This window comes from Streptomyces incanus (genome assembly GCF_042656345.1).
Taxonomy (GTDB): Bacteria; Actinomycetota; Actinomycetes; order Streptomycetales; family Streptomycetaceae; genus Streptomyces; species Streptomyces incanus.
Genome location: NZ_JBHSPC010000073.1, coordinates 51258 through 102352 on the forward strand (window position 1 = coordinate 51258; position 51095 = coordinate 102352).

At 71.6% G+C, this 51095-nt stretch carries 39 protein-coding genes and 1 tRNA gene; 13 read left to right on the top strand and 27 right to left on the bottom strand.

Annotated features, from left to right (window positions below; translation table 11 throughout):
- Positions 1 to 28 precede the first annotated feature (28 nt).
- Together ACFP2V_RS22385 and ACFP2V_RS22390 are read right to left on the bottom strand one after the other, a co-directional pair.
- Positions 29 to 102: transfer RNA gene (locus ACFP2V_RS22385), tRNA-Met, on the bottom strand.
- 69 nt (positions 103 to 171) lie between these two features.
- Positions 172 to 3102: a UPF0182 family membrane protein gene (locus tag ACFP2V_RS22390; RefSeq protein ID WP_381215542.1), complete on the bottom strand. Its 2931-nt coding sequence runs from the start codon at positions 3100 to 3102 to the stop codon at positions 172 to 174.
- Between the two features lie 164 nt (positions 3103 to 3266).
- On the opposite strand from ACFP2V_RS22390, the gene ACFP2V_RS22395 reads away from it, so the two are divergent.
- Positions 3267 to 3809: a PPA1309 family protein gene (locus tag ACFP2V_RS22395; protein ID WP_381215273.1), complete on the top strand. Its 543-nt coding sequence runs from the start codon at positions 3267 to 3269 to the stop codon at positions 3807 to 3809.
- A 32-nt stretch (positions 3810 to 3841) separates the two neighbouring features.
- Here ACFP2V_RS22395 and ACFP2V_RS22400 read toward each other — a convergent pair whose 3' ends face one another.
- The 4 genes from ACFP2V_RS22400 to ACFP2V_RS22415 all read right to left on the bottom strand — a co-directional run bounded on the left by ACFP2V_RS22400 (position 3842) and on the right by ACFP2V_RS22415 (position 7093).
- The gene (locus tag ACFP2V_RS22400) at positions 3842 to 4936 is read right to left on the bottom strand and encodes a YlbL family protein (RefSeq protein ID WP_381215276.1); all 1095 of its coding nucleotides are present in this window, start codon (positions 4934 to 4936) and stop codon (positions 3842 to 3844) included.
- Between the two features lie 99 nt (positions 4937 to 5035).
- Positions 5036 to 5215: a hypothetical protein gene (locus ACFP2V_RS22405; protein ID WP_381215279.1), complete on the bottom strand. Its 180-nt coding sequence runs from the start codon at positions 5213 to 5215 to the stop codon at positions 5036 to 5038.
- Positions 5216 to 5428: 213 nt separating this feature from the next.
- Complete coding sequence (locus tag ACFP2V_RS22410; protein WP_381215281.1) at positions 5429 to 5887, bottom strand: molybdenum cofactor biosynthesis protein MoaE; 459 nt, start codon at positions 5885 to 5887, stop codon at positions 5429 to 5431.
- A gap of 90 nt (positions 5888 to 5977) precedes the next feature.
- Positions 5978 to 7093: an SDR family oxidoreductase gene (locus ACFP2V_RS22415; protein ID WP_381215284.1), complete on the bottom strand. Its 1116-nt coding sequence runs from the start codon at positions 7091 to 7093 to the stop codon at positions 5978 to 5980.
- A 192-nt stretch (positions 7094 to 7285) separates the two neighbouring features.
- On the opposite strand from ACFP2V_RS22415, the gene ACFP2V_RS22420 reads away from it, so the two are divergent.
- On the top strand, positions 7286 to 8770 hold the full coding sequence (locus ACFP2V_RS22420) for a zinc-dependent metalloprotease (RefSeq protein WP_381215287.1): 1485 nt from the start codon (positions 7286 to 7288) through the stop codon (positions 8768 to 8770).
- Positions 8767 to 9294 (top strand): NUDIX hydrolase, encoded by a 528-nt coding sequence (locus ACFP2V_RS22425; RefSeq protein ID WP_381215291.1) that lies wholly within the window; start codon positions 8767 to 8769, stop codon positions 9292 to 9294. The genes ACFP2V_RS22420 and ACFP2V_RS22425 overlap by 4 nt, the downstream gene beginning before the upstream one ends.
- A gap of 96 nt (positions 9295 to 9390) precedes the next feature.
- On the opposite strand, the gene ACFP2V_RS22430 is transcribed toward ACFP2V_RS22425, so the two are convergent.
- From ACFP2V_RS22430 to ACFP2V_RS22445, 4 genes are all read right to left on the bottom strand, one after another.
- Positions 9391 to 10146, bottom strand: a complete 756-nt coding sequence (locus tag ACFP2V_RS22430) for an AIM24 family protein (RefSeq protein ID WP_381215293.1) — start codon at positions 10144 to 10146, stop codon at positions 9391 to 9393.
- A gap of 17 nt (positions 10147 to 10163) precedes the next feature.
- Positions 10164 to 10844, bottom strand: coding sequence for an AIM24 family protein (locus tag ACFP2V_RS22435; protein ID WP_381215296.1), 681 nt, complete (start codon positions 10842 to 10844; stop codon positions 10164 to 10166).
- An 11-nt stretch (positions 10845 to 10855) separates the two neighbouring features.
- A complete protein-coding gene (locus ACFP2V_RS22440) occupies positions 10856 to 12574 on the bottom strand; it encodes a TerD family protein (RefSeq protein WP_381215299.1) in 1719 nt (572 codons plus the stop codon).
- Positions 12575 to 12711: 137 nt separating this feature from the next.
- Positions 12712 to 13308: a M48 metallopeptidase family protein gene (locus tag ACFP2V_RS22445; protein ID WP_381215302.1), complete on the bottom strand. Its 597-nt coding sequence runs from the start codon at positions 13306 to 13308 to the stop codon at positions 12712 to 12714.
- A gap of 229 nt (positions 13309 to 13537) precedes the next feature.
- Between ACFP2V_RS22445 and ACFP2V_RS22450 the strand changes: the two genes are divergently transcribed.
- Positions 13538 to 14764 (top strand): ThiF family adenylyltransferase, encoded by a 1227-nt coding sequence (locus ACFP2V_RS22450; protein WP_381215305.1) that lies wholly within the window; start codon positions 13538 to 13540, stop codon positions 14762 to 14764.
- Positions 14757 to 16349, top strand: coding sequence for an ABC1 kinase family protein (locus ACFP2V_RS22455; RefSeq protein WP_381215308.1), 1593 nt, complete (start codon positions 14757 to 14759; stop codon positions 16347 to 16349). The genes ACFP2V_RS22450 and ACFP2V_RS22455 overlap by 8 nt, the downstream gene beginning before the upstream one ends.
- Before the next feature lie 387 nt (positions 16350 to 16736).
- On the opposite strand, the gene ACFP2V_RS22460 is transcribed toward ACFP2V_RS22455, so the two are convergent.
- The 4 genes from ACFP2V_RS22460 to ACFP2V_RS22475 all read right to left on the bottom strand — a co-directional run bounded on the left by ACFP2V_RS22460 (position 16737) and on the right by ACFP2V_RS22475 (position 20291).
- A complete protein-coding gene (locus tag ACFP2V_RS22460; protein ID WP_381215311.1) occupies positions 16737 to 17060 on the bottom strand; it encodes a hypothetical protein in 324 nt (107 codons plus the stop codon).
- Positions 17057 to 17425, bottom strand: coding sequence for a WhiB family transcriptional regulator (locus tag ACFP2V_RS22465; protein ID WP_055573144.1), 369 nt, complete (start codon positions 17423 to 17425; stop codon positions 17057 to 17059). The genes ACFP2V_RS22460 and ACFP2V_RS22465 overlap by 4 nt, the downstream gene beginning before the upstream one ends.
- A gap of 172 nt (positions 17426 to 17597) precedes the next feature.
- Positions 17598 to 17912, bottom strand: a complete 315-nt coding sequence (locus ACFP2V_RS22470) for a hypothetical protein (RefSeq protein ID WP_381215313.1) — start codon at positions 17910 to 17912, stop codon at positions 17598 to 17600.
- Between the two features lie 165 nt (positions 17913 to 18077).
- Positions 18078 to 20291, bottom strand: coding sequence for an ATP-dependent DNA helicase UvrD2 (locus ACFP2V_RS22475; protein WP_381215315.1), 2214 nt, complete (start codon positions 20289 to 20291; stop codon positions 18078 to 18080).
- A 239-nt stretch (positions 20292 to 20530) separates the two neighbouring features.
- On the opposite strand from ACFP2V_RS22475, the gene ACFP2V_RS22480 reads away from it, so the two are divergent.
- Positions 20531 to 20788: a mycoredoxin gene (locus tag ACFP2V_RS22480; RefSeq protein WP_381215318.1), complete on the top strand. Its 258-nt coding sequence runs from the start codon at positions 20531 to 20533 to the stop codon at positions 20786 to 20788.
- 271 nt (positions 20789 to 21059) lie between these two features.
- Here the strand turns inward: ACFP2V_RS22480 and nudC are convergent, their stop codons facing one another.
- From nudC to ACFP2V_RS22505, 5 genes are all read right to left on the bottom strand, one after another.
- Entirely contained in the window at positions 21060 to 22016 is a 957-nt protein-coding gene (gene nudC, locus ACFP2V_RS22485) for an NAD(+) diphosphatase (protein WP_381215321.1), read from the bottom strand.
- Between the two features lie 151 nt (positions 22017 to 22167).
- Positions 22168 to 23580: a dipeptidase gene (locus ACFP2V_RS22490; RefSeq protein ID WP_381215324.1), complete on the bottom strand. Its 1413-nt coding sequence runs from the start codon at positions 23578 to 23580 to the stop codon at positions 22168 to 22170.
- A gap of 10 nt (positions 23581 to 23590) precedes the next feature.
- Entirely contained in the window at positions 23591 to 27193 is a 3603-nt protein-coding gene (locus ACFP2V_RS22495; protein ID WP_381215327.1) for an ATP-dependent DNA helicase, read from the bottom strand.
- 229 nt (positions 27194 to 27422) lie between these two features.
- Positions 27423 to 30785 (bottom strand): ATP-dependent helicase, encoded by a 3363-nt coding sequence (locus tag ACFP2V_RS22500; protein ID WP_381215330.1) that lies wholly within the window; start codon positions 30783 to 30785, stop codon positions 27423 to 27425.
- 219 nt (positions 30786 to 31004) lie between these two features.
- A complete protein-coding gene (locus ACFP2V_RS22505) occupies positions 31005 to 31448 on the bottom strand; it encodes an MGMT family protein (RefSeq protein ID WP_381215333.1) in 444 nt (147 codons plus the stop codon).
- Between the two features lie 198 nt (positions 31449 to 31646).
- Here ACFP2V_RS22505 and ACFP2V_RS22510 point away from each other — a divergent pair, with 198 nt between their 5' ends.
- Positions 31647 to 34436: a lysylphosphatidylglycerol synthase transmembrane domain-containing protein gene (locus ACFP2V_RS22510; RefSeq protein ID WP_381215336.1), complete on the top strand. Its 2790-nt coding sequence runs from the start codon at positions 31647 to 31649 to the stop codon at positions 34434 to 34436.
- A 147-nt stretch (positions 34437 to 34583) separates the two neighbouring features.
- On the top strand, positions 34584 to 36074 hold the full coding sequence (locus ACFP2V_RS22515) for an alpha/beta hydrolase (RefSeq protein ID WP_381215339.1): 1491 nt from the start codon (positions 34584 to 34586) through the stop codon (positions 36072 to 36074).
- Positions 36075 to 36166: 92 nt separating this feature from the next.
- Here the strand turns inward: ACFP2V_RS22515 and moeZ are convergent, their stop codons facing one another.
- From moeZ to ACFP2V_RS22550, 7 genes are all read right to left on the bottom strand, one after another.
- A complete protein-coding gene (gene moeZ / locus ACFP2V_RS22520) occupies positions 36167 to 37345 on the bottom strand; it encodes an adenylyltransferase/sulfurtransferase MoeZ (protein ID WP_381215342.1) in 1179 nt (392 codons plus the stop codon).
- 64 nt (positions 37346 to 37409) lie between these two features.
- A complete protein-coding gene (locus tag ACFP2V_RS22525; RefSeq protein ID WP_381215545.1) occupies positions 37410 to 38150 on the bottom strand; it encodes a spherulation-specific family 4 protein in 741 nt (246 codons plus the stop codon).
- A 131-nt stretch (positions 38151 to 38281) separates the two neighbouring features.
- Entirely contained in the window at positions 38282 to 39298 is a 1017-nt protein-coding gene (locus tag ACFP2V_RS22530; RefSeq protein WP_381215345.1) for an NAD-dependent epimerase/dehydratase family protein, read from the bottom strand.
- 40 nt (positions 39299 to 39338) lie between these two features.
- Complete coding sequence (locus ACFP2V_RS22535) at positions 39339 to 40502, bottom strand: hypothetical protein (protein ID WP_381215348.1); 1164 nt, start codon at positions 40500 to 40502, stop codon at positions 39339 to 39341.
- Entirely contained in the window at positions 40499 to 42319 is a 1821-nt protein-coding gene (locus ACFP2V_RS22540) for a DUF3492 domain-containing protein (RefSeq protein ID WP_381215351.1), read from the bottom strand. The genes ACFP2V_RS22535 and ACFP2V_RS22540 overlap by 4 nt, the downstream gene beginning before the upstream one ends.
- 246 nt (positions 42320 to 42565) lie before the next feature.
- Entirely contained in the window at positions 42566 to 44062 is a 1497-nt protein-coding gene (locus ACFP2V_RS22545; protein ID WP_381215354.1) for a DUF3152 domain-containing protein, read from the bottom strand.
- Between the two features lie 8 nt (positions 44063 to 44070).
- On the bottom strand, positions 44071 to 45144 hold the full coding sequence (locus ACFP2V_RS22550) for an alpha/beta fold hydrolase (RefSeq protein WP_381215357.1): 1074 nt from the start codon (positions 45142 to 45144) through the stop codon (positions 44071 to 44073).
- Positions 45145 to 45340: 196 nt separating this feature from the next.
- On the opposite strand from ACFP2V_RS22550, the gene ACFP2V_RS22555 reads away from it, so the two are divergent.
- The 4 genes from ACFP2V_RS22555 (at position 45341) to ACFP2V_RS22570 (ending at position 47442) form a co-directional block, all read left to right on the top strand.
- Positions 45341 to 45568 (top strand): hypothetical protein, encoded by a 228-nt coding sequence (locus ACFP2V_RS22555; protein ID WP_381215360.1) that lies wholly within the window; start codon positions 45341 to 45343, stop codon positions 45566 to 45568.
- A 240-nt stretch (positions 45569 to 45808) separates the two neighbouring features.
- Positions 45809 to 46453 (top strand): TetR/AcrR family transcriptional regulator, encoded by a 645-nt coding sequence (locus ACFP2V_RS22560; protein ID WP_381215363.1) that lies wholly within the window; start codon positions 45809 to 45811, stop codon positions 46451 to 46453.
- Positions 46454 to 46611: 158 nt separating this feature from the next.
- Complete coding sequence (locus ACFP2V_RS22565) at positions 46612 to 46839, top strand: DUF3107 domain-containing protein (protein ID WP_030220063.1); 228 nt, start codon at positions 46612 to 46614, stop codon at positions 46837 to 46839.
- A gap of 333 nt (positions 46840 to 47172) precedes the next feature.
- A complete protein-coding gene (locus ACFP2V_RS22570; protein WP_381215367.1) occupies positions 47173 to 47442 on the top strand; it encodes a hypothetical protein in 270 nt (89 codons plus the stop codon).
- Between the two features lie 43 nt (positions 47443 to 47485).
- Here the strand turns inward: ACFP2V_RS22570 and ACFP2V_RS22575 are convergent, their stop codons facing one another.
- Positions 47486 to 48241 (bottom strand): ferritin-like fold-containing protein, encoded by a 756-nt coding sequence (locus tag ACFP2V_RS22575; protein ID WP_381215370.1) that lies wholly within the window; start codon positions 48239 to 48241, stop codon positions 47486 to 47488.
- Between the two features lie 475 nt (positions 48242 to 48716).
- Between ACFP2V_RS22575 and ACFP2V_RS22580 the strand changes: the two genes are divergently transcribed.
- Positions 48717 to 51080 carry a DEAD/DEAH box helicase gene (locus ACFP2V_RS22580; RefSeq protein ID WP_381215373.1) on the top strand — a complete coding sequence of 788 codons (2364 nt, stop codon included), beginning with the start codon at positions 48717 to 48719 and terminating at the stop codon, positions 51078 to 51080.
- Positions 51081 to 51095: the final 15 nt, after the last annotated feature.

Genomic DNA, 51095 nt, shown 5'->3' on the forward strand with positions numbered 1-51095 from the left:
TTTGCTGTCGCCGACTTCGCGACTTCAGTAGCGGGGACAGGATTTGAACCTGCGACCTCTGGGTTATGAGCCCAGCGAGCTACCGAGCTGCTCCACCCCGCGCCGTTGTGTGTAGAACCGTACCACGGCGCGAGGTGGGCCTTTGACCAGCCGACTTGCTAACTGCTCGGGTTAACCGCTCGGGCTCGGGCTCGGGGCGGGGCTGGGACTGCTGTCCGACGCGCCCGAGCCGCCTCCGCCCTTCCCGGACTGGGCCTTCTCTGCCCTGCGCAGGGCCTCCTCGAGGTCCTTCTGCGCCTGACCGTATGCCCCCCAGTCGTTCTTCTGCAGGGCCTTCTGGCCGGCCTCGAATGCCTTCTGGGCGTCGTTCAGGGCCTCCTGGACCGTCGGGTTGCCGGATGTCGGCGGCGGCTGCGTGCCCTCGTCCTCGCCCGGTGGCGGCTCGGTGGCCGGGCCCTCCGCTCCGAAGACCTTGTCGAGAGCCTGCTCCAGGGTGTCCTCGAAGGCGGTCTGTCCTCCGTAGGTCACCAGCACCTTCCGCAGCAGCGGGTACTTCAGTCCGCCACCGCGCACGTAGACCGGCTCCACGTACAGCAGTCCGCCGTCGAGCGGGACGGCCAGCAGGTTGCCGTACTCCACTTCGGAGTCGCCGCCTCTCAACAGCCTGATCGACTCCGCGATGTCCTGTTCGGAGTTGAACTGGCTCTGGACCTGCTTGGGTCCGGCGGCCGTGGTGCTCGTCGGCAGCTTCAGGACTCTGATCTTGCCGTACCCCTCGCTGCTCGCCTCGGCGTCGACCGCCATGAACGCGCTGAGGTTGTCACGGCCGTTCGGAGTGAACGTCGTGGTGAGCGAGAAGGCCTGTTCCTTCTGGTCGGGCATCTTCATGCTCTGGTAGTACGGCGGTACCGCGTCGCCCGTCTTGTTCGTCGGGTCGGCCGGCACCTGCCACACCTCGCTGCCGCTGAGGAACGTGGTGGCGTCCTTCACGTGGTAGCGGGTCAGCAGTTCGCGCTGCACCTTGAACAGGTCCTGCGGATACCGCAGATGGTCCATCAGGCCGCTGGAGATCTCGCTCCTCGGCTCCACCGTGCCCGGGAACGCCTTCATCCACGTCTTCAGGACGGGATCCTGGGTGTCCCACTGGTAGAGCTTGACCTCGCCGCTGTACGCGTCGACGGTCGCCTTCACCGAGTTGCGGATGTAGTTGACCCGGTTCTCCTGGGCCACCACCGCGCGGTTGTCGTTGGTGGCGGTCAGCGAGTCGGCCGTGGTGTCACCGAGGGTCGTCCGCGACGCGTACGGATAGCCGTTGGTGGTCGTGTAGGCGTCGACGATCCACTGGATCTGGCCGTCCACCACCGCGGGGTAGGCGTCGCCGTCGATGGTCAGCCACGGGGCGACCGCCTCGACGCGCTCCTTGGGTGTGCGGTTGTACAGAATCCGCGAGCCCTCGCCGATGGCACCGGAGTACAGGATCTGCGGCTCGCTGAACGCCGCGGCGTAGGCGGCCCGGTTGATCGGGTTGGCGAGGTTGACCCCGCTGTCGCCCTTGTAGCTGGTCGTCTTCTCGCCGCTGTCGTCGGAGTAGTCGATCTCCTTCTGGGGACCGCCGACGATCGAATACGTCGTCGTCCGCTCGCCGTAGTAGATGCGCTGCTCGTACGTGCCGAGGTCGCCCTTGGACGGCAGGTCGGACTCGGTGAACACCGGACGGCCGTCGTCGGCACTGGTGCCCTTGGCGGCGACGGCACCGTATCCGTGGGTGTAGCGGAAGTGGTCGTTGATCCAGTTCCGCTTCGGGATGCCGTTCAGGTTCAGCTCGCGCAGGCCGATGACGGTGTCCTGCGCCTTGCCGCTCTTGGGATCGGGATAGCGGTCGACGTCCAGATTGGTCGGGAACGCGTAGTAGTTCCTGATCTGCTGGAGTTGCTGGAACGTCGGCGAGACGACGTTCGGGTCCATGATCCGGATGCTCGCCGTCTCGGAGACCTGGTCCCGGAGCTTGGCCTTGTCCTTGGTCTGACTGGTCCCCGGGTAGTCGTCGACCTGGGCGTCGGCGATGCCGTAGGCCTCACGCGTCGCCTTGAGGTTCTTCTCGACGTACGGCGCTTCCTTGGCCTGCTCGTTCGGCTGGACCTGGAACTTCTGCACGATCGCCGGGTACAGGCCACCGATGAGGATCGCCGACAGCACCATCAGGCCGAAGCCGATCACGGGCAGCTGCCAGGTGCGCCGCCACAGGGTGGCGAAGAACAGCAGCGCGCAGATGACGGCGATGCAGAACAGGATCGTCTTTGCCGGCAGATAGGCGTTGGCGTCGACGTACCGCAGACCGGTCCAGTTGTCGGTCGCCTTGAAGTCGCTGGACTTGACCGCCAGGCCGTACCGGTCGAGCCAGTACGCGACCGCCTTCAGGGCGACGAAGACGCCGAGGAGCACCGACAGATGCCCGGTGGCCGCGGCCGTGGCGCGCGCACCGGGGCTGGTGATCCGCAGACCACCGTACAGGTAGTGGGTGAGCGCGGCGGCGATCAGCGACAGGATGGTGGCCGCGAAGCCGAACCCGAGCAGGAACCGGTACCAGGGCAGGTCGAAGGCGTAGAACGCGACGTCGAGCTTGAACTGCGGGTCCTTCTGGCCGAACGGCACACCGTTGACCCACATCAGCCAGGTGCGCCACTGCCCCGAGGCCGAGGCACCGGCGATCAGCCCCAGCAGCGCGGTGATACCGAGAAGCAGCCACTTCTTGTACGGGGCGATGCCCATCCGGTACCGGTCGAGGTTCTGCTGCTCCATCGACATGGCGCTCAGTGGCGGCCTCATCCGGTGCGCCAGCCAGACGTTGAAGCCGACCGCGAGGGCCATCAGCAGACCGAAGACGAAGAAGAGCCCGATCTTGGTCCACAGGGTCGTCGTGAACACCGACGAGTAGTCGACCGAGCGATACCACAGCCAGTCGGTCCAGAACCCCGCGAACATGGTGAACACCATGCCGAGGACGGCCAGGACGCCCAGTGTCATGAGCAGGGTCCGGACCCGCCGGGACGGACGGCCCACTCTGATCCGTGGCCCTGTCGGGCCTCCGCCACGGTCCGGCATCTGGAAAGCCAAGGTAGGCACCTCGAAGTTTGCTGTCGATTCGTCAGGTCCGCGAGTTCGTGGACCGTGCGTGGGCCCCTTTACTCAGGGGCCCACACCTATGCAACTTACTCACCCTTTACTCGGTTCCCGATTCCGGCCCTGAACGAGAGAGGATTGTGACCATGTCCAACACACCCATGGCGGCGAGCCCGCTCACCCGGGCCGTGCTCGAGATCGACGAGTACGTCTCCGGCCTCGGCTGGGACCAGCCCGCCCGTCTCTTCGCCCTCGTAGACACCGCACGGCTGCGTGCCGAGCAGCCCTCTCTCGCAAACCGGCTCGGTCCGGGCGACGAGCAGGCGACGTCCGCCCTCACCCCGATCGAGCAGGACGCCATTCCAACGGGCAAGCCGCTCGACGAGTTCCTGGGCACCATCGCCTGGCCCGACTCGGTGGCCGGCTGTGCCCTGACCGTGGAGCGTCTGATGCTGCCGCCGTCCGCGGAGGCGCAGGTTCCGCAGGAGCTGGACGAGGCCGCGCTGGCGGCGTGGGTGGCGAAGCACCCGGAGCGCCAGGAGGTCCGCATGACGGTGGCGGTGCTGCGCGACGGTGCCCGCGATTCCGCCCTGCGGCTGCGGGCGAAGGACTCGCCGACGGAGGTTCTCACCGGTTCCACCCTGGTGCCGGGCCTGGCGGAGGCCCTGACGGCGACGTTCGAGGCGTAGCCGTCAGGAGCTACGGCGGGCGGACCGCCCGGTCAGGGGGCCGTGCACGTCGGCAGGTCGGCGGTGTCGCCGGAGCCGAGGTCCTTCAGGGCGCCGAGGGCGTCGTCGATGGTGTTCACCTTGATGAGGGTGAGGCCCTCGGGGGCGTCCGCGGCGGCGGCCGCGCAGTTGTCGGCGGGCGTGAGGAAGTACTCGGCGCCCTTGGCACGCGCGCCGACGGTCTTCATCTCGATCCCGCCGATCGGTCCGACCTTGCCGGCGTCGTCGATGGTGCCGGTACCGGCGACGAACTTGCCACCGGTCAGGCTGCCCGGGGTGAGCTTGTCGTAGATGCCGAGCGCGAACATCAGACCGGCGCTCGGCCCGCCGACGTCGGCGAGCTCGATGTCGATGGTGAACGGGAAGGTGTGATCGGTTCCGGCGGCGATCCCGACGATGGCACGCTCGCCCCCGGCGTCGTCGGAGGCCGTGGTGGTGATCCTGATCTCCTCGGTCCGCGTCGGTGTCCGGTTCTCCTTCTCCGCGGCGGCCTGCTCCTTGGCGGGCACGATCGTGAAGTCGACGTCCTCGCCGGGCTTGTGCTTGGTCACCAGCTCGGCGACGTCGGCCGGCTCGCGTACCACACGGCCGTCGACGCTCTTGATCACGTCACCGGCGTGCAGCTTGCCCTCGGAGGGCGAGCCCTTGACGACCGTGGAGACGATCACCCAGGACTTCACCGGGATGTCGAGCTCCTTCAGGGCCGCGACCTTGGCACTCTCCTGGGACTGGCTGAACTCCTCGGCGTTCTCCTGGGTGGACTGCTCCTCCGTCTTGCCGTTGGGGTAGAGCGTGTCGTGCGGCACGACCTTGTTGTCGGGCGCGAGCCACCCGTAGACGGCCTCGACCAGGTTCATCCGGTAGTCGGCGCTCGTGACCCGCACCGTGGTCATGTTGAGGTGGCCTTGGGTCGGATAGGTCTTGCGCCCGTCGATCCGCAGCACCGGCTCGCCGTCGTGATCGCCCAGAGTGTTCACCGTCGGCCCCGGGGACATCTCCGCGTACGGCACGGGGAGGAACACACCCGCGCACAGAAGCACGATCAGCATGAGGGTGGAGGCGAGCATCGTCGCGGTGCGGCGTGGCATGCACCGACAGTACGGGACGGCCCTGTCAGCGCACTGTCAGGGCCGCCCGTCCGGGCAGCCCTGACCTTGTCCTACGCCGGTGACCTGCCGTTTTCGACCCTAGCGCCGAACCTCTTCCTCCGTCGGCCGAGGCCTCTCCATGGCCTCGCAGAACCGGGCGTAACCGATGAGCTCGGGACCGTCGCCTCGTACCCGGCGGGTCCGATTGGCCCAACTGCCCCACAGTCCCGCGCCGACCGCGGCCATAAACGGAATCAGCAACCAGGCAAGTACCGCCATGCCGACCTCCCATCCCCATGAGCGCCCGCGACTGACTGATCAGCAGATTAACCATCTGCAGTGACAACGCTCATACCCGGGATGCGGTTACGCAAGCGGAGCGGAGCGGGGAACAGAGGTCCGAGAACGGGAACGGTATGACGGGTTCCGAGGGCATCCGGTCAGCAGGCGCCCGCCCTCCCGCCGCCCGACCACCACCCCCCAACGACGCCGCTACGCGCCGACCCACTCTTCTGTACCGTCGGAGAACTTCTGGTGCTTCCAGATGGGCACCTCGTGCTTGAGGTCGTCGATCAGCTTCCGGCAGGCCTCGAAGGCCTCGCCCCGGTGCGCACACGACACGCCGACGACGACGGCGAGATCCCCGACCCCGAGGCTCCCCACCCGGTGCACGGCCGCCAGCGCCCGCACGGGGTACTCGGCGACGACCTTCTCGGCGATCCGCCGCATCTCGTCCTCGGCACTCGGGTGGCACGAATACCCCAGCTCGTCGACGTCGGTCCCGCCGTCGTGATTGCGTACGGTCCCCACGAACAGTGCCGTCCCGCCGGCCGCGTCGTCGCCGACGGCCCGGAAGACCTCGTCCAGGGACAGCGGCGCGTCCCGGATCGCGATCAGCTTGATCGGGTCCTGCGCGGCCTGCTCACCGAGGTGACCGTTCGTGGATGCCATGCCCTTCATCGTGCCCCACGGCCACGGCAACGCGGAAGCGGTCCCGAGGGTTCCACAGCGGCCCCGTCGCCGACAGGTCCCGCCCCGTGCTCAGATCCGCCGCCGGGCCTTCCGCGCCCGCCGTACCACCGCGGCCGCGCCCAGCAGGGCCACTGTCGCTCCCGCGGCGCCCGCCGCCGTCGCGTCCTTGCGTCCGAGCCGCCGCCCGACGACCGTGTGCCTGCCGGAGACCTCCTCCAGGAGCTCGGCCAGCACCTGCTCGTTGGTGTAGGTGGGCCGCCACCCGGCGTCGTGCAGCCGACTCCCGCTGACCACCCAGGGATGCATCGTGTACGCCAGGTCCCCGGCCGGGGACGGGGTGAGCCCGATCCGGTGCAGCCGGGCCGCCGCGCCCAGCGCGACCGCCGACGGCAGCTCCATCCGCCGGATCCCGCTGAGCTCCTCGACCTCCTCCTGCTCCAGCCACCCGTCGCACCCGACGGCCAGCTCTCCGTCGACTTCTTCCCGAACGGCACACTCCAGGGCGCTGCACAGATCGTCGACGTGGCAGAACTGCCACGCGGGCCGCGATCCGGCCACCACCAGCAGCCGGGGCGACTCGAAATACCTGGTCAGCGCGGTGTCGGTGCCGCCGACGAGCACAGCGGGCCGTACGACCGTGACATTGAGTCCGGGGTGCGCGCGGGGCGCCCTGCGCGCGAGCCGCTCGATCTCCAGGAGGTCGCCCACACCCGTGGCCTCGGCGGTGGCCCGCAGCTCCGCGTCCTCGGACAGCGGCAGCTCGTTGTCCGGGAGCGCCCCGTAGACCATCGTCGAGGTGCACAGCACGACCCGGTGCACTCCGGCCGCCGCCGCGGCGGTCAGCACGGTCTGCGTCCCGCGGACGTTGTAGGCCGTCCGGGCGACGGCGTCGCTCTCCAGGTCGAGGTCGAGCGCCAGATGCACCACGACGTCGGCCCCGCGCAGCCGTTCCGCGATGGCTGGATCCCGCACGTCCAGGATGTGCCACTGCGCCCCGGCGCAGTCGCCGCGGCGCTCGTCGATGGCGATGACCTGCTTGATCTCCTCCGAGGCGGCGAGCCGCTCGGTGAGCAGCGCGCCGACGCCGGAGGCGGCTCCGGTGACCGCGACGACGGGCCCTCGCGCGGGCGACGAGCGGGTTGGCCGGTTTCGCGCTGCGCGAACCTGTGGATCTGGGGAACTCACCGGGCGTCTCCAGCGGTTGTCTTCAGTACGAGCGCATGCGAAGCATGTGTACCAGGTGGCATCCATCCTGCCGCAGGCCTTCTGTCGGCGAAGCATCGAGGCTCCAACCGCCTCAGGTGTCTACGCTGGGTGGTGTTGTCGGGCAGCCGTGCCGCCGGAAAGAACCGGTGGCCCTATCAGCCGAGGAATCCCGTGAGTGACACCCCATTCGGATTCGGCCTTCCGCCGGAGGAGCCGGACGACGGCGACGAGGGCAAGAAGAAGGATCAGCAGAGCGGTGGTGGTCAGGACCCGGCCAACCCGTTCGGTTTCGGCATGTCCGGAGCCGGCGGCTTCGGCGCTCCCGGCGCGGACAATCCGTTCGCCGCGATGTTCGGTTCCCTGAACCCCAACGACCTGGGCGCCGCGTTCCAGCAGCTCGGCCAGATGCTCTCCTACGAGGGCGGCCCGGTGAACTGGGACATGGCCAAGCAGATCGCCCGCCAGACGGTGTCCCAGGGCACCGCCGACGGCACGAAGGACGCGAGCGTCGGCCCCGCCGAGCGCAGGGCCGTCGACGAGGCCGTCCGGCTGGCCGACCTGTGGCTGGACGACGCCACCTCGCTGCCGTCCGGTGCCGCCTCCTCGGTGGCCTGGAGCCGCGCGGAGTGGGTCGAGGCGACGCTGCCGGCGTGGCAGGAGCTCGTGGACCCGGTCGCCGAGCGCGTCGGCGCCGCGATGGGCGACGTGCTGCCGGAGGAGATGCAGGCCATGGCGGGCCCGCTGATCGGCATGATGCGCTCGATGGGCGGCGCCATGTTCGGTACGCAGATCGGCCAGGCGGTCGGCGTGCTGGCCGGTGAGGTCGTCGGCTCCACCGACATCGGCCTGCCGCTCGGCCCGGCGGGCAAGGCCGCGCTGCTGCCGGTGAACATCGCGGCGTTCGGCAAGGACCTGGGCGTTTCGCAGGAGGAGGTGCGGCTGTACCTCGCCCTGCGTGAGGCCGCCCATCAGCGCCTGTTCGCGCATGTGCCGTGGCTGCGCTCGCACCTCTTCGGCGCCGTCGACGGCTATGCGCACGGGATCAAGGTCGACACCGCCAAGCTGGAGGACGTCGTCGGCCAGTTCGACCCGCAGAACCCGGAGCAGCTCCAGGAAGCTCTTCAGCAGGGCATGTTCCAGCCGGAGGACACCCCGCAGCAGAAGACGGCGCTGGCCCGTCTCGAGACGGCGCTGGCCCTCGTCGAGGGCTGGGTGGACGCCGTGGTGCACGCGGCGGCGAAGCCCCGCCTGTCGTCGGCGGACGCGCTGCGCGAGACGCTGCGCCGCCGCCGCGCCTCGGGCGGCCCCGCGGAGCAGACGTTCGCCACGCTGATCGGCCTGGAGCTGCGCCCGCGCCGGCTGCGCGATGCCTCGCGGCTGTGGGCCTCGCTCACGGACGCGCGCGGTGTCGACGGGCGGGACGCCCTGTGGGCCCACCCGGACATGCTGCCGACGGCCACCGACCTGGACGACCCGGACGGCTTCGTGCACCGCGAGCAGATCGACTTCTCCGAGCTGGACAAGATGCTCGGCGAGGCGGCCGGCAAGCCCGACCTCGGCAAGCGGAGCAAGGACGAGGACGCCACCGGGGACGGCGGCGAGGGAAAGAACGACGACGGCGAGGACGACGACCGCAAGGGTGACGGCGCCGAGTGAGTCTGTACGACGACGCGGTTCTCGTGCTCAAGGGGTACGAGGACCAGCCGGAGCTGCGCCAGGCCTACCTGGACCACCTCGCCGCGCATCCGGACGGCATGTGGAAGGCATGTCACGCGGGCCATCTCACCGCCAGCGCCCTGGTGGTCGACCCCGGGCGCGGCCGGGTGCTGCTGACCCTGCACCGGAAGCTGCGGATGTGGCTGCAGATGGGCGGTCACTGCGAGCCGGGCGATCCGTCGCTGACGGCGGCGGCTCTGCGGGAGGCCACCGAGGAGTCGGGCATCGCGGGGCTGACCCTCCTGGCGGGCGGGCCGGTGCGCCTGGACCGGCATGCGATCCCCTCACCCTGTCACTGGCACTTCGACGTCCAGTACGCGGCCGTGGCCGCTCCCGATGCCGCGCACACCATCAGCGACGAGTCGCTCGACCTGCGCTGGTTCCCGTACGACGAGGTGGCACAGGTGGCGGATGCCTCGGTCGTCCGTCTGCTGGAGGCGACCCTGACGCGGCTGGGCGCCTGATCTGCGGGGGGACGACCGGCACCCGGCTGTTCTACGGACCCGGGTGAGGGCGACCGCTCGGCGGCCGCCCTCACCCGTTGTGTCTCCGGACGGCGCTCAGCTCCAGACGTTGCCCTGGTTCTGTCCGCGGGCGCCCTGCTGTCCCATGCCGTACTGCGCGGCGATGCCGGAACCGATCTGGGCGTTCTGCGGTGGCAGCAGCTCGCTGGGCTGAACGAGCGCGAAGCCGCTGCCCATGAAGCTGAGCTCCCAGCCCTCGCCGGTGCTGCCGCGGCGCCGCCACACCCCGGAGGAGTGCGTCTGGGCCTGCAGCTGCACGCGCAGCCCTGTGGACCAGGCGACGATCGCGTCGGCGTCGCAGTTGACGTACCTGTCCGGCGTCACCTGCATCAGCAACGGCATGCCGGAGGTCATCAGGGCGACCTTGCCCTGACCGGTGATGTTGAGCTGGTACTTTCCGGAGCCGGAGATGCCGTACAGGCTGTCGACGGCGATGACCTCATGATGCAGCGAGGAGTCCATGGCGAGCACATAGCTGCTGTCGACGGTCAGCCCCTCATGGTCCACGTCCATGACATGGATGTGCTGGGCGAGGTTGGCGAGGTAGACCGTGCCCTGCCCGTGGCAGCGCATCAGGTCCAGTCCCTCGCCGGTGCGCGAACGGCTGTGTGCCTGGCCGCTGCTCTGGTACTCGGCGTCGAACTCGACGAGTCCCTGGTAGGCGATCATGCTGCCCTTGCGGGCGAGGATGTCGTCGTGCCCTCCCAGAGCGACCCGGAGCATCTGCTTGTTCTGCAGGCTCCAGCGTTCCTGGGTCTGCTGGTCGTTGAAGGCGAAAAGCGGGCTCTGCATGGTGTGGTTGCTCCCCCTCAGCCCCGGACCCGGAGACGGTCGGTGCTGTCCTCACTGGGCTGGACGACGACGATGCCCTGACCGGAGAACGCCATCTGGTAGGCCTCGCCGCTGCCGCGGCCGATCAGCGACTGCGCCCGGAAGCTGCGCTTGCCCTTCACCTTGAGGTTCGGGGACCAGGCGACCAGGGCGTCCGGGTCGACGTACGTCTCGTCGTCACCGCCACCGCAGTCGACGACGATCGGCTTGCCCCGGGAGGTCAGCGCGACCCAGCCCTGCCCGGAGATCTTGGTGTTCCACAGGCCCTGGCCTGCGAACTTCGCCAGGCCCTTCACCCGCTCCACGCCCCATGTCAGGCCGGCGTCGAAGGCGAGCAGGTTGGTGGCGTTGACGGAGATGCCTTCGCCGTTGAGGTTGAGCACGACGACGTTCGCACCGTAGTCGGCGAGGTAGAGCAGGCCGTCGCCGGAGCACTTCATCAGCGGGGCGCCCTCCCCGGTGGCCCAGTCCCGGGCCATCTGGCGCACGGCCGGCGGGTTGGGCTCGTACTGGATGAACCCTTCGTAGGCGACCATCGACCCGACGCGTGCGAGGAGGTCGTTCCCGGTCTGCATGGCGACCTTGAGCATGTGATCACCGTGGTTCTCCATGCGCGCGGTGACCGGTGCGGGGGCGTAGCCCGCGAGTGGCTGGTTCATGACGGGCTCCCTCAGATCTCGTACGGCTGAACGACGATGAAGTTGCCGGGCGCGCCCCGGAACTGGAGGTTGACGCTCTCCCCGGTGTCGCCGGGGTAGGAGTTGCGGCGCATCCGCACCTGGCTGGAGACGATCACCTGGGAGGCGGCCGACCAGGCGACCACGGCGTTGGCGTCGGCGAACGTGGTGGGTGTCACCGGCAGGACCACGGGCACACCGTGCGTCTTGACGACGATGGTGCCGGTCCCCTGGAACTGCATCGTGAACAGCGCGCCGCCCGGAATGCCGTGTCCCTCGATGCGGCGGACCTCGTACTGGAGGCTCTCGTCGAAGGCGAGGACGCTCTCGGCGGAGACGCACACGGCGTCGCCCTGGAGCTCGATCGGGTGCAGCATCGTGGCGTCCTCGGCGAAGAACACCTGGCCCTGGCCCGTGCAGCGCATCAGCTGCATCTCCTGGCCGGTCGCGTTGCCGACGATCCGGCCGCTGAACCCGGCGCCCTTGTAACTGAAGTCGACCTTGCCCTGGTAGAGCACCATGCTGCCCTGACGGGCCAGCACGGGCTGTCCGCCCATGCCGAGGTCGGCGCGGACCAGCTTCGGGTTCTGCTGGGTCCAGCGCTGCCCGGTGGGCGTCTCCTTGAACATCTGGAGCGCGCCGAGCACACCCGGGCTCTGCGGCGCTCCCTGGTGCGCGCCCTGCGGCGCTCCGTAGGGGGCCTGCTGACCCGGCATCTGTCCGGGCGGCGACGGCTGGCCGTAGCCCGGTGGGGGTGTCGGCCGGCCGTAACCGGGCGGGGGCGTCGGCCGGCCGTAACCCGGCGGCGGGGCGGGAGCGTGCGGCTGCGCGCCGTAGCCCGGGGGCGGCGGGGCGCTCGGGGCGGGTGGCTGCTGACCGGGCCGGCCGAAGGCGGGTGCCGGGGACGGCGGCGGCACCGGGGCACCGCCGGGCGGAGCACTCAAGGGCGCGATGATCGTCGGTGCGGCGTGCAACGACGGCGCGGGGGCCGGCGGGGTGGCGCCGGGGGGAGGGACGAACCCCTGCGCGGCGGGCTGAGGCGCCGGTGCGGGAGCAGGGAACGGGGAGGGGGCGGGGGCGGGAGCCGGCGCGGGGGTGCCGGGAACACCGAACGCGGGCGGGGCGAAGCCCGGGGCAGCGCCTCCCGGCTGTGGCTGCGGCTGCTGCGGGGCGGCGGGCTCCTCCTCGGCCACCTCGCCGCCGAAGTTCTTCAGCAGCGCTTCGAGCCCGCCGTCGAAGCCCTGTCCGACAGCGGCGAACCGCCACACTTCCTTGACGTAGAAGTCGCCCAGCATCACCGCCCGCTCGGTGGAGAACTCCGAGCCGCTGAAGGGGTAGCGGGCCACTTCCTCGCCGCCCGCGACGATGCGGATGTATCCGGGACCGATCTGGGACATCTGCCCGGCGCCGTCGAGCGTCGCCGTGAAGGACAGCTTCTTGATCTGCTGCGGAATCCTGTCCAGCGTCACGCGGAAGGACTCCGTGTCGCCCGCCTGGGGGCCCAGCAGCTGAAGGGACTCCTCGGGAGACTTCGGCTGGTTGAAGAAGATGAAGTACCGGTCGTCCGAGAGCCGTTCATCGGCATCGAGACCGAAGCAGCTGATGTCGAAGGTGAGCCCGGGGCCGGAGATCTGCACGCCTACGTACAGATCCGTGCCCGCGGTGAGGTCGCTGATCCTGGCCTTGTGGCCACGTTGGAATTCCCTGGCCATGCGTACGACCGTCCCCCGTCCCGAATGTGAGTGCGTCGCGTCAGGCTAACCGCAAACTCGGACATCCGATGAAGTCGGTACAGGTCCGGTACACAACACGTGAGTGCCCCGTACGGGGCACTCACGTCGGGCGGCGTTCACTCGTTACGGGCCCCCGACAGATGGGGCAGCCGCTCGGCCGCGACCACTCCTTCGAGGTAACCCCGGGCCCGTTCCGTCTTCGGATACGCCTCCAGCAGACGCCAGAAGCCGGGCCCGTGTCCGGGCACGAGCAGGTGAGCCAGTTCGTGGCAGAGGACATAGTCGACGACGTACTCGGGCATGCCCTGCAGCCGGTGCGACAGCCGGATGCTGCCCTCGGACGGCGTGCACGAACCCCAGCGCGTGTTCTGGTTGGTCACCCAGCGTACGGAGCGGGGCTGGGCCCGTCCGTTGAAGTACTGGGCCGACAGCCGCTCGGCGCGCTCTGCCAGCTCGGTGTCCCCGAGTGCCCGCCTGCTCTCCTGGGCCGCCAGCTTGTCGAGCATGACGTTCACCCAGCGCTGTTCCTCCGCCTCGGACATCCGGGCGGGGATGAGCACCACGGTGCGATCGCCCTCGCGGTACGCGGAGACCGTTCTGCGCCGGCGAACGCTCCTGCGGACCTCGATCGCGCTCGCCCGTGAGCCACTCGTCGGCTGACTCGTCGTGCTGCGCTGGGAATGTGTGGCGCTGTGCAGTGGGTCGGCGGGCACGCCCCGACGTTACCCGCTGCACACGGGGAAGTCCCGGCTCCGGGACGCTTCGATACCGATCCCCCACCATGCGCCGGATTTATACGACCAATCACCTCGCCTGTGGACAACTTACGGCAGGCCGCTTCGAATCCGGGCATGCTGGCACTCGTCGACCGGCCACGAGTGGGCGGCGGTACTACGGCAGCCGTTCAAGCGGCAGCCGTTCAAGGAGACACGGGGACCTGACATGCATCCGATGGTGAAGCCGGCGCTCCGGCGCGGCTGGCGCGACCTCAACACCGTGCAGTTCGGGATGACACCCGCGCACGCGTTGACCCTGGGGCCGATGGACACGGCGACGGGCAGCTTCCTCGATCTGCTCAACGGCACCCGTGGGCTCGATCGTCTGCGCGAGGAGGGCCGGCGGATGGATCTGCCCGACGGCCATGTCGACCGGCTGGTGGCCCGGCTGTCCCGGGCCGGGCTCCTCGACGACTCCCGGGGCGGCGGCCCGGCTGCCGACGCCCTGCGAGAGAAACGGGAGGTCCTCGACCGGCTGCGCCCCGATCTAGCCTCGCTGACCCTGACCACCTCCGCGCCGGGCGACGCACTCGGACGGCTCGCGGCGCGCCGCGGAGCCCGGGTGCAGGTGAGGGGCGCGGGCCGGGTGGGCTCGATGCTGGCGGCGCTGCTGTCCGGGGCCGGTGTGGGTGAGGTCGACGTGCGCGACATCGGTCGGGTCGAGCCCTGGGACGTCGCGCCGGGCGGGCTGCTCCCGGAAGCCGTAGGCGATCGCAGGCACGAGGCGGCCCGCCGTGCCGTGCGCCGGGCCGCGCCGGACCGGCCGCCGCGCCGGACCGCCCAGTCCTCGCCGGAGGAGGGGACCCCCGGGTTCTCCCTGGTGATCGTCGCTCCGCGGGACGACGTGGCCGTACACACCCCGGACCCGGTGGGGGCCGAGCCCTTGATGGCCTCGGGAACACCCCACCTCTACGCCGGCGTGGTGGAGGGAACCGGCGTCGTCGGTCCGCTCGTCCTGCCCGGTGAGACAGGCTGCGCGGGCTGTCTCCAGGAAGACAGGACCGACCGGGATCCGACCTGGCCGCGTATGGTCGCCCAGTGGCGTTCCGGGCGGCAGCGCCGGGTGGGAGCCTGCGATCTGCCACTGGCCGCGACCGTGGCCGGACTGGCCGGTGCCCACGCGCTCGCCTTCCTGGACGGCCATGTTCCGTCCAGTGCCGGTGCCCGCTGGGAGGCTTCCCTCCCGGGTCTGCACTGGCATGCGCGGCCGGTCGGGGCGCATCCCGGGTGTCCGTGCGGAGCGGCGGATCGGAGCACGGCGAAAACGGAGTCGGAGCACACCTCCGAACACGGCCGGACGCACGAGACAATGGCCTCGCACGGGCCGTCGAGGAAGTTGTGCCGTCAGGCGGACGCGGAGCGGCCGGCAGGAACTTGGAGGGCTCATGTCTGATCTTCCTCGGAAGGCGGTCACCAGAACCGCCAAGCTGGCCGCGCTCCCGCTCGGCTTCGCAGGGCGGGCGACCTGGGGGCTCGGCAAGCGGATCGTGGGCGAGTCCGCGGAGCTCGTCGGCCGCGAGTTGCAGCAGCGCACCGCGGAGCAGCTGTTCAAGGTGCTCGGCGAGCTCAAGGGCGGCGCGATGAAGTTCGGCCAGGCCCTGTCGGTCTTCGAGTCGGCCCTGCCGGAGGAGGTCGCCGGGCCCTACCGCGCGGCGCTGACGAAACTCCAGGAGGCGGCCCCGCCGATGCCGACCCGGACCGTGCACGCGGTGCTGGAGAAGCGGCTCGGCGAGGACTGGCCCGACCTGTTCCTGGAGTTCGAGGACAAGCCGTCCGCCGCAGCCTCGATCGGCCAGGTGCACCGCGGGGTGTGGCACGACGGCCGTGAGGTGGCGGTCAAGGTGCAGTACCCGGGCGCCGGCGAAGCCTTGCTGTCCGACCTGAACCAGTTGAGCCGGTTCGCCCGGCTGCTGGGTCCGCTGGTCCCCGGAATGGATGTCAAGCCGCTGATCTCGGAGCTCAAGGACCGGGTCGCGGAGGAGCTGGACTACGGTCTGGAGGCCCAGGCCCAGCAGGCCCACGCCGAGGAGTTCTCGGACGACCCCGATGTCGTCGTACCGGCGGTGGTCCACCAGTGCGAGCAAGTGCTGGTCACCGAGTGGATGGACGGCGTACCGCTGTCGGAGATCATCTCGGACGGTACGGAGGAACAGCGGGACCGGGCAGGTCAGCTTCTCGCCCGTTTCCTGTTCTCCGGGCCGGCCCGCACCGGGCTGCTGCACGCCGACCCGCATCCGGGCAACTTCCGTCTGCTGCCCGGCGGCCCGGACGGCGAGGACGACTGGCGTCTGGGTGTGCTGGACTTCGGCACGGTCGACCGGCTGCCGGGCGGGCTGCCCACTCCCATCGGCGAGGCACTGCGGATGACGCTGGACGGCGAGGCGGAGGCCGTCTACGAGATGCTGTGCGCGGAGGGGTTCATCAGGGAGACCGTCGAGCTGGATCCCGACGCGGTCCTCGAGTACCTCCTGCCGATCATCGAACCGGCGCAGGTCGAGGCGTTCACGTTCACCCGTGGCTGGATGCGCGGCCAGGCCGCCCGCATCGGCGACCCCCGCTCCCCCGCCTACCAGCTGGCCAAGCAGCTCAACCTTCCCCCGGCGTATCTGCTGATCCACCGGGTGACCCTGAGCACGATCGGTGTGCTGTGCCAGCTGGGCGGGACGGTACGGCTGCGCGACGAACTGCGGGAGTGGCTACCGGGGTTCGTCCCGGCAGAGGCGCAAGAAGCGGAAGCAGAGGCAACTGGGGGAGCAGGGGAACTGGTGCCGAGGCAAGCGGTGGACGAGACCCTGGTGAAGGAGCCCTCGGAGGCGAAACCCGCCGGACGGAAGTCCGCCAAGCAGAGGTCCGCGAAGCGGAAACCCACGAAGGGGGAGCCTGTGGCGAGGAAGGCTGCGGAGGGGAAACCCTCGGAGGTGGCCGCCAGAGGCGAGGCGGCCGAACCGGCCGAGGAGGCGTCGACGGCGCAGGCGTGAGAGGCACCCGCCCGGCCCGCGCCCGCTGTCACCACCACTGTGCGCCCGGGCGGCCCTCGATCGCTCGCAGGTGCTCACGGGAACAGGCCTCGCAGTGGTTCCGACGGGTGCCGTTCTCCACTGAAAGGGCCCAGGTCGGCTGCGGTCCCTCGGCCGACACACCACAGCGGGCGCACATCTGGGGCGTCTGTTCCGCGGCCGGGCGGTCGTCACCGTCTCCGTCTTTGGAATGGCTCGTCGCCCGGTGACGACAACGCCGTACCGGACGGCCCACTCGGCGCAACGTACCGTGGGGGCCGGTCCGTTCGGCACGGACCGGCCCCCACGGGAGAGCCACGATGGGCTGGGTCGACTCGAAGGTCGAATCGACTCCATCGGTTGAATCGGCTACTGCATGACGGCCATGGCGAGTGCGCGGCGGGCGAGCTGGGAGGCGCGCTCGGCGCGGCGCTGCATCCGGCGAGCGGTCACCAGGCGTGCCGCCCGGCGCTCCCGCTCGGCCTGGTGCAGGCGCTCGTGCATATGCGCACGGGCCAGGGCTTCTGGAATGAGTTGCATCTCACGGGTCCTGTTCTGGCGCGAGTCGTTCGCACCGCGGGTGGTGAAGTCTTCGGTCGCGGAGCCTGCGGGCTCATCGGCGGTCGGCATCATCGGGGCCTGCTTCTGGGGGTCGTGCGTGAAGGGGCGGTCGATCGTTCCTGGGGTGTTCATGCCGTGACCGGGTTCTTCCGCGGACGGCCACGCGGCCGCTTCCGGGCGACAACGACGCCCTGGACGAACAGCTCGCCGCCCCAGACGCCCCACGGCTCACGCCGCTCCTTGGCGCCGGCGAGGCATGCCTCCATCAACGGGCAGGTGCGGCAGAGGGACTTGGCGTACTCGACGTCCGCCGGCGACTCGGCGAAGAAGACCTCCGGGTCGTAGGAACGGCAGGGGACGGGTACACCGAGGTTCTCGATGGCGTCGTCGAGCGCGGTGAGCGCGGTGAGCGGAGTCAAGGTCGGGTCCTCCGTGGAGCCAGGCTTGGGAATCGTGTCGGAAGGCGGTACGGACGGGGCGTGCGCTTCGAGTTGCACGGTTCGTCTTCCTCGTCTGGTCGTTTCCGGCCGGTGGGCCGGGTGGCGGCTGGTACCGGGTTCTTGTCTTGTCCCGAGGCGCTTCGGTCCGTCGTCCCCGTTCGGGGACAAACAGAAGGGCCGCGGATCCCGGGTGGGGTTCCGCGGCCCTGAAGGCGCCGGCCTGATCGAATCAGGCTGGATCACTCCAGGGTTCTGGCCCACGGAAGGCCCACATCAGGTGGTGCTGCGTCGTCTGCTTCCGGAATTCGGCACCGACCGCCGCAAAGGCATAGGCCTTCGCCTGTGCCTCTACCGCTCCCAGTGCCTTGATCGGTCGCTCATCGCGCTCACGGACGACAGGGCTCGCGGGAGCAACGGAGGACGCCGGACGTGCGGCGGGGACGCCGGACAGACCGGTGCCCTGATTCGAGGCGCCGAGAATGCACAGGGAGACGGCCGAGCGATCGGTCATTTTGACGACGGAGCTGGTGTTGATGTTGATCACAGGACTCGCCTCCTCTCGGCGCATCGGGGGACCGGGGTCAGCCGGTCCGACGGATATGCAAGTACAACACGGAATCAGGGCCTCCGAGAAGGCCGCTGTTCTCGTGTCTAAGAACCTATGGGGATTCCCGGGGCATGCGCAAACTATTTTCTCGACGAGTTGGAATCAGTCCTGATCTTTGCCCTGCGCCCCGTCCCTGCCTGCGCAGATCGCCAGTACGTCGGCCCCGTAGCGGTCCAGCTTGCGCTTCCCCACGCCGGGGATGCGGGCGAGCCCCGGCGGGTCCTCGGGGACGGCCTCGGCGATGGCCATCAGCGTTTTGTCGGTGAAGACGCAGAAGGCGGGCTGACCACTGCGCCGCGCCTGCTCACCACGCCAGTCGTGCAGCCGCTCGTAGACGCCCTCGTCCATGTCTGAGGGGCAGTCCTCGCAGCGCATCAGCTTCATCTCGCCCGCGTCCGTCAGCGTGCGGCCGCAGACCCGGCAGCGGGCGGGGCTGCGCTGCCTGCGTCTCGGTTCCGGGGCCACGGAGACGGCGGTCACCCTCCCGGCCGCACCACGCTCCACACCCCCCGTGGCCCCGGTGCCGGCCGCGCCGCCGCGGCCTGCCGGCGAGCCGGAACGAAGCCCGTCGAGGAAACGGCTGGGCCGGCGGTTCGCCCGCCCGCCGGGCGAACGGGCCAGCGACCAGGAGACGTGGAGACGCTCCCGCGCCCGGGTGACACCTACATAGAGGAGGCGGCGCTCCTCCTCGATCTGTTCGTCGGTCTTCGCGTAGGTGATCGGCATCATGCCCTCGGCGACACCGACCAGGAAGACCACGTCCCACTCCAGGCCCTTGGCCGAGTGCAGCGACGCGAGCGTGACGCCCTGCACGGTCGGGGCGTGCTGGGCACCTGCCCGCTCGTCGAGTTCGGCGACGAGATCGGCGAGGGTGGCGGCCGGCTTCGCGGCGGCGAAGTCCTGGGCGAGGTTCACCAGAGCGGCCAGGGACTCCCAGCGCTCCCGCACCGCCCCCGAGCCCGCCGGCGGCTGCGCCGTCCAGCCTTCGCCCGACAACACGGCACGTACCTGGGAGGGCAGGTCCACCACGTCGTCGAGGAGACTGTCGTTGCCGCCGAAGCGGGCTGCCGCGCGCAGGGCGCTGCCCGCCTTGCGCACCTCCGGGCGGTCGAAGAAGCGCTCGGCGCCACGCAGCTGGTACGGCACTCCGGCGTCCGCGAGCGCCTGCTCGTAGGTCTCGGACTGGGAGTTCGTGCGGAACAGCACGGCGATCTCACTGGCCCGGACACCGGCGCCGATCAGTTCGCCGATCCGGCGCGCGGCGCCCTCGGCCTCCGCGGGTTCATCGGTGTACTCGGTGAAGACGGGCTCGGGTCCCGGGCCACGCTGGGAGACGAGTTCCAGCCGGTGATCGGCGGCACGGCCGTGCGCCTGGGCGAGCAGTCCGTTGGCGAGACGGACCACCTGGGGGGTCGAACGGTAGTCGCGGACCAGTTTCACGACGGTGGCACCGGGGTGCTTGGTACGGAAGTCGAGCAGGTGGTCTGGTGTTGCGCCCGTGAACGAATAGATCGTCTGGCTGGCGTCGCCGACCACGCACAGGTTCTCCCGGTCGCCGAGCCAAAGCTCCAGCAGCCGCTGCTGGAGCGGGCTGACGTCCTGGTACTCGTCGACGACGAAGTGCTGGTACTGGGCGCGGACCTGTTCCGCGATGTCCTGTCGGTCCTGGAGCACGGCCACGGTGAGCAGCAGCACGTCCTCGAAGTCGATGACCCCCCGCTCCCGCTTGAGGTCCTCGTAGGCGGCGTAGAGCTGGGCGATCTCGGCGGGGTCGCGGGTCGCCTCACGCGCGGCCTTGGCGGCGGCGGGCGGGTAGTCGGCCGGGACGGTCTGGGTGACCTTGGACCACTCGATCTCGGCGGTGACGTCCCGCAGCTCGCCCCGGTCGAGCCGGATGCGGCAGGCGGCGGCCGCGTCGGCGACGAGCTGGATCTTGCGGTCGACCAGCCGGGGCAGGGAGCCACCGACCGCTTTCGGCCAGAAGTACTGGAGCTGGCGGAGCGCCGCCGAGTGGAAGGTACGGGCCTGGACCCCTACGGCGCCGAGCTGGCGCAGTCGCCCGCGCATCTCCCCGGCGGCGCGGTTGGTGAAGGTGACGGCGAGCACGCTGGAGGGCTGGAGGACCCCGGCGCGTACCCCGTAGGCGATCCGGTGGGTGATCGCTCTGGTCTTGCCGGTACCGGCGCCCGCCAGCACACACACCGGGCCGTGCAGGGCGGTGGCGACTTCACGCTGCTCGGGGTCGAGCCCTTCGAGCACCGCGTCGGCCGAGTCCGGTACCTGTGGGAAGAGAGGGGAGTGCGTTGCTGCTGTCACACAGCCATGCTGCCAGGTCGCCGGAGACGGCTGAGCCGGTTGTCCACAGGCACGGCCCCGCAGTCGTACTTATACGGCAGCCATCACGTCCTCGTGCGGCAGGCACCACGTCAGGCTGGTGGGGCGGACATCACGTCATGCAGGTGAAGCGGGCCGCGGCCTCTGGGAATGGTGGAGCTTTCAAGTACGTTCCTCCCTCAGCGAGGACTTCCCCGAGTCGCCGAAGGAGCGCGAGAAACATGCCGGGCACTGTGACGATGTACAGCACCACGTGGTGCGGATACTGCCGCCGCCTGAAGGGCCAGATGGACCGCGAGGGCATCGCGTACACCGAGATCAACATCGAGCAGGACCCGGACTCCGCCGCCTTCGTGGAGAAGGCGAACGGCGGGAACCAGACGGTCCCGACGGTTCGGGTGGTTCCCGGCACCGGTGACGGCGAGGTGGTCATGACGAACCCGAGCCTTGCCCAGGTGAAGCAGGCTCTCGGCGCCTGAACCTCCCAGGCTCGGCGCCCCCTCCGGTCGATTTGACCGGAGGGGGCGCACCTGTTTGTACGACAACACGCACAGGACGATGGCAGGGCCGGTGAATCAGCACCTCCCGCGCAGCGGGGGAACCTCAGAGCGAGCGGTTCACCCGGAGCGGGGTGGGCGTCCCTGATCGAGGGCCTGATCAAGGCCTGGTCCGGGAAGGCCCACCCCGCTCTGTCGCGATACATCGGGCGCCGCGAGGCAAAAAGCGGTGCAGGTCGGAAAGCGCCGCGGGTCAGAAGGCGGTGCGGGTCGGGAGGGGCTTGCCGTACCAGCGCTCGATCAGGCGGGCCGCGATCGAGATGCCGTAGGGCGGGAGCATCTCGCCGGACTCGAAAGCGGCGCCCAGTTGGTCCCGGGAGAACCAACGGGCCTCGTGGATCTCGTCGCCGTCGACGTCGATCTCGGTCGAGGTGGCGCGGGCGACGAAGCCCAGCATGAGGCTGGAGGGGAACGGCCAGGGCTGGCTGGCGACGTACTCGACCTCGCCGACGCTGATGCCGACCTCCTCGTGGACCTCGCGGCGCACCGACTGCTCAATGGACTCCCCCGGCTCGACGAAGCCGGCGAGCGTCGAGAAGCGGCCCTCGGGCCAGTGGACCTGGCGGCCGAGCAGGATGCGGTCCTGGTCGTCGATGACGGACATGATCACCGCGGGGTCGGTGCGCGGGTAGTGCTCGGCACCGCAGGCCGGGCAGCGGCGAATGTGGCCGGCCGCGGCGATGACGGTGCGCTCGCCGCAGCGGGAGCAGAAGCGGTGCAGCCGTTGCCAGTTCTCCAGGGCGACCGCGTGCACCATCAGACCCGCGTCGCGGGGTGACAGGAGCAGGCCCGCCTCGCGCAGCCCGGCCGGCCGGGCGGAGTCGTCCATGCGGCCGGGCAGGGCGTCCTTCTGCAGGGCGAAGTAGCTGACGCCGTCCTCGTCGGTACCCAGGAAATAACGGTGTGCTTCGGTGAGCGGGGCCTCGAAGGAGGGCGTCATGACGAGTTCGGTGCGGCCGTCGGCCGTCTCGTCTATGAGGACCTGGCCGCCGGAGACCACGAAGCAGCGCGTCGAGGGGTGGCTCCAGGCCGCCGCGAGCCATGCTTCGTCGAGCCGGTGGTGGGCGGCGCGGTTGATGCCGCTCGTGGCGGTGAGCGAGACGGGGCGGTCGGCGGTGTGGTCGGTCCAGGTGGTCACGGGTGCTTCCAACTCCCCCGGTGAAACGGATGGGATCGGCGTTCGGGTCGGCGGTCGGTTCAGCGGGTCGTACGGGCGGGAGGCGACCGGACCCGGCGGCACGCGGCGGGGTGCTTCCAGTGTGCCCCGCGCGGGCAGCCCGGGTCGGACGGCCTGAGAGCGTTCAGGGCACGCGCTGCCAGTGCTCGGCGAGGTCGTCCCAGAGGTGTGCGGCGGCCTCGGCACCCTTGAGGAGCAGGTCCAGTTCGACCTTCTCGTCGGGGGCGTGCCATCCGTCGGACGGAACGGAGATGCCGAGGAAGAGCACGGGGACGCCGAGCACGTCCTGGAGGTCGGCGGCCGGTCCGGAACCGCCCTCGCGCGTGAAGCGGACGGGTGTGCCGAAGGCCCGGCCCATGGCGCGGGCCACGGATTCGAGGGCCGGGTGGTCCAGCGGGGTCAGGCACGGGCGGGTGGCGGGGCTGAAGGCGATCTCGCACCGGACGCCGTCGGGAATCTGCCCGGCCACCCAGTCGCGGACGGCCTTCTCGATGTGGTCGGGGTCCTGTCCCGCGACCAGCCGGAAGGACAGTTTGACCATGGCGGAGGACGGGATGATCGTTTTACTGCCGGGGCCCTGGTAGCCGCCGCCGATGCCGTTGACCTCCGCGGTGGGGCGGGCCCAGACGCGCTCCAGGGTGCTGTATCCGGCCTCGCCGCCGGTGGCGTGGGAGGAGGCGGCGCGCAGCCACTCCTGCTCGTCGAAGGGCAGTTCGGCGAAGAGTTCGCGTTCGCGGTCGGTGAGCTCGACGACGCCGTCGTAGAAGCCGGGGATCGCCACGCGCGCGTGCTCGTCGTGCAGCGCGGCGACCAGACGGGCGACGGCGGTGGCCGGGTTGGGCACCGCGCCGCCGAAGGAACCGGAGTGGATGTCCTGGTCCGGGCCGTGCAGCCGGATCTCGCACTCGGCGAGGCCGCGCATGCCGGTGCACACGGTGGGGGTGTCCTCGGACCACATCCCGGTGTCGGAGACGGTCACCACGTCGGCGGCGAGCCGGTCCGCGTGCCGCTCGACGAGGGTCCGGAAGTGGGGTGAGCCGGATTCCTCCTCGCCCTCGATCAGCAACTTCAGGTGCACTGCGGGGGCGGTACGGCCGGTCGTGGCGAGGTGGGCCCGGACGCCGAGGGTGTGGAAGAACACCTGGCCCTTGTCGTCGGCCGCCCCCCGCGCGTACATCCGGTTGTCCCGGACGAGGGGTTCGAAGGGCTCGCTGTGCCAGCCGTCCTCCCGGGCGGCGGGCTGCACGTCGTGGTGGCCGTAGACCAGGACGGTGGGCGCCCCGGGGTCCGAGGAGGGCCATTCGGCGTAGACGGCGGGGGCGCCCGGGGTCGGCCAGACCTCGGCGGTCGGAAAGCCGGTCGCGGTGAGTGCGGCGGCGAGCCAGTCGGCGCTGCGGCGCACGTCGGGTGCGTGATCGGGCTGGGCCGACACCGAGGGGATGCGCAGCCACTCGGTGAGGTCGTCGAGGAAGGCGGCACGGTGCTGCTCGATGTATGTACGGACGGCGCTGACGGCACTGTCAACGGGCTGGCTCATGGTCTCGAGCCTATCGGCCCGCGGGGGTGTCCTCGGAGTGCGGTATCTCACCGGACGGTTCTTCCAGCAGCAGCCGTTCGATGGCCGCGCGGTCCGGCAGCGCCTCGGGGCGTACGACCTCGCCGGTGCGTACGTACAGGAAGGCGGCGCTGACCGACTCCGGGGGAACGCCCTGCTGCTCGGCCCAGGCGAGCCGGTAGACGGCGAGCTGGAGCGGGTCGGCGGTGTGACCGCGGCCGGTCTTCCAGTCGACGATCTCGTACGTCGCCCCGGCGCCGGCGCTGCTCCCGTCGCCGTCGCTGTCGCCACCCCCGGTCCCGGTCCCGCCCGCATCGCTGCCGTCCTGCCGGTAGACGGCGTCGATGCGGCCGCGGACGACCCGGCCGGCGATCGCCAGCTGGAAGGGGGCCTCCACACGGTAGGGCGTGCGGTGGGCGTACGCGGTGCGTTCGAATGCCTCCTTGAGGGCGGCGAGGTCGTGTTCGTCAGCGATCTCGGCCTCGCTGCCGGGGAGGTCGTCCGGTTCGAGCAGGGGCAGTGTCAGTTCCTCGAAGCGGGCCTCGACCCAGGCGTGGAAGCGGGTGCCTCGGCGGGCGGCCGGCTGCGGCGGCCGGGGCATGGGGCGGGCCAGCTCCCGCGCGAAGCCGTCCGGGTCCGCGGCCAGCCGCAGCAGCTGGGACGCGGTGAGCGAAGCGGGCAGCAGGATCTCGGTGACGCTGTCCCGGGCGCGCAGCAGTTCGCCGGTGAGGGCGTCGAGGTCGCGGTCCCAGGAGGCGACGGTACGGGCCTCCTCCGGCGTGAGGCGGGGCGCGGCGGGTTCCGCCCAGAGGGCCGGGGCCGCCGAGTCCGGGGCGTCGGGGGGCCCGGTGGGCTCAGGGGCGGTCGCTTGGTGCGGGATGGTGGGGCGTCGGTCGACGGGACGGTCGGCCGGGAGACTGCCGATGGGGCGCTCTGCGGTCCAGGAGTCCCAGTCGCCCTCGCCGGACGCGTCGTCGGCGAAGGGGTCGACGTCGTCGGGCGGGAGGTCCTCGTCGTCCGGGGGCCGGGGCCAGTCCGGGTCGTCGTACGTGTCCGCGGTGTGTACGGCCGGGGGAGGGTCGTCGGGGTGGCCGGCGAGGCTCTCGAGGTGGGCCAGGACGGTGTCGGCGGCGGCGCGGCGGCGGGCGAGGGCGTCGTCGTCCAGCGGGAGGGGCCACACCTGGTCCTGGGTGGCCCGGTGCAGGGCGGGGTTCTCGTCGTCCTCGGCGGGCTCGTCCGCCCATGCCTCGATCTCGCCGTACCCGGCGGCACAGTGGTCGTGGAGGGCCTGGAGGAACGCGGACGGCCCGCGCGGCTTCTTCTGGGAGGGCCCCCACCAGTGGCCGGAGCCGAGCAGCAGCGAGCGGGGGCGGGTGAAGGTGACGTAGCCGAGGCGGAGCTCCTCGGTGTGCTGGTGCTCCTTCATCGCCTCGTGGAAGGCCTTCAGGCCCCGGGAGTCCCAGGATTCGATGTCGGGCAGGGTGTCGGCGTCGCCGCGCAGCCCGTGCGGCAGGACCTTGCCCTGCGCGGTCCACTTCTCGCGGCCCTGGCCGCTGGGGAAGGTGCCGGTGACCAGTCCGGGGACGGCCACGACGTCCCACTCCAGGCCCTTGGACTTGTGCGCGGTGAGCACCTTGACGGTGTTCTCGCCGCCGGGCAGCGCGTTGTCGAGGCCCTTCTCGTACTGGGCGGCGGTGCGCAGGAAGCCGAGGAAGGCGAGCAGGCCGGCCTCGGCGTCCCCGGCGGCGAAGGAGGCGGCGATGTCGAGGAAGTTGGAGAGGGTCTCGCGGCGGCGGGCGGCCAGGGCGTGCGGGGACGCCGACAGTTCGATCTCCAGGCCGGTGACGGCGAGGACGCGGTGCAGGACGTCCATCAGCGGGTCGGCCAGGGAGCGGCGCAGGTCGCGCAATTCGGCGGCCAACCGGGCGAACCGCACACGCGCGTCCGGTGAGAAGGGCAGCCCGTCGGCGTCCCCGTGACCGTCCAGCGGGGTCTCCAGGAACGTGTCGAGGGCGTCGGCGAGCGAGATCATTTCGGACGGGTCGATGCCCTCGACGGCCTCGGCGAGGCGGCGGTCGGGGTCGTCCTCGCCGTCCACGCGCGCGTGGGACACGAGCAGCCGCGCACGGCGCCCGAGGAGGGCGAGGTCGCGCGGTCCGATGCACCAGCGAGGGCCGGTCAGCAGGCGGACGAGCGAGGCGTTCGCACCGGGGTCCTGGAGGACCTCGCAGACGGCGATCAGGTCGGCGATCTCGGGCAGGTGCAGCAGCCCGGACAGGCCGACGACCTCGACGGGTACGTCCCGGGCGACGAGGGTGCTCTGGATCTCGGCGAAGTCGGTCGCCGTGCGGCACAGGACGGCGATCTCGCCGGGCTCCTTCCCCGTGCGTACGAGGTGGGCGATGGAGTCGGCGATCCAGTCGAGTTCCTCGGCGTGGGTGGGCAGCAGGGCACAGCGGACGGTGCCGTCCCGCTCGGCTCCCGGCGCCGGGCGGAGGGCTTCCACACCCGCGTGCATGGCTCGCAGGGGCTCGGCGAGGCCGTTGGCGAGGTCCAGCAGGCGACCGCCGCTGCGGCGGTTCTCGCTGAGCGACTGGCGGGTGGCGGGACCGCCGTCGGCCCGCGCGAAGTGTTCGGGGAAGTCGTCGAGGTTGGCGACGGAGGCACCGCGCCAGCCGTAGATCGCCTGGCAGGGGTCGCCGACGGCGGTGACCGGATGGCCGGTGCCGCCGCCGAACAGGCCGGCGAGGAGCACGCGCTGGGCGACCGAGGTGTCCTGGTACTCGTCGAGGAGGACCACGCGGAACTCGTCGCGCAGGACGCGGCCCGCCTCGGGGATCCGGGCGAGCTGGGCCGAGAGGGCGATCTGGTCGCCGAAGTCGAACAGGTCGCGTTCGCGTTTGGCGGCCCGGTAGCGCAGGACGAGGTCGGCGAGTTCGCGCCGCGCGGCGGCCGCTTCGGGCACTTTGCGCAGGTCGGCGTTGGTGAGCTTGATGTTCTCCAGGGTGCGCAGCAGTTCGGTGTCGTGGCCGTGCAGGTCCTCGGGCCGTACGAGGTGCTCGGAGAGTTCGCCGTCGAGGGTGAGGAGGTCGCCGACCAGGTCGGGGAAGGAACGGGCGAGGGCGGGGTAGGGGCCGGGGGCCTCGCGCAGCACCCGCGCGGCGAGCTGGTAGCGGGTGGCGTCGGCGAGGAGGCGGGAGGTCGGCTCGAGGCCGATGCGCAGCCCGTGGTCGGTCAGGAGGCGGCCCGCGAAGGCGTGGTAGGTGGAGATCACCGGTTCGCCCGGTGGGTTGTCCGGGTCGATGGTGTCGGGATCGGTGACGCCTGCCCTGATCAATGCCTTGCGGACGCGTTCGGCGAGTTCGCCGGCGGCCTTGTTGGTGAAGGTGAGGCCGAGCACCTGCTCCGGGGCGACCTGGCCGGTGCCGACCAGCCACACCACGCGTGCCGCCATCACCGTCGTCTTGCCGGAGCCGGCTCCGGCCACGATCACCTGAGGAGCGGGCGGCGCGACGATGCAGGCCGTCTGCTCGGGAGTGAAAGGGATCCCGAGGAGCTCCTTGAGCTGCTCGGGATCGCTGATGCGTGCATGCACATGCAGAGGCTAACGGCGGCCACTGACAAAAAGCCGTATCGCTCCCCCAGCGGCCGGAGAACCGCAGGTCGGCGCGGTTGGTGCGATGCGTCACGCCGGTCACCGGCGCACCGCACCAGGGCGCGTGCGCCATCAGGATCGTGTGCGCCCGGGTCGTGCACCACACCCTCATGCGCCTCACTCATACGCCTCACGAGGTCGTGGGCACCACCGCAATGGTCCGCCCCGATCACTCGATCACGTGTCGGCCCTCCGGGCGGGCGCTGCACGAGGCCCGGAAGGCGCAGTGGGCGCAGTGCTGCCCCTCGTTCGGGGTGAAGCGTTCGTCGAGGACCTTTCCGGCGGCCGTCGCCAGCAGGTCGCCGACCCACTCCCGCTGCTCCCCCTCCAGCGGCTCCTGGGCCTGCACCTTGGGCAGGGTCTCCCCGCCGTCCCGTTTGGCGGCCGGCCGGCGCAGCTGGACCAGTTCGGCGCCGCCCGTCCGGGGGCGTGCCCCGTCGAACACCTCGTCGACGGCGCCCTCCTGCACGGCGAGCTGGTAGACGGCGAGCTGAGGGTGGCGGGCCACCTCGGCGGAGCTGGGGGCGTGCTTGCCGGTCTTGAAGTCGACGACGTAGGCGCGGCCCTCGCCATCGGCTTCGACGCGGTCCATCTGACCGCGGATGCGGACCTCGTAGTCGCCGGCTTCGAGCCGGACGTCGAAGTCGTGCTCACTGGCCACCGGGGTACGGCCGGTGCGGTCCATGACGTGCCACTTCAGGAAGCGTTCGAGTGCCACGCGCGCGTTCTGCTTCTCCTGCTGGGACTTCCACGGCGCGTCGAAGGCGAGTGCGTTCCACACGGAGTCGAGTCGTTCCATGAGGACGGCGAGGTCGGCCGGAGTGTGCCCGGAGGCCACCTCGTCGGCGAGGGCGTGCACCACGTTGCCGAAGCCCTGGGCGACGGTCGCGGGGGCGTCGGCCTTCACTTCCCGGCCGAGGAACCACTGCAGGGCGCAGGTGTTGGCGAGCTGGTCGAGGGCGCTGCCGGAGAGTACGACGGGCTGGTCGCGGCTGCGCAGCGGCACCTTGCTCCGGGTGGGTTCGTACATGCCCCACCAGCGGTACGGGTGGGCGGACGGCACCAGGGGGCGGCCGTCCTCGTCGGCGAGGGCGGCGAGCCGGGCGAGCCGGCGGGCGGCGGCCTCCCTGAGGGTGTCGGAGACGCGCGGGTCGACGGTGGTGGCACGCAGCTCGGCGACGAGCGCGGCGACGGACAGCGGGCGGCGGGGGCGCCCGGTGACGTCCTTGGGTTCGACGCCGAGCTCGGCCAGGAAGCGGGAGGGCTGGTCGCCGTCGTCGGCGGGGGCCTTCACGGCCGTCACGACAAGCCGTTCACGCGCCCGGGTGGCGGCGACGTAGAACAGGCGGCGTTCCTCGGCGAGGAGCGCACCGGGGGTGAGCGGTTCGGCGAGCCCGTCGCGGCCGATACGGTCGGCCTCCAGCAGGGAGCCGCGGCGGCGCAGGTCGGGCCACAGGCCCTCCTGGACACCGGCCACGACGACCAGTCGCCACTCCAGGCCCTTGGCGCGGTGCGCGGTCATCAGGCGTACGGCGTCGGGGCGTACGGCGCGGCGGGTGAGGGTGTCTGCGGCGATGTCCTCGGCGTCGATCCCCTCCAGGAAGTTCAGGGCGCCACGGCCTCCGGTGCGTTCCTCCGCGCGGGCGGCGGTCGCGAACAGGGCGCACACCGCGTCCAGGTCCCGGTCGGCGTTGCGTCCTGCCGCACCGCCGCGGCGGGCGGAGCGTTCCAGTCGCGTGGGCCACGGGGTGCCGTCCCACAGGTCCCACAGCGCCTCCTCGGCGGTGCCGCCGCTCGCCAGGCGTTCACGTGCCGTGCGCAGCAGAGCGCCGAGTCGCTGGGCTCCGCGCGCGTACGTGGGGTCGTGCACGACCAGCCGCTCGGGTTCGGCCAGCGCCCGCGCGAGGAGTTCGTCCGAGGGTGGCGGCAGCACATTGCCGGCGGCCCGCTCCTCCTCGCGCAGGGCCCGACCGAGACGGCGCAGGTCGGCGGCGTCCATGCCCGCGAGAGGGGAGGTGAGCAGGGTGAGCGCGGTCTCGGTGTCGAGCCAGCAGGGTTGCTCCGGCCCCTGCACCTGATCCTGCCCCGGCCCCTCACCCTCCGCCTCCCCTGGAGCCTCCGGCTCCGGCCCGGCGGCCGCCTCCGCCGTCGCCACCGCTCGCAGGGCCGTGAGCAGCGGGGTCACCGCCGGTTCGTGGCGCAGGGGAAGGTCGTTGCCGTCGACGTCCACCGGGACGCCCGCAGAGGCGAGGGCGCGGCGGACGACGGGAAGGGCGCGGGAGCCGGCCCGCACCAGGACGGCCATGTCGTTCCAGGCGACGCCGTCCTCCAGGTGGGCCCTGCGCAGGATGTCGGCGATGTTGTCCAGCTCCGTGCCCGAGGTCGGGTACGTGTAGACCTCGGCCCGGCCGCCGTCCCGTACCGGGGTGAGCTCCCGGTGGGCGCGGACCTTCTCGGCGGGCAGGCGGGGCAGCGGCATGCGCTGGGTGACCAGGCGGGTGGCGGCCAGCAGAGCCGCGCCGGAGCGGCGCGCGACGCGCAGCACCTCGACCGGGGCCGGGCGGCCGTCCGCGCGGGGGAACGCGTCGGGGAAGTCCAGGATGCCGTTCACGTCCGCGCCCCGGAAGGCGTAGATCGACTGGTCCGGGTCACCGAGGGCGACCAGGGTGCGGCCGCCGCCGGCCAGCGCCTGCAGTAGCCGTACCTGCGCCGGGTCGGTGTCCTGGTACTCGTCCACGTACACGGCGTCGTAGCGCGCGGCGAGCTGCCGGGCGGTCTCGGGGCGGCGGGCGAGGAGCACCGCGCGGTGGACCAGTTCGGCGTAGTCGAGGACGCCCTGCAGGTCGAGGACGTCGAGATACTCGGCGAGGAAAGCGGACGCGGCACGCCAGTCGGGGCGTCCGATGCGGCGGGCGAAGGCGTCCAGGGCGTCGGGGCCCAGTCCCAGCTCGCGGCTGCGGGCGAGCACCGCGCGGACCTCGTCGGCGAAGCCGCGGGTGGTCAGGCAGGCGCGCAGTTCGTCCGGCCAGCGCACATGTGCCAGGCCGAGGCGTTCCAGGTCGACCTGGCCCGCGAGCAGCTCACGGACGGTGACGTCCTGCTCGGGGCCCGACAGCAGCCGCAGCGGCTCGACGAAGAGGTCGCTGTCCTGGTGGGCGCGGATCAGGGCGTAGCACAGCGAGTGGAACGTGGTCGCCCGGGGCGCGCGCGCGGCCCCTATGCGCAGGGCCATGCGGTCGCGCAGCTCGACCGCCGCCCTGCGGCTGAACGTCAGCACGAGGATGCGTTCGGGATCACCTCCGCGGGCGATGCGCGCGGCCACCGACTCGACCAGTGTGGTGGTCTTCCCGGTGCCCGGACCTGCGAGGACGAGCATCGGTCCGGTCCTGTGGTCAACCACGGAGCGCTGTGCGGCGTCCAGTCGAGGGGGAGATGTGCGGGCCGGCGGGGTACGAACCAGTCGATGAGCGCCATGGTTTCCCCGCCGCACCTGGGGGTGCGACAGGCCATTGCTGGAGGAAGAGGAGCTCACGTGGTTCGCCGGTCCTGGTGGGTGTGCTGGTTGCCGTTCCACCGCGTGTGGAGGGCGGTGGCCGCGGGGTCGAGGGGGACACGTGCGGTTGACGCTACGCCGACGGGGAGTACGGGAGCACAGCTTCCGCTTCTTCCCTCCCGACACATGCGGCACTCGTGTCACCCGCCTCACGAACGTACGTCATGCCAGGGACGTGCCCCGTTTCCCCCGTATGGATCACAGGTCGTACGACGGTACGTCCGATGGCGGACGCCGGCCGATGTGACCCCCCGCGGGCCCGCCGCCGTCCGCGGGCCCGCCGCCGTCCCACCGCGCGCGCTTCATCTCGAGGCGCGGCAGGTGCCCCTCGGCGGCCGGGCCCGCCTCCTTCAGTGGGGTGCCCTCCGCCCGGTAGTGGTCGAGGGCTCTCAGCTCGTGGCCCGGCAGCAGCACCCCGTCCGCGCGGACGACCCGCCACCACGGGACGGCTCCCCCGTAGAGCGCCATCACGCGCCCGACCTGCCGGGGGCCGGCCTCCCCCAGCCACTCGGCCACGTCGCCGTACGTCATCACACGGCCCGGCGGGATCCGCTCGGCCACGTCGAGGACCCGCTCGGCGTACTCGGGCAGGGTGCCCGCGTGCTCCGGGCCGGTGTCGGACGGAAGGCGCTGCTGGCTCATCCTGCCCATCCTGCACCACCCCACCGACAACGCGACCGGCGATATGACGCCCACCGGGGTGTACGTACGCCTCGCCGGGGAATCGCACTTCGGGCAGACTGTGCGACCCCTCACGTCGACCCTGCTGCCCGCGTGCGGCGGTGCGGCATGCCACCATCGTGCGGGCGGTGACTGGTGATACGAGATCAAGAAGAGGCAATGACGGAGCAGGGTGCGCACCCCGGGGACACGGCGGGCACCCCTGACATTTCGTCGCGCCCGGACACCGGTCGCACCGATCCACAGGGTGCCGGCGCCAAGGACGCCGGCACCGAGGCGGCCGGGAAGCAGCCTGCTCCGGATGCCCACGGCACCGACGGCGCCGATCCGGCGCGCGTCGACGAGGTCGAGGGCGACGAACCCCTCCTCCCCGCACGTGTGCACCGTCCGTCCGATCTCATGCGGCTCCTGGTGGGTGCGCTCGCCATCGGGGTGCTGCTGGCGATCGCCGCGTTCGCCCACGGCACCACCTCGGGGCTGGAACAGGACATCACCAAGGGCACCGGTCAGGCGCCCGACCTGCTCATCAAGATCGCCGGTCTGGCCTCCAGCATCGCGATCCTTCTCGTGCCGGTCGCCTTCGCCATCGAACGGCTGATCAAACGGGACGGGCTGCGGATCGCCGACGGTGTGCTCGCCGCCGTCCTCGCGCACGGAGTGACACTCGCCACGGATCTGTGGGTCGCGCGGGCGGCCCCCGGCTCGATCCAGGAGGCGCTGACCCAGCCCTCCCCCGGCGACGTCCACGCCCTCACCGATCCGGTGCACGGCTACCTGGCACCCGTCATCGCCTACATGACGGCCGTCGGCATGTCCCGCAGACCCAGATGGCGCGCGGTGCTGTGGGTCGTGCTGCTCCTCGATGCCTTTTCGATGCTGGTCACCGGGTACACGACTCCGTTCTCGGTCATCCTGACGGTGCTGCTCGGCTGGACCGTCGCGTACGGCACCCTCTATGCGGTCGGGTCGCCCAATGTGCGCCCCACCGGGCAGACCCTGATGGCGGGCCTGCGGACCGTCGGCTTCCATCCGGTGAGCGCGTCCCGCCAGGAGGCAACGGACGTCGTCGAGGCCGGGGACCGGGGCCGCCGGTACTTCGTCACCCTGGAGGACGGTCCGCCGCTGGACGTGACCGTGGTCGACCGCGAGCAGCAGGCACAGGGCTTCTTCTACCGCGCGTGGCGCAATCTGACCCTGCGCGGCTTCGCCACCCGCAGAAGCTTCCAGTCCCTGCGCCAGGCGCTCGAGCAGGAGGCACTGCTGGCGTACGCGGCCATCGCGGCCGGTGCCAACGCGCCGAAGCTGATCGCGATGTCCGAGCTCGGCCCCGACGCGGTGATGCTCGTCTACGAGCACAGTGGCGGGCGCACCCTCGACTCGCTGCCGGACGAGGAGATCACCGACACGCTGCTGCGCGACACCTGGCGTCAGGTGCAGGCGTTGCAGTCCCGCCGGATCGCGCACCGCAGGCTGGTCGGCGACGCGATCCTGGTGGATCGTTCCGGCACGGTGATCCTCACCGATCTGCGGGTCGGGGAGATCGCGGCCGGCGAACTGCTGCTGCGCATAGACATCTCCCAGCTGCTGGTGACGCTGGGGCTCCGGGTGGGCGCCGAACGCGCGGTGGCGTCGGCTCTGAGCGTGCTCGGCCCCGACGCCGTGGCGGACTGCCTGCCGATGCTTCAGCCCATCGCGCTGAGCCGCTCCACGCGCGCGACGCTGCGCCGGCTCGCCCGGGAGCGGGCCGAGCGCGAGCGTGAGGCGGTCCTGGAGGCCTCCCGCCAGGCCAAGCAGTTGCGCGCGGAGCAGGCCGCGGACCCCTCCGGGAAGTTCTCGGCCGACGGGCCCGCCATGGCCGAAAAGCCCGACAAGAAGGCCGTACGCGCGGAGCAGCGGGCCGAGAAGCGGGCGATCGACGAGGCGCTGGAGGAGGCCCGCGAGGAAGACCTGCTCACGCAGATCCGGCACGAGGTGCTGCGGATCAGGCCGCAGGCGCCGGTCGAGCCGGTCCGCCTCGAGCGGGTGCGTCCGCGCACGCTGATCAGTTTCATCGCCGGCGCCATCGGCGGGTACTTCCTGCTGACGCAGCTCGCCCACATCGAGTTCGGGTTGCTGATCGCCAACGCGGAGTGGGGCTGGGTGGCGGCGGCCGCCCTGTTCTCGGCCGCCAGCTACTTCGCCGCGGCCCTGGCACTGCTGGGGTTCGTGCCGGAGCGGGTGCCGTTCGTCAGGACGGTGGCGGCGCAGGTCGCCGGTTCCTTCGTGAAGATCGTCGCCCCGGCGGCGGTGGGCGGTGTCGCCCTGAACACCCGGTTCCTCCAGCGTGCCGGGGTGCGGCCGGGGCTCGCGGTGGCGAGTGTCGGCGCGTCCCAGCTGTTCGGGCTGGGCTGCCACATCCTGATGCTGCTGGCGTTCGGCTATCTGACCGGTACCGAGAAGACGCCCTCGCTGTCTCCGTCCCGTACGGTCATCGCGGGTCTGCTGACGGTGGCGGTGCTGGTGCTGGTGGTGACCTCGGTGCCGTTCCTGCGGAAGTTCCTCTTCACGCGCGTGCGGTCGCTCTTCGCGGGGGTCGTGCCGCGGATGCTCGATGTGCTGCAACGCCCGCAGAAGCTGGTCACCGGCATCGGCGGCATGCTGCTGCTGACCGCCTGCTTCGTGCTGTGCCTGTACGCCTCCGTCCGGGCGTTCGGCGACGAGACGACGTCGATCAGCCTGGCCGGGGTCGCGGTGGTCTTCCTCGCGGGCAACGCGCTGGGGTCGGCGGCTCCCACCCCGGGTGGTGTGGGAGCGGTCGAGGCGACCCTGACGGTCGGTCTGATCGCGGTCGGACTGCCCAGCGAGGTCGCCGCGCCGGCGGTGCTGCTGTTCCGGCTGCTGACCCTGTGGCTGCCGGTGCTCCCGGGATGGCTGGCCTTCAACCACCTCACCCGCAAGGAAGCGCTGTAGCGGGCAGCCCGAGCAGGTAAAGAGCATTACAAAACAGCAGGTCAGATGGTTATCCACAGGCTTCCACGGTGAGTGTGGGATCTGCCTACCATGGCCTGACCGCCATCCGCCGCACAGTGCGGACGGCCCGCGAGGGGAATGGGGCACATGACGCGTTTCGCACGGTGGACGGCTCTGGCGGCCTGTGCCGCGCTGCTGGCGGCAGGATGCAGCGGCGGACCCGACGACGGCTCGGGCGACCATGACAGGAGCGGCGGGACGGCGATCGACTGGGGGCGCTGCGAGGCTTCCGGGGACACACCCGCGCCCGGTGAGGAATGGCAGTGCGGCACCCTCCAGGTACCACTGGACTGGGCGAAGCCGGACGGCGGGACGATCGGGCTGGCGTTGATCCGGGCGAAGGCCACGGGGGACGACCGCCTCGGGTCCCTGCTGTTCAACTTCGGCGGGCCCGGCGGCTCCGGTGTGTCCATGATGCCCTCCTACGCCACTACCGCCTCGAAGCTGCGCGAGCGGTACGACCTGGTGAGCTGGGATCCGCGCGGGGTGGCCGCCAGTGAGGGCATCCGGTGCCGGGACGACGAGGAGATCCAGGCGGCCGAGTCGGTGGACTCCACCCCGGACACCCCGGCTGAGGAGCAGGAGTACCTCGCGGACGCGGCGGACTTCGGCAAGGGCTGCGAGGAGTCGGCCGGCAAGCTGCTGGCCCATGTGTCGACCACCGACACCGCCCGCGACATGGACCGCGTCCGGCAGGCTCTCGGCGACGACAGGCTCAACTACTTCGGCATCTCCTACGGCACCGAACTCGGCGGCGTCTACGCCCACCTGTTCCCGAAGAAGGTGGGCCGGCTGACGCTCGACGCGGTGGTCGACCCGAGCGCCGACACCGTGGGGCACGCCCAGAACCAGACCCGTGGGTTCCAGCGCGCGCTGGACAACTATCTGAAGTCCACCGGCCGGGACCCCGAGCAGGGGTCGCGTGAGATAGCGGAGCTGCTGGAGCGAATCGACGCCGAGCCGCTGCCGACGTCCTCGAAGGGGCGGGAGCTGTCCCAGTCGCTGGCGCTGACCGGCATCGTCCTCCCCCTGTACAGCAAGGACGGCTGGCCGGTGCTGACCAGCGCGCTGGAGGCGGCCGAGGAGGGCGACGGCTCGGAGCTGCTGGCGCTGGCCGACGGCTACAACGAACGGGACGCGTCGGGAAAGTACGGGACGACGACCCACTCGCAGCGGGCCATATCGTGCCTGGACGGCAAGCAGCGGATGACCGCGGCCCAGACCGAGGAACTGCTGCCGGAGTTCGAGCGGATCTCGCCGGTGTTCGGCCCCTTCCTCGGCTGGGACATGGCCGGCTGGTGCCACGACTGGCCGGTCCCCGGTCAGCACGAGACTCCGGAGGTGAGCGCGCCGGGTGCCGCTCCGGTCCTGGTGATCGGCAACACCGGCGATCCCGCCACTCCGTACGAGGGCGCGCAGCGGATGGCGGACGAGCTGGGCGAGGGCGTGGGGGTCGTGCTCACCTGGGAGGGCGAGGGCCACGGCGCGTACGGCAGTGGGAGCGACTGTGTCGACTCCACCGTGAACGCGTATCTGCTGGACGGCACGGTGCCGAAGGACGGCAAGATCTGCTCATGACGGCGGCGGGGGCTGCACGCACCCGTGGTGCGCGCAGCCCCCGCCCGGGACCTGTCGGGGATCGCGGTGGCGCCCCGGGGTCGGTGGATCGGTCAGTAGATCGGCTTCGTCGGCTCGATCTGGTTGACCCAGCCGACCACGCCGCCGCCGACGTGGACGGCGTCGGCGAAGCCCGCGGACTTCAGGACCGCGAGGACTTCCGCACTGCGGACGCCCGTCTTGCAGTTCAGGACGATCTTCTTGTCCTGCGGGAGGTCCTCCAGGGCGTTGCCCATGAGGAACTCGTTCTTCGGGATCAGCCGGGCGCCGGGGATGGAGACGATCTCGAACTCGTTCGGCTCGCGGACGTCGATGATCTCGATGTTCTCGCCTTCGTCGATCCACTCCTTGAGCTGCTTGGGAGTGATCGTGGAGTCGGCGGCCGCCGCCTGGGCCTCCTCGGAGACGACGCCGCAGAAGGCCTCGTAGTCGATGAGCTCGGTGACGGTCGGGTTCTCGCCGCAGATCGCGCAGTCGGGGTCCTTGCGGACCTTGACCTGGCGGTACTGCATTTCCAGAGCGTCGTAGATCATCAGGCGGCCGACGAGCGGCTCACCGATGCCGGCGAGGAGCTTGATGGCCTCGTTGGCCTGGATGGAGCCGATGGACGCGCACAGCACGCCCAGGACGCCGCCCTCGGCGCAGGAGGGGACCATGCCGGGGGGCGGGGGCTCCGGGTAGAGGCAGCGGTAGCAGGGGCCGTGCTCGGACCAGAACACGGAGGCCTGGCCGTCGAAGCGGTAGATCGAGCCCCAGACGTAGGGCTTGTTCAGCAGCACGCACGCGTCGTTGACCAGGTACCGGGTCGCGAAGTTGTCCGTGCCGTCGACGATGAGGTCGTAGTCGCTGAAGATGCCCATCACGTTGTCGGCCTCGAGGCGCTCCTCGTGGAGGATCACGTTCACGTAGGGGTTGATGCCCTTGATCGTGTCGCGCGCGGACTCGGCCTTGGGCCGGCCGATGTCGGCCTGGCTGTGGATGACCTGTCGCTGCAGGTTCGACTCGTCGACCTCGTCGAACTCCACGATGCCGAGCGTGCCCACGCCCGCCGCGGCCAGATACATCAGCCCCGGCGAACCCAGGCCACCGGCGCCGACGAACAGCACCTTGGCGTTCTTCAACCGCTTCTGCCCGGCCATCCCCACATCGGGGATGATCAGGTGGCGGGAGTACCTGCGGACCTCGTCTACGGTGAGCTCGGCGGCCGGCTCGACCAGGGGTGGCAACGACACGGGGACTCCGTTGGTCGGTCAATCACTACGGTTGTTCTTCCCTCCAACAGTGCCATGGCCTTTTTCATTCCGAGACACCCATCCCGGCCTGCGAGACGACATCGTCCCAGTAGCCGGGCAACGGCTCCCAGGGATTGATGCGGCTGTCGCGGTCGGTGCGGTCGGTGAACCAGACGGTCGCGGCGCCCTGCCAGCGGGCGATGCGCAGCGCCTCCGCCACATGCGGCCGGGGCACTCCGTGGACGAAGTGGCAGAAGCGCTCGGGCGGATGGTCGACGGTCCACTCGGCCACCTGGGACCAGCGGTAGTCGTGCCACGCGCCGGAGAAGGTGACCAGTTGGTCGGCGATGTCGGCGTGGCCGGGGTGCGGGTGGGTCCCGTGGCCGAGGACGATGTGGGCATCATCACGGATCACCCGGAGCGTATGGACCGCGCGCCGGACGGCGGGGAGCGCGGCGCGGTCCGCGGGGCAGCGGTCCAGGAGGAATCCGTCGGCTTGATACCAGTCGATGAACCGGTGCGCGTCCGAGATCAGCCTGCCGAAGTCCCGGAGACCATATGCCGAGTCGAGGTGGCCCAGAATACGGACACCGGCGTTGCGCAGGCGTCCCGCCGCTTCCAGGCAGCTCGGGTCGGGTTGCACTCCGGGCCCGTTGGCCACGTTCAGGACGACCCAGTGCAGAGGGCTCGCGCCTCCCGGGCGGGTGAGCGCGTTCCACTCGGCCGGGGCGAGAAGGGGATGCGCCAGGCCGGGTGCCCCGAAGCCAGTACGGACGCCGGTGCCGGTACCGGTTCCAGAGCCGATGCCAGTGCCTGCGCCTGCGCCTGCGCCGGTTCCAGAGCCGATGCCAGGCCTGCCGTCGCCCACGGCGGCCGGAGGGGCGGGACGAACCGGAGCGCTCGGACGGCCCGGACCGTTCGGATGGCTCCGGTTGATCAGATACGACATGCCGCCTCCATCCAGATGTCGGCGAGGGACTCCTCGAGATTGATCCGGGGGCGCCAGCCGAGCCGGTCGCGCGCGGTGCGCACGTCCGCCTGCTGCCAGTTGCCGCAGCCGTCCGGATACGGGAACGCGACCGAGGCCGCGTGCTGGTCGGACTCGCCGCGAGGGTGTCCGATGGCCGGCCTGAGATGCGGGGTGTGGGCGGTGTGCCCCGTGCTGCCGTGACCGCCGTGACCGCCGTGGGCGCCGGGCGGGCCGTCGAGCTCCTGGAGGGCGCCGCCGTATCCGGCCACGCGGGCGAGCATCGCGGCGGCGTCCCGCAGGCGGACGGCACGGCCCGAGCCGATGTTGATGACCCCCTGCGCGGCGGAGAGCGAGGCCGCGTGCACGGCACGGGCCACGTCCCGGACGTCGACGAAGTCGCGCTGGACGCCGAGACCGCCGAGTTTCAGTTCGCCGTCGCCGGACTGCATGGCGCGGCGCATGGCCTCGGCGAGGCGGCCGAGCGGCGAACCGGCGGGGGTGCCGGGCCCCGCGGGCGAGAACACCCGCAGGACCACGGCGTCCAGGCCGGAGCCGAGGACGAGTTCGGTCGCGGCGAGCTTGCTCACGCCGTACGGACCGCCGGGGCGGGGGACGGCGTCCTCCGCCGTGGAGGAGTTGGGCTGGCTGGGGCCGTACTCGGCACTGCAGCCGATCTGTACGAGCCGGGCGCCGCAGCCGCTGCGGCGCAGGGCCTCGCAGACGGTGGCGACGGCGACGGTGTTGTGCCGGGTGAGGTCGCGGGCTCCGCCGCGGGTGGTGCCGGCGCAGTTGACCACGACGCCGGGGTGGACGGCGTCGAGGAACCGGGTGAGTGCGCCGGGGCTGCCGGTGGCGAGGTCGAAGCGGACGTCGGCGTCGTCGCCGCGGCCGAGGGCGGTGAGCTGGACGGCCGGGTCGGCGAGCAGACGGTCGGCGACGAAGCGGCCGATGTACCCGTTGGCTCCGATCAGCAGGACTCTCATCGGGCGGCTCCTGTGACGGCCGAGGCTGCTGGGCGGGTGATCATGCGGAATCTCCTTGGGGTGGTGCCTCCGGCTGGGCGTGGGCCGAGGCTCGGGTGAGGGTGCGTGCTGCGTGGATCAGAAGGGTCAGGGCGGCCCCGCCGCAGATGAGGGTGGTGATACCACCGGGGTCCCAGACGGTGACCAGGGTTTCCACAGGGACGGCCAGCGCCCCGCAGCCGGGCAGACGGGCCGCGAAGACCGTGGCCAGGGCCGCCGCCTGGGCGAGGGCCGCGGCAGCGAGGATCACCTTCGGCGCATGGGTGTAGCCATGGAGGGTGAGGATGCGGGCCAGGAAGAGGAGGGCGCCCAGGGCGAGCACTTCGTGGTGGGTGAAGGGCTCGTCCAGGGCCGTGGCGCAGAGGGTGAAGAGAGCTGCCAGGGCGCACAGGAACAGGGCGAAGGTTCCGAACAGCAGGGGACGCACGGAGTCGGCGAAGTCTTCGAGGCCGCGGCTGGCCGCGACCTTGCGGCGGGCCCGTACGGTGAAGAGCCGGGCGCTCCAGGCACCGGGGGCGAAGGCCAGGGTGAGGGCCAGGGCCGGGGCGATGGCGAGCGCCCAGTCGCCGCCGGGACCGCCGGTGGGCGGGCCGTCGGGGCCGCCGGTGATCGCGGTGTGGAGCAGGCCGTCGCCCAGGAGGGCGTAGCCGATGAGCCAGCAGGTCCAGGCCGCCGTGCCCGTGGTGGGCGGGATGGGCGTGGCGGGCGTGGTGCCGAGCGGGCGGCCGCGTCGAAGGGCCGCGCGCATGGCCAGGGCGATGGCGAGCGCGCCCGCGGCGACCGCGTAGCCGCGGCTCTGGCCGTGGGTGAGGCGCAGGGCGGCCACCGACGCGAGGCCGAGGATCCCGGGGAGCAGGGTGAGAACGATCCAGCCGGCGCGGGGCCCCGGGGCGGTCGTGGCGGCGGAGGGGCGGGGGGCGTCTCCGTCGCGCGGGATCCGGGCGTACAACTCCTCCGCGAGGGAGAAGACGTCCCGGTGCTTGAAGCGGGCGGCGGTCCGGTCGGTGACGCCGTGCGCCTCCAGGCCCGCCGCGATCTCCAGGGGGTCCACCGCCCGCTCGCACAGCTCGCGATGGCGGTGCAGCAGCGCCTTCACCGGATCGGCGGTGCCTTGGCCGGCGCCGGGCTGCGCGGACTCGCGGTCCAGTTCGTCGAGGCCCGTCATCGTGCCGCCTCCGGTGCGGGGACCGGCGATGCGTCCGGTACCGGCGATGCGTCCGGTACCGGGTCGGTGGCGGACCGAGCCGGAACAGGGGCCGCCCGAGCCGGAGCGGGGGCCCGCACCGGGGTGTTTGCGGCCCAGGTGGGGGCGGGACGGGGCGACCGGCGGGAGGCGAGGTCGGCCCAGTGGCCGGGGATGTGGGCCTCGACCGGGGCGGCGAAGGGCAAGGGATCACCCGTGCCGTTCAGGAGGACGCGGCGGACCGGGGTGCGCGCGACGACCTCCAGGTACAGGTCGTGGAACGCGGCGACGTTCTGCTCGACGGTGAACAGTTCGAGTGCGCGGGCGCGCGCGGCGGCACCGAGGCGCGCGCGCCGCTCGGGGTCGCGCAGCAGCGACACGCACGCCTCGGCGAGCGCTCGCGGATCGCGCGGCGGTACGACGAGTCCGGTGCCGCCGATGACCTCGACCACCGCGCCGACGTCCGTGGACACCGTCGCGCGGCCGGCGAACATCGCCTCGACGAGCCCGGCGGGGAAGCCTTCGACCACGCTGGACAGAACGGTCACGGCACCTGCGGCATACGCGTCGGCGGGACCGGTGAGCCCCGGACCGCCGGTCTCCTCGAAGGACACCGGACCGGCACCGTCGGCGTGCGGGCTCCCGGCCCCGTCCGGGAAGAGCCGCGCGGCCAGTTCCCGGCAGTGCTCGAGGTAGGGGGCGCCCTCGGGGCCGACCGGGCCGCCGATGATCCGCAGGCGGGCGCCGGGCTCGGCCGTGCGGATCCCGGCGAACGCGTGCAGCAGCGAGACCAGGTCCTTGGCGGGCTCCACCCGGCCGGTCCAGACGAGGGTGTGCGGATCGGCGCGCTCCGGGGACTCGCCCACCTCCGCGAAGGGCGCCGCGTCCATCCCGGGGTGGACCGTGCGGACCTTCGTCCGGTCGGCGCCGCAGCGCTCCTGCCAGCGGCGGGTGTGTGTGTTGCCCGGGGTGATGAAAGCGGCCCGCCGGTAGGTCTCGGCGGCGAGCCGGCCGTGGAAGGCCGCGAGGAGGGACCGGACGGCGGGTGAGGAGTCCGGCCGGGTCAGATAGTGCGTGCGCAGCCGTACGCCGTACTCGGTCACCAGCAGGGGGACGTCGAAGAAGTGGCCGGCGAGCAGGCCCGGGAGGGCGGCCGTGCCGCCGGAGGCGGCGTGGCACAGGTCGACCGCGCCGAGCCCGTCCTCCTCGTACCAGTCGAGCGAGAGGGGGCGCAGGGCCTCGTGCAGGTGCGCGGCCACAGCCAGCAGGTCCGGCACCCGGGCCTCCCGCGCGGCGGGCAGCACGCGGGGCGCACGACAGGCGCGTTCCAGGGCGCGTACGGCGGTTTCGGAGCGGAGGGCGGCTGTGAGACCGCCGTCGTCGCGGGCGAGTTCGGCGAGGCCGTACAGAGCTCCGGCGAAACGGTCCGCCTCGGCCGGGGCACGGATCGCCCCTTCCGTCCCGGGGTCCGCGTCGGGTGTCGCGGGGTCCGACGCCACCGCGGGGTCCGACGCGCAGAGGACGGCGGCGAGTTCGCCGTAGTGTTCGGCGAAGCGCCGGCGCGCGCGCCTGCCGTGCACCACCCCGTCGTCCTCGGCGGCCCACAGCGGCGCGGTACGCACCCGTCCGACCTGCGGCGGCAGCGGCACCCAGCCGTCGTCCTCCTGGGCCTCGCTGCGACTGAACGCGTAGACGTCGAACTCGTGGTGCCCGAGTCCGCGCACGAGACGGTCGCACCAGAGTCCGGCGTCACCGCTCACATACGGATAGCCACCCTCTGTAAGCAGTCCGATGCGCACGAGTGCACCCCCGATCTCCCGTATGGGGAGCCGCCGTTGACCCGGCGGCTCGCAGCGGGACGAACGTAATCGGACAAGGTGGGGCCGTGATGGACGGTTGTCCGTCGCACCACCAAAAGGGGTGAACGGTCGTAACTTTCCAGTGCGGGGCGCGTTTGGTCGCGCTAAGAGATCAGATGAACATGCGGACGGCGACGGACACGGTACGGGCACACACGGCCCACCGTGCCGGCTCCGGCCCGTCCGTCAGCTTCTCGGATACGGCCAGGCGTTGGGCAGGCAGCTGATTCCGTCGTGGTCGAGGAACTTGGTCTGCTGCTGCATGACCGGGGCCAGATCGCCGTCCTTGTCGCAGGTGAGGTGGTTGTACCCGAGGCGGTGGCCGATCTCGTGGTTGATCAGCATCTGGCGGTAGGTGAACATCTCCTCGCCGTACGTCTTGGCGCCCTGCGCCCAGCGGAAGGCGTTGATCATGACGCGGTCGGTGGCGGCCGAGTCGCAGGAGACATTGTCGACCGTGGTGTCCAGGCCGGACTTGGCACACCAGTCGGCGGTCGTCCCGGGACTGGCGAGAGTGATGACGAAGTCGGGAGTGCCGGAGTGGATGCGTTCGAACGTGCGGGCGCCGTTGTGCGCCCAGCTGCGGTGGTCGTTGAGCGTCTTGTGCACCGCCTCGGCGAAGAGCGCGCCGTCCAGGCCCAGCCCCCGCTCCACGTCCACGCGATAGGTGATCTTCTGCCCCTTGCCCGGCGCGGCGGCGATGCCGGGAATCGCGTCGAACTTCCCCGAGCCCTCGGCCGTGGCGCCGAGTGGGTACTTCTTGTCCATCTTCTGTGCGTACGTCAGCGGCCCGGCGGCGCGGGGGGCGCCCGGGGACGTGCTCTGCTCATCGCCCGCGCCCCCGTTCGCGCCGGAGTCACGGGCGTCGCGCGCCGCCTGTTCGGGGGCGGACCGTGCCTGGAGGTCGTCGGAACCCTCGCCTCCGTCGGCGACCTGGCCGGCCACGACGACCGCCAGCACGGTGGTGACGGCGGCGGCCGCGATCCCGGTGAACGCGCGCCCCTTGACGCCCTTTGTCTGTACCGGCACCCCGGTGGGCGGCGCGGCGTCGGTGCCGGCCGGGGGCCGGGCGGCCGAGGCGGTGTTCCAGTCGGTGACGACGCCGTAGGGGTCCGCGGGATGTACGGAGTCTGCGGCGGAGGCCGGACGGGGCGCGGCGGGCGGGCGGGAAATGAAGACGTCGTCGCCCTCGTCGAAGGCATCGAGGTAGTCCTGCCGCGGACCCTGCCGTCCGCGCGACCCCCGTGGCCCGCGCGGTCCCTCGGGCGGTGCCTGGCGCTGGCGCGGCAGAGGTACGGCCGCCCCGCCGGCCGGCCCGGCACCCGCGCTCCGTCCCCCCCACTCGCCCCAGCCGCCGCCGGGTTCCCGTTGCTCGGGATGGCCACCGCCGCGGGCCGGCGGCACGCCGTGCCCGAGGGTGCCGTCGGGCGGGCGGGGCACTGCACGCGCCGGTGTCCCGTCCGGGAGCCGGCCGTCCAAAAGCCGCGGCACGCCGTGGGCGGGCGTCCCGGGTCCCGCGGGCGGGCCGTCACCCCGCGCTCCCTGCCCGGGTGAGCCGTACGGGCCGGGCGGGCCGTACGCGCCGGTTCCACCGGAGGCCGCCCCCTGCCCCGGAGGCGTCGTACCCCGCGCCGGGTGGGCGTCGCCCTTGGGTGCGGGTCCACGGCGGCTGTGGCGTCCCACGTCGCGCCTCAGCCCCTCAGGTTCTCGGCGGTGGTCCCGCCGTCGACGGCCTCGTCCGCGGCAATACTGGCGGCCGAGCCCGGAGCGCCCTGCGCGCCCGGCTCCAAAGTATCCCCCTCCTCCGCCGAATCCGTTGCATCCAAAAGGAGTTCACGGAATGCGGCAGCCACCGCCTCGGGGTATTCCATCATCGCCACATGCCCCGCGTCGGGCAGGGTGACCAGTCTGGAGTCGCGGAACGCGCGGGCCGCGCGCCCGGCCATCCGGAAGCCGACGAGCTGGTCCCTGCCGCCGTACAGCAGCAGGGTCGGCGCGAGCACCCGCTCGGCCTGGCGCCACAGCCCGTGCTGGCCGCCGAGGGTGTACGCGTTGACGAGTCCCCGTGCGGAGCGTGCCATGGCGTCCCAGGAATACGGCAACCGCAGCCGCCGCTCCATCTCCTGCACGGCGTGACGGAACGCCTCCGGCGATACCTGCCCGGGGTCCCCGTAGCAGAGCCTCACGACGCCGCGGACTCGCTGCTCCGCCGACCATCCCCGGGTGATCCGGATGAACAGCTGGGCCATCCCGGGCAGCGCCAGCAGTCCCGTCGGCACGGCGGTGCGCTGCACGCGCAGCTCGGGAAGGGCCGGTGACACGAGTGTGAGCGTGCGGACGAGGTCGGGGCGTACGGCGGCGACGCGGGTGGCGATCGCACCGCCGAGCGAATTGCCGAAGAGGTGTACGGGGCCGCGCCCGGCGGCATCGAGATAACGGATCACCGCGCGCGCGTGCGCCGAGATCGAGTAGTTGCCGTCGTCCGGGGGCGGCGAGGCGCCGAAGCCCGGAAGGTCGACGGCCTCACTGTGGACGACGTCCTCCAGGAAGGGCATCAGCGACGACCAGTTCTGCGACGACCCCCCGAGCCCGTGGATGTGGAGCGCGGGCGGCAGCCCCTCGCGCGTGGGCGGCCTCGACCGCACGGACAGGGTGACGCCCGGGAGCGCGACCGACCTGAGACGCTCACCCTCGGCGATCCTCACGGCGGCCGCTTCGGAAAGCACGGTCGCGGGCGGCACGGACGGCAGGTCGGTCGAAGACATGCGGCAATGTTACGAGATGATCACGTCAGGGCTCATGTGTCGGCGATCACAGGCCGGCCCACCGCCCGCGCACCGTGTCACATCCCGGTCGCGGATCGCATAGCGCCCGGATCGGGGGTCTCCTAGGCTCGTACCCAGGGCACCCGCATGTGGCCCCCGCATGCTCCGGGGACATTCGTAGGAAGGGAGCCCAGCCATGGCCATAGACCCCACCGATCCCGAGACGTTCGAGGAAGCCGACGACACCCGCGAAGGCCTGGAACACGGCGTCGAGGCGCCGGAGGCCGATACGGCCGAACAGTTCGCGGACCTCAACCCTGACCGCGACGACCCGCTGACCGGCGCCGATACCGACCGGGCCAACGAGGCGGACCTCGCCGAGCAGGCCAGGATCGTCTCCCTCGACGAGGACGACTACCGGTGACGGGGACGAGAGAGCCGGGGAGGCCGCCGAAGGACGCCTTCGCAAGGAAGGCACACAGGGAAGGCATATGCGGAAGCGAGGCTTCACTTTGCCCCGTCTGGCAGCTTTTGAAACCGTCCGTACGGCTTTCGGTGTCGTCCGGTCCGTGAAATTCTGCGCCCTCACCGCGCACAGCACGGTTACCGAAAAGTACGATGACGGCGCGGTTCACACCGCACGTGGACGACAATGGGAGGCGGCGTGACAGCCATCGAGCAGACAGGGACCGTGCGCCCGAGGGGTACACGCCTGCCGCGCCGTGCCCGACGGAACCAGCTCCTGGGCGCCGCCCAGGAGGTGTTCGTCGCGCAGGGTTACCACGCGGCGGCGATGGACGACATCGCCGAGCGTGCGGGTGTCAGCAAGCCGGTGCTCTACCAGCACTTCCCGGGCAAGCTCGACCTTTATCTGGCGCTGCTGGACCAGCACTGCGAGTCGCTGATCCAGTCGGTGCGCCACGCGCTCGCGTCGACGCACGACAACAAGCAGCGCGTACGGGCGACCATGGACGCCTACTTCGCGTACGTCGAGGACGATGGCGGCGCCTTCCGTCTGGTCTTCGAGTCGGACCTGACGAACGAGCCCGCCGTACGCGAGCGCGTGGACCGGGTCACCAACGACTGCGCCGAGGCGATCTGCGACGTCATCGCCGAGGACACCGGGCTGTCGCGCCAGGAATCGATGCTGCTGGCCTCGGGGCTGGGCGGTCTGGCCCAGGTGGTCGCGCGATCCTGGCTGCACAGCGACCGCAGTGTGCCGCGCGACCAGGCGGTCCAGTTGCTGACCTCGCTGGCCTGGCGGGGCATCGCCGGATTCCCGCTGCACGGCAGCGAGCAGCAGTTCTGACAGCGCGTGCGGGCCGGCGGGGGCGGCCGTGTGTTCTCGCCGGTTGTTCGCTCCTGGCGTTGCGGGGGCGGAGCGTGCACGTTCCCGCACCGGGCTAATGTGTGCTGGGTACGGCGCGGAAGGTCGCGCACTTCACTGACCGTCGGAGGGACATAGCCGTGGAGGTCAAGATCGGCGTGCAGCACGCGCCCCGCGAGATCGTTCTGGAGAGCGGTCAGAGCGCCGAGGAGGTCGAGCGCGTGGTGGCCGAGGCGCTGGCCGGGAAGTCTCAGCTGCTGAGCCTCGTGGACGAGCACGGTCGCAAGATCCTGGTCCCGGCCGACCGTCTCGCGTACATCGAGATCGGCGAGCCGGCCCCGCGCAAGGTGGGCTTCGGCGCGCTGTAGGCGACGACCGGCAGACACGGAAGGGCCCGGCGGCTCGGCACCTCGAACCGCCGGGCCCTTCCACGTCCCGCTCCGCGCCTCTCCGTCGCTCCGGCTCTCTCCCGGCCGGCGCCTCTGCGCGCCTCTGCGCGCCTCTGCGCGGCTACTCCGTTCGGCTTGCCTCCCCCTGCCGTCCTCCCGTGTCCCAGGCCGTTTCCGCCACCGCGTGCCACCGCCTCCGCCCGCGCGGACGGGACACAGGTCCCGTACAGGGAAGGATTGGCTCCCGCAGGTCAGGGGTAAGACGGGCTACGACCGATGCGAGCAGGCCGGCCATGTGGGAGGAACCCCAACATGCTCTTGGAAACGCTCAGTTCAGTGATCCTCGGCCTGGCTCTGGCATGGGCGGCCACCCGCCGCCTGCCGCACCGCCTCCCCGCCCGCGCCCTGGTCCTGTCGACCGGTGTCGCCGGGGCACTGTTGGGCGCGTTCCTCACGCACAACGCGCTGGACGCGGGCAACCTGCTGACGGCCCTGTCCGGCGCGGCGATCGTCTCCGTGGCGTCGCTGTCGCTGCTGCTGCGCCCCGCGGGCAGACTCCGCAGCCGGTCGGCGACCGCCTGACCGGCCGCCGCCGACACCGGCGCCCGACGGAGCCGGGCGGCTCTCAGGCCGCCAGGCCCAGGGCCGCCATCCGCTTGGTGTGGGCCTCGGTGATCCGGGAGAACATCCGGCCGACCTCGGCGAGGTCGAAGCCGTCCGCGATCCCGCCGACGAGCATCGTCGACAGCGCGTCCCGGTCGGCCACCACCCGCTGCGACTGGGACAGCGCCTCACCCATCAGCCGACGCGCCCACAGTGCGAGCCGCCCGCCCACACGCGGGTCCGCATCGATCGCCGCGCGCACCTTCTCCACGGCGAACCCACCGTGCCCGGTGTCGTCGAGCACGGCCAGCACCAGCGCGCGGGTGTCGGAGTCCAGCCGGGCCGCGACCTCCCGGTAGAAGTCACTGGCGATCGAGTCGCCGACGTAGGCCTTCACGAGTCCCTCGAGCCAGTCGGAGGGCGCCGTCTGCTTGTGGAAGCCCTCGTACGCGGCGACGAACGGCTCCATCGCGACGGTCGGCTCCTCGCCGACCTCGGCCAGCCGGTCGCGCAGCCGCTCGAAGTGGTGGAACTCGGCCGACGCCATCTTCGCCAGCTCCGCCTTGTCCTCCAGCGTGGGCGCCAGCTTGGCGTCGTCCGCGAGCCGCTCGAACGCCGCCAGCTCGCCGTACGCGAGCGCGCCGAGCAGGTCCACGACGGCGGCGCGGTACTGCGGATCGGCGGCAGCGGTGGCCCAGTCCAGGGCGGCGACGCCGGTGGGCGCGGCGGGGATGTCGGGGGTGTCCGCGGCGCGGTCAGGCTTGTCAGAGCTCGTCATAATCCGCACAATAGCCCGCTCGTCGCGGGCCGTAAGGTGCTGGTCAACACGTGTGACGACGACTGGGTGGCCAAATCGGCCATGGCGTGTGCGCGAATCCGGGGTATGGTGGTAATGCGCCCGCCGAATACTCTGACGTAGTCGGCAGGGCGCATGTATGAGGATGCCCGGTCGGAGGCCCGATCGGCTCCGCCCCGACCGCTCTCCCTGACCGTGCGGCACATTGCGTACGACGATCGGAGGGACCCTCAGCGGTACGAGCGCTAGAGCGTCGGCAGTGGTCCCGTGTCCTACGGCATCCCCGTAAGGCAGCCGACGTCCCCGGCACGGTCCATAGACGACCCCCGCGCTCGCCTCGCACCGCGCACACAGAAGAGGCAGCACCCTGACTACGTTCCGAGAGCTCGGGATCCTTCCCGAGACCGCCGAAGCCCTTGAAGCCGTCGGCATCATCACGCCCTTTCCCATCCAGGAGATGACGCTCCCCGTGGCCCTGTCGGGCTCCGACGTCATCGGCCAGGCCAAGACCGGCACCGGCAAGACGCTGGGCTTCGGCCTTCCGCTCCTCGAGCGCGTGACCGTCCCCGCGGACGTGGAGGCGGGCCGTGCGAAGCCCGAGGACCTCACGGACACGCCGCAGGCGCTCGTCGTCGTCCCCACCCGCGAGCTGTGCACGCAGGTCACCAACGACCTGCTGACCGCCGGCAAGGTGCGCAATGTCCGCGTCACCGCGATCTACGGCGGACGGGCCTACGAGCCGCAGGTCGAGGCCCTGAAGAAGGGCGTCGACGTGATCGTCGGCACCCCGGGCCGGCTGCTCGACCTGGCCGGGCAGAAGAAGCTGAACCTGAAGGACGTCAAGGCCCTCGTCCTCGACGAGGCCGACGAGATGCTCGACCTGGGCTTCCTGCCCGACGTCGAGAAGATCATCAACCTGCTTCCGGCCCGCCGCCAGACCATGCTGTTCTCGGCGACGATGCCGGGCGCGGTCATCGGGCTGGCCCGCCGTTACATGTCGCAGCCCACGCACATCCGCGCCACCGCGCCGGACGACGAGGGCGCGACGGTCGCGAACACCACGCAGTTCATCTACCGCGCGCACAACATGGACAAGCCCGAGCTGGTCTCGCGGATACTCCAGGCGGACGGCCGGGGCCTGGTCATGGTCTTCTGCCGGACCAAGCGCACCGCCGCCGACCTCGCCGACCAGCTCAAGCAGCGCGGCTTCGCCTCCGGCGCGGTCCACGGCGACCTCGGCCAGGGCGCCCGCGAGCAGGCGCTGCGCGCCTTCCGCAACGGCAAGGTGGACGTACTCGTCTGCACCGACGTCGCCGCCCGCGGCATCGACGTCGAAGGTGTCACGCACGTCATCAACTACCAGTCCCCCGAGGACGAGAAGACGTACCTGCACCGCATCGGCCGTACCGGCCGCGCGGGGGCGAAGGGTACGGCGATCACGCTGGTCGACTGGGACGACATCCCGCGCTGGCAGCTGATCAACAAGGCGCTGGACCTGGGCTTCAGCGCCCCGCCGGAGACGTACTCCACCTCCCCCCACCTGTTCACCGACCTCGGCATCCCCGAGGGCACGAAGGGTGTCCTGCCGCGCTCGGAGCGCACCCGCGCCGGGCTCGACGCGGAGGAGCTGGAGGACCTGGGCGAGCCGGGCGGCCGTGGTGGCCCGCGCGGGCGCGGTGGCCGCAGCGAGCGGGGCGACCGGGGCGAGTCCCGGTCCGCCGACCACGAGAGTCCGGCCCGTACGCCGCGCCGCCGTCGCCGTACGCGTAGCGGTACGCCGTTGAGCGACTCGGCGCAGCAGTCGGCGGCCCCGGCCGTCGAGGACACCGCCGAGGCGGAGGCCGGCACGGCTCTCCGCACCCCGCGTCGCCGCCGCCGCATGCGCGGCGGAGCCCCGGCCGAGGCCACGAGCGCCCCGGTGACCGCGGTCGAGTCCACCGGGCCCGCGGAGCCCGCCGAGGCCGCTGTCGCGACAGCGGCGGGCACGTCCGGGGACGCTCTGGAGAACCTGGACGCCCCCGAGGCCCCGGCGAAGCCGCGCCGCCGCCGTTCCCGCAGGTCCGCGGAGACGGCAGCCGTCGACACCGCGGCCCCGGCCGGTTCGCCGGTCGAGGCCGACGTGGCGGTGGCGGTCGCCGTCGCCCCGTCGGCCGAGAGCACCGCCGTGGCCGGGACGGCCCCGGCGACCGGGGAGCCCGAGGCCCCCGCCGCCGAACCGCGTCGCCGCCGGACCCGCAAGGCCGCGGCCGCGACTGCGCCTTCGGCTGCCGAGGCGGTGGCGGACACCGCCGAGGTGACCGCCGAATCCGCACCGGAGCCGGAGCAGACCAAGCCGCGCCGCACCCGTAAGGCCACCGCGACCGCCGAGGCCGCCTCGACCGCCGTCGGCATCCCGGCACAGGCCTCTTCCGAGACCGAGCCGGCGGAGACCGTGGCGGCCAAGCCCCGGCGGACCCGCAAGGCCACCGCCAAGGCGGAGACGGCCGTGGACACCGCCGAGGCCACCGAGGCCAAGCCGCGCCGCACCCGCAAGGCGGCCACCGCCGTGCAGGAGCCGGAGACCACGGCGGACGCCACGGCCGAGGTGAAGCCCAGGCGCACCAGGAAGACGGCGGCCGCCAAGGCCGTCGACACCGCCGAGGCCACCGAGGCCGTCGAGGCCAAGCCCCGCCGCCGTACCCGCAAGGCGACCGCGACCACCGAGGCCACCGCCGACATCCCGGCACAGGCCGAGCCGGAGGTGGAGGCCGAGGCGAAGCCCCGGGTCCGCCGTACCCGCAAGGCCGCGGCAACGCCCCCTGCGGAGCCCGCGGACGCCTGACCCACCGAGGCGATG

Excerpts from the sequence above, each read along its gene's own strand:
- ACFP2V_RS22390 (WP_381215542.1), bottom strand. The coding sequence starts at position 3,102 with ATGCCGGACCGTGGCGGAGGCCCGACAGGGCCACGGATCAGAGTGGGC.
- ACFP2V_RS22395 (WP_381215273.1), top strand. The coding sequence starts at position 3,267 with ATGTCCAACACACCCATGGCGGCGAGCCCGCTCACCCGGGCCGTGCTC.
- ACFP2V_RS22400 (WP_381215276.1), bottom strand. The coding sequence starts at position 4,936 with ATGCCACGCCGCACCGCGACGATGCTCGCCTCCACCCTCATGCTGATC.
- ACFP2V_RS22405 (WP_381215279.1), bottom strand. The coding sequence starts at position 5,215 with ATGGCGGTACTTGCCTGGTTGCTGATTCCGTTTATGGCCGCGGTCGGC.
- ACFP2V_RS22410 (WP_381215281.1), bottom strand. The coding sequence starts at position 5,887 with ATGGCATCCACGAACGGTCACCTCGGTGAGCAGGCCGCGCAGGACCCG.
- ACFP2V_RS22430 (WP_381215293.1), bottom strand. The coding sequence starts at position 10,146 with ATGCAGAGCCCGCTTTTCGCCTTCAACGACCAGCAGACCCAGGAACGC.
- ACFP2V_RS22435 (WP_381215296.1), bottom strand. The coding sequence starts at position 10,844 with ATGAACCAGCCACTCGCGGGCTACGCCCCCGCACCGGTCACCGCGCGC.
- ACFP2V_RS22440 (WP_381215299.1), bottom strand. The coding sequence starts at position 12,574 with ATGGCCAGGGAATTCCAACGTGGCCACAAGGCCAGGATCAGCGACCTC.
- ACFP2V_RS22450 (WP_381215305.1), top strand. The coding sequence starts at position 13,538 with ATGCATCCGATGGTGAAGCCGGCGCTCCGGCGCGGCTGGCGCGACCTC.
- ACFP2V_RS22455 (WP_381215308.1), top strand. The coding sequence starts at position 14,757 with ATGTCTGATCTTCCTCGGAAGGCGGTCACCAGAACCGCCAAGCTGGCC.
- ACFP2V_RS22460 (WP_381215311.1), bottom strand. The coding sequence starts at position 17,060 with ATGAACACCCCAGGAACGATCGACCGCCCCTTCACGCACGACCCCCAG.
- ACFP2V_RS22480 (WP_381215318.1), top strand. The coding sequence starts at position 20,531 with ATGCCGGGCACTGTGACGATGTACAGCACCACGTGGTGCGGATACTGC.
- ACFP2V_RS22490 (WP_381215324.1), bottom strand. The coding sequence starts at position 23,580 with ATGAGCCAGCCCGTTGACAGTGCCGTCAGCGCCGTCCGTACATACATC.
- ACFP2V_RS22505 (WP_381215333.1), bottom strand. The coding sequence starts at position 31,448 with ATGAGCCAGCAGCGCCTTCCGTCCGACACCGGCCCGGAGCACGCGGGC.
- ACFP2V_RS22510 (WP_381215336.1), top strand. The coding sequence starts at position 31,647 with ATGACGGAGCAGGGTGCGCACCCCGGGGACACGGCGGGCACCCCTGAC.
- ACFP2V_RS22515 (WP_381215339.1), top strand. The coding sequence starts at position 34,584 with ATGACGCGTTTCGCACGGTGGACGGCTCTGGCGGCCTGTGCCGCGCTG.
- ACFP2V_RS22530 (WP_381215345.1), bottom strand. The coding sequence starts at position 39,298 with ATGAGAGTCCTGCTGATCGGAGCCAACGGGTACATCGGCCGCTTCGTC.
- ACFP2V_RS22535 (WP_381215348.1), bottom strand. The coding sequence starts at position 40,502 with ATGACGGGCCTCGACGAACTGGACCGCGAGTCCGCGCAGCCCGGCGCC.
- ACFP2V_RS22550 (WP_381215357.1), bottom strand. The coding sequence starts at position 45,144 with ATGTCTTCGACCGACCTGCCGTCCGTGCCGCCCGCGACCGTGCTTTCC.
- ACFP2V_RS22555 (WP_381215360.1), top strand. The coding sequence starts at position 45,341 with ATGGCCATAGACCCCACCGATCCCGAGACGTTCGAGGAAGCCGACGAC.
- ACFP2V_RS22570 (WP_381215367.1), top strand. The coding sequence starts at position 47,173 with ATGCTCTTGGAAACGCTCAGTTCAGTGATCCTCGGCCTGGCTCTGGCA.
- ACFP2V_RS22575 (WP_381215370.1), bottom strand. The coding sequence starts at position 48,241 with ATGACGAGCTCTGACAAGCCTGACCGCGCCGCGGACACCCCCGACATC.
- ACFP2V_RS22580 (WP_381215373.1), top strand. The coding sequence starts at position 48,717 with ATGACGCTCCCCGTGGCCCTGTCGGGCTCCGACGTCATCGGCCAGGCC.